Origin of the sequence: Rothia sp. HMSC071F11, assembly GCF_001809115.1 — a bacterium.
Classification (GTDB): domain Bacteria; phylum Actinomycetota; class Actinomycetes; order Actinomycetales; family Micrococcaceae; genus Rothia; species Rothia dentocariosa.
Genome location: NZ_KV795730.1, coordinates 121,989 through 177,399 on the forward strand (window position 1 = coordinate 121,989; position 55,411 = coordinate 177,399).

The following is a 55,411-nucleotide window of genomic DNA, read 5'->3' on the forward strand; positions in this document are numbered from 1 at the left end:
ATAATACGCTTTATTGGAATAAAGAGCCTTTTTAGCAGGTTATCAGGGATGTCCCACAAGCCCGCGTTCTAGGGCGGCCGCGTGCACATCATCCCAGGTTCCGGAGGCTACAAGCTCGCCGTCTTCCATGACAAGTACCTCATCGACCGCCTCCAAAACCTCGGGAACCGTACGGTGCGTAATGTAAACAAACCCTTCCATGCTCTCGAAAAGAGCACGCTCAACCCGTCCCGCCGTAGCGTGGTCCAACCCAGTGGTGAGCTCATCCACAATATAGAAAGAGCGTTCGTGCAAGAGCATACGTGCGAGCAAGATACGCTGTTTCTCTCCGCCAGAAAGCGATCTCAAATCGTCGCTCAGCATATAATCAAGGCCCTTAGCGGAAACCCACTCGCCCAGACCTGCGCGCTCACAAGCCCAGAGAATCTGCACATCCGGCACCGACGGATCATACAGGCGAACATTTTCGCGCAGGCTATCGTGCAGCAGATGACTGTCCTGCGCAAGCAGCCCTAGGGAAGCATGCATATCCTGTTCAGCAATCTCACGCAGATCGCGCGTCTGCCCATCTTCGTGTACCTCAATAGTTCCACTGTATTCGGGGTGATTTCCAAAAAGAGGTTTGAAAAGCGTAGATTTGCCCGAGCCGGATGCGCCAATCACCAGATACTTTTTACCCGTCTCAAATATGAAACTCACGCCATAGCCCGCCGACTTTTCACCCAACGGCTTGACGTCACGATAGGTAATCGCGTCCAGTGTGAGAGGCTCGCCCGATCGGTAATCTTCCACAGCGGGTACTTCCGTATTAATCTTGCGAATAATCTCACGACCTGCATAATACTGGGTCAGCAAACCTGTAGACATAAACAGCGGCATGCAAATCATACCGGTCAACTGGGCAAAAGCGACCACCTCGCCCACGCTCGATAGCCCCAAGAGCACCAACGCCCCACCGGCAAGCCACGTTCCCAAATACAGAAGTTTCGTGAACATACTATTGACGGCGTCTACACGTTCCTGCGTGCGCTGATAGCTCTGCGCCGCCACGTACCATTCACTCAATTCTTCAGAAAAGCGTTTAGCCACGAATGAGTATGCGCCCAGAATCTTCCACCCCAAAGCGCTGCGGAGAGCATCACCGCTAACCTCGTTCAATGCGTCGGTCCGCGAAGCATAAACTTTCGTCACGGTACCAATACGTTTTCGAGTCAGCATCGGCATCAAACCCACCGGCAGGCTCAGCGCAAGAACGGCGCACGCCATGAACGGGTTCAGAATAAAAGCAGCCACAATGGCGAAGATAAGCTGCGCGGTGAGGTATCCGCCCCAGAAAATAACGTCAATATAGTTGGTTTTAATGCTTTCAAGCTGACTCGTGAACTGCGAAAAATAGTATTCGGAGCTCCTGCCCGTCAGCCGCGCTACGGGAGAAAGCCCGATGCGGCGGAACAGTTCTGCACGCAGATTATTCTGAATCTGCACCCCAGCGAGAGCGGCACGATACTGGCGTACATAATGGAGAAACGCGTCAACGACAAGATATGTGGGCACAGCCGCAAGCATCCACGCAAAGAGGATGTGGTCATAAGATGTGACCGCATCAGTCAAGTATTTGATGATGACGCTCTCAAGAACCGAACTGGCCGACAAGATAAGGGTCAACGCTGTAAGCATGACAAGGGTTCTGGGTCTTAGGCTGCGCATAACCTTCATTGGTGTTCCTCTCTCTCACCCACTATGTTGTTCATCACTACTTTACCGTAGGGTTAAACGCACCGCATGTCTGCTATTGCCTGTCCCATGCTGCAACGTAAAAAGGCTCTTTATGTGAATACAGCGGAGTTTCAAACGCTTGATTCACATAAAGAGCCTTTTAGCCCTCAAACAGAGAGCCTTATCTGGGTTGGATCGGTTTTAGCCTTCCACGCCGCAGGCCTGCAGAATAAGCTCACGCACGCGAGCCGCATCCGCCTGGCCCCGGGTAGCTTTCATCACCTGGCCAACGATCGCACCGGCCGCCTGAACCTTACCGGCACGAATCTTATCGGCAACATCCGGCATGGCCGCCAAAGCCTCCTCAACGGCGGCAGTGAGCGCACCGTCATCAGAAACCACGGCAAGGCCGCGAGCCTCAACGATCTCGGCAGGCTTACCTTCGCCAGCGAGCACATACTCCAGTACCTTACGCGCAATCTTGTCGTTAATCTTGCCCTCGGCGATCAGGGTCTCAAGCTCCACCACGGTTACAGGTTCAATACCCAGCGCGGTCAGCTCAACCTCGGCCTGCTTGGCCTGGCGCGCAATCTCGCCCATCCACCACTTGCGGGCAGCGGATGCGCTAGCCCCAGCGGCAATAGTCTGCTCAACAACATCAAGAGCACCGGCATTGACCACGTCACGGAACTCTTCATCTGAGTATCCCCACTCCGCCTTCAACCGGCGGCGACGTTCCGCAGGAGGCTCGGGCAGGCTTGCACGCAGCTCTTCAACCCACGCCGTCTCGGGTACCACGGGCACCAGGTCGGGTTCCGGGAAGTAGCGGTAATCATCGGCATCAGATTTGGGGCGCCCTGATGAAGTCTCGCGGGTATCCTCATGCCAGTGGCGGGTTTCCTGCTGAATTTTCTCGCCACGCTCCAAAATAGCAGCGTGACGGCGAATTTCATAGCGTACCGCACGTTCCACCGAGCGCAGGGAGTTAACGTTCTTCGTCTCCGAACGAGTACCGAATTTCTCGCTCCCCTTGGGCATGAGCGAAACGTTTGCGTCACATCGCACGTTACCGCGCTCCATGCGAGCATCCGAGATACCCAAGCCTTTGACAATCTCACGAATCGCCGCAACATAGGCGCGTGCCAGTTCGGGTGCACGCTCGCCAGCGCCCACAATCGGGCGGGTCACAATCTCGATTAGCGGCACACCGGCGCGGTTGTAATCCACCAGCGAGAATGCCGCGCCCTGGATGCGCCCGTCGGCGCCGCCCACGTGGGTGAGCTTACCGGCGTCTTCCTCCATATGCGCGCGCTCAATCTCAACGGTAAAGACGGTTCCGTCTTCGAGTTCTACATCCAGCTTGCCGTTCTCAGCTATAGGACCGTGATGCTGCGAGGTCTGGAAGTTCTTCGGGGAGTCCGGGTAGAAGTAGTTTTTACGCGCAAAATACGAGATAGGTGCGATATCGCATCCCAGGGCAAGACCCAGCTTAATAGCTGATTCAACTGCAACCTTGTTCACCACGGGAAGCACACCGGGCAGCCCAAGCGAGACCGGGGTGATATTGGTGTTCGGTTCATCCCCGAAAACGTTCGGAGCGGCATCGAACATTTTGGTGTTTGTATTGAGCTCTACGTGCACCTCAAAACCAAGCACCGGATCATATTTCTCGATGGCTTCTTCGAAGCTGAGGACTTCTTCACTCATTACTTGGTACCCCCAAAGTCAAAGTCGCTAATCAGATTTTCGGTGTTGGGAATGCGGGTGTAGAACGGCGCACCCCAGGTATCGTTCAGAAGCGCTTCCAAACCGGCACCCACTCGGTACAGGCGTGCATCTTCGCGTGCGGGGGCGGTGAACTGTATGCCCACTGGCAATCCGTCTTCGTCAGCAACGCCTGCCGGAAGCGAAATCGCAGGAACCCCTGCAAGGTTTACCGGCACGGTTGCCACATCGCCCAAGTACATCGCCATGGGGTCACCTTTAGTTTTCTCACCCAGTTTGAAGGCGGTCGTTGGCGAAGTCGGAGAAACCAGCACATCGCACTTCTCAAAAGCCGCGGTGTAATCACGCTGAATAAGAGTACGCACGCGCAATGCCGCACCGTAGTGGGCATCGTAGTTACCCGCTGATAGTGCATAGGTACCCAAAATGATGCGGCGCTTAGTCTCGTCGCCAAAACCAGCTTCGCGGGTAGCTGCCATGACGCGCTCAATGGTCACCGGGCCGTCTTCGGGTATAACGCGCAGGCCGTACCGCACACCGTCGTATTTTGCCAGGTTTGAAGATACCTCGGAGGACATAATCATGTAGTAGGCGCTAATCGCTTCCTTTACCGAGGGAAGGGAAACTTCTACAACCTCAGCCCCAGCCTTCTCCAGCAGCTTTAGTGCGTCGTGGAAACGGTCAAGAACGCCCTGTTGGAAGCCACTGCCGGAACCGCCACCGAGTTCTTTAATAACGCCGATGCGCATCCCTTTGAGGGATTCAGGGTTGGCACCCTCAAGAGCCTGAGCTGCAAAAGAACCGACTGGTTCATTCAAAGAGGTAGAGTCCATGGGGTCGTGACCGGCGATAGCTTCGTGAAGCATCGCGGTATCGAGCACGGTACGAGCGCAGGGACCTACTTGGTCAAGCGAAGATGCCATAGCAATTACGCCGTAGCGGGATACCGAACCGTAGGTCGGTTTTACGCCTACAGAACCGGTGAGGGAAGCAGGCTGGCGAATAGATCCGCCTGTATCAGTTCCAAGAGCTAAGGGAGCCTGGAAAGCCGCAACAGCGCTGGCAGATCCGCCGCCAGAGCCGCCGGGGGCACGATCAAGCGCCCATGGGTTACGAACTACGCCGAATGCCGAGTGCTCATTCGAGGAACCCATAGCAAACTCGTCGAGGTTAGTCTTCCCCAAGATTGGCATGCGTGCTGCACGCACCTTGCGAGTTACGGTACCGTCATAGGGGCTCATCCATCCTTCAAGCATGCGCGATCCGGCGGTGGTGGGCTGTCCCTTTGTGACGATCAAGTCTTTAACGGCGATGGGTACACCAGCGAGCGCGGGCAGCTCTTGACCTGCCGCACGGTCAGCATCAACAGCCTGCGCGGTCTCCAGGGCTTCCTCACGGTTGATGTGCAGGAAAGCGTTCAGACCACTTTTACCGTCAGCGCGGCTCTCGCTGAGTGGGGTGCCATCGGTTGCTTCAATGCGATCTATATGCGCCCGGGTAAGCTCAACGGCAGAAATCTCACCGGCTGCAAGTTTTTGAGCGGCTTCAGCCGCAGTGAGCACAATAAGTTCGTTCACGTCTTCCCCTTAGTCTTCGTCGAGAATTGCGGGCACGCGGAATTTGCCATCCTGCGCATCGGGGGCACCTGAAAGCGCCTCTTCCTGGGTGAGGGTCTGCCCCACAACATCTTCACGCAAGACGTTCTGAAGCGAAATCGGATGGCTGGTCGGGGGTATGTCTGGGGTGACGGTTTCAGACAGATGCTCCATCGAGCTGACAATAATATCGAGCTCTGCCGCCATAGCATTGAGCTCGTCCTCGGTCATCTCGATGCGTGCCAGTTCGGCAAGGTGCTTAACCTGCTCGGTGGTGATGGCAGACATGATTCTCCGTTAGGTATACTTTCAATTCTCTATCTAGTGTACCCGCCGGCTCGCAGGTATGCTGACGTATCGGTGATCTAGCGAGAGAGTTTTTAGATTTGCAGGGGCTCCAAACCTATAGCCTGCACAGAATAGATTTTCGCTCTGGCATTCATAAGTCTGAAGTGTAAAGGGCAGTATCGTGCCTAGACGTATATGAGCCCCACCTTCCCGAAGGAAGGTGGGGCTCATATGTCTACGTTAAGGTGAACTCCCTAAATTATGCGGGGATGTTCAGAACCTGACCGGGGAAGATCAGGTCAACGTTGTAGACAACGTCGGTGTTAGCAGCTGCGATTGCCTGGTAACCACCAGCAACGCCGAGCTGAGCAGCGATACCGGAGAGGGTATCACCGGACTGCACGGTGTAGGTGCCAGCAGCGGTTGCTGCGGGTGCCTGAGCTGCAGGTGCTGCTTCCTGAACAGGTGCTGCGGGAGCTTCCTGAGCAGGAGCCTGAGTCGTAGGTGCGGGAGCAGCAGGTGCTGCTTCCTGAACGGGCTCGGAGTAGGACTGCTGAGCCTGTGCCTGAGGTGCTACCTCCTGCTGAGCTGCACCGGGATCGGTGTAGGAGGGGGTTGCGTTACCGGACAGACCGAGCTTCGAGGAGCATGCGGGCCATGCGCCCCAGCCCTGCTGTGCAAGCAGACGCTCTGCTGCCTCAATCTGCTGTTCACGGGAAGCGTTCATGGGGGAACCGGACATGCCGACACCGTTCCAGGACTGCTGGGTGAACTGCAGACCACCGTAGAAACCGTTGCCAGTGTTGGTTGCCCAGTTACCACCGGACTCACACTGTGCCAAAGCATCCCAGGTGGATGCCGGTGCTGCGTTTGCAGCAGGCGCGGCAGCGGCTGCAGCTGCACCACCAATAGCGAGAGCAGCAACAGTACGGCGGATTGCGGAAGTGTTCTTCATAATGCTCCAAATAAGGCCATCCACGCTCACTCCGTCCCCGGAGCTTCATAGCGTTACCGCTCACCCGTTTTAACAAATTGATTACTTGTCGAGGCTCTACCATGTGAGCGGCTATCCACGTGATTCGCGCTTCCACCATAGTCGCGTATTGCGGGGTAGACGGCAGAGGCGCATCCTCACGTGGGGACGTGCGGTAGAACCGGGCATCGTTTTGGGGTTTCCGGTCCCAAAACTAAATTTCTGATTGACTCCCAATAAAGGAATCGTTCTGCAGATAAAGATAGCTGAGAAAACTCAAGATTCCAACCTCTTCTATGCTCCCAGCAAGCGTTCTGAGTTCTCACAGGGAACTCCCAGGTAAATTAACTCAGGGTAGGCTAAGTTCAAACTTTTAAAACCTCGATTCCTACTCATCCATTGCCATACCAAGGAAGCATACAAGAACGACTCTTCTATATTCTGTTTCTGGGGGTGGGCTTTATCATTTCGTAATAGTGACCCTGCACCCATTTAAAAATTTTTTAAAAAATTTTTCGCTTGCGGCGTGTTTTAAGGGTTCATGACGACATGAGCCCAACCCGCTTAACAGCTCTGCGGCGCGCTGGCGCGCCTTAGCATATATGCACGGTCTTTGGGAGATTATGTGCTTATGTCACCCCATATAGAGCTATTTTCGGGCGTTAACAACTCTATTACCGGGTTTCAGGACCTTCATCGCAGTACATCATGCAGCTGCGCTACCCCACACCAAATACCAGCTACAGCGTAACCTTTCGCCGTTATTTGGTAGATAACTCGGAGTAAGAGTCCTACTCCCCCGGTGCTAGCGCATCGGGCCCGTGGGCCAAAAGTTTCGTAAACCCGTCTTCATCAAGAACCGGAATTCCCAGGGCCTCGGCCTTATCGAGTTTTGACCCCGCAGAGGCTCCGGCAACCACAAAATGGGTCTTCTTAGACACAGACCCGGAGGCACGCCCGCCCCGCACGATAATCGCTTCCTTCGCGCTGTCACGGCTATAGTTCACAAGGGTTCCGGTCACAACCACGGTTACGCCTTCGAGCGTGCGTTCTATTGACGCGTCACGCTCATCTTCCATACGCACACCGGCATCCGCCCAACGGGCAAGAACTTCGCGATGCCAATCCGTTGCAAACCATTCGATAATCGAATCGGCGATAACGCCGCCCACACCATCAACAGCCGCTAACCTGTCCCGGTCAGCCTGGGCGATCGCATCCATAGAGCCAAATTCGGTGGCAAGGGCTCGCGCCGCGGTTGGCCCCACATGGCGAATCGATAAGGCCACAAGCACGCGCCAGAGAGGCTGCGATTTTGCTTTCTCAAGCTCTACGAAGAGATTTTGTGTGTTCTTCGTAGGAACAGGGTCTGGCTTTGCTTTCGTGGGCTTCGTATAGAAGTATGGAACAAGCTCAAACTTGCCGGTACCCACCCCCTTGACCTTCTTCTCGCGGCGAATTTTCACATCGCGTAGATCTTCGGCGGTGAGATCGAAGAGGAACGCCTCACTCGTGAGCGGAGGCTGCTCAGGCTCGGCGGGAGCTGTCAACGCCTTAGCCGCCTCAAAGCCGAGTGCTTCAATATCGAAAGCACCCCGCGACGCGGCGTAGTAGATGCGCTCGGTCAGCTGCGCCGGGCAGGAACGGTAATTGGGGCAGCGCATATCGACGTCGCCCTCTTTACCGGGAGCCAACGTCGTACCGCAGGAAGGACACTCGGTGGGCATAACGAACTCGCGTTCATGACCGTTACGAAGAGCAACAACAGGCCCCACGATCTCGGGAATCACGTCGCCAGCCTTACGAAGAACCACGGTGTCTCCGATAAGCACACCCTTAGCCTTCACCACATCCTGATTATGTAAGGTTGCGCGTTCAACGGTAGAGCCCGAGACAAGCACGGGTTCCATCACACCATAGGGGGTCACGCGACCGGTACGCCCAACATCCACGCGAATATCGAGAAGCTTGGTGTTAACCTCTTCGGGCGGGTATTTGTACGCTACAGCCCAGCGCGGCACTCGCGAGGTGTACCCCAGTTGAGTCTGCGCTACAAAGTCATTGACCTTGATGACAATGCCGTCGATCTCGTGCACCAGAGAATGGCGCTTTTCACCGTACTCGGCAATATACCGAAGAATATCATCGACTGAAGTAAAAAGTTTGCTGTATGGACTGGTGGGAAGCCCCCAAGCGGCCAATTGCTCGTAGGTTTGGTACTGGGAATTCACATCTAACCCGGTCCGCGAGCCCACGCCATGAACATACATACTCAGAGGGCGTTCAGCGGTCACGGCAGAGTCTTTCTGACGCAGGGATCCTGCCGCGGCGTTTCGGGGGTTGGCGAACGGGTTCTTCCCCTCAGACACCATTTTTTCGTTGAGTTTCTTGAAGTCTGCCGATGAAATGAAAACCTCGCCGCGTACTTCAAGCTCCGCCGGGTGGTTCTCCCCCGCTAATTTCTGTGGGATTGAGGCTATAGTGCGCACATTATGGGTTACATCCTCACCCGTAGTACCGTCACCACGAGTAGCCGCACGCACCAACACACCGTTACGATACAGCAGATTGACCGCAAGACCATCAATCTTCAGCTCCGTAAGCCACTGCGGTGCGGTGCCGGTGAGAAGACGGGTATTTTCCTCGGCCTTTGTTAGCCATGCCCGAAGCTCCTCAAGAGAAAAAACATCCTCAAGGGAGTACATGCGTACCAGATGGGTTACCGGCGAAAAAGCCTCGCTGACTTCTCCACCTACCTCTTGGGTAGGCGAATCGTTAGCAATCAACGCGGGATATTGTGCCTCAATCTGCTCAAGCCTGCGGTAGAGCCTATCGTATTCGGCATCTGAGAGAGTCGGGGCATCTTCCTGATAGTAGTCATGCCGGGCGGTGCGAATAGTATCGGTCAGCTCGGCATATTCGGCGCGAATAGTATCAGTCAGCTCAGCGCTCGAATCTAGCGCCTTGAGGGCACGGTCAAGGGATGCGGGAGTTTCAGCAAGATTTTCAGTCACCCCACTAGTCTAACCGTTCGCTCTCCCCGATGCGCCGGTTAATGTCACGGGGAAAGACTAGTCTTGCGCTTCTATGGCGTCAGCAACAATCACGGTAATATTATCGCGACCACCCGAGCGCAACGCCTCATGCTGTAGCACATCGGCGGCATCTTGCGGGTGACGTATAGAGGTAAGAACACGCGCCATATATTCATGGGAAAGCTCGCCAGAAAGACCGTCCGAGCAGAGCATCAGACGGTCGCCCACTCGTGCGGGAAGCACCCAAAAATCGGGTTCCCAAAAATTACCTGTACCTAGTGCACGGGTAATCACATTTCTGCGCGGGTGCGTTAGGGCTTCAAGCTGAGTAATCTGCCCTTCATCCACCAAATATTGAACCTCAGAGTGATCAGTAGTGACCTGCTCAAGAGATACATTGCCCTCGTTGCCCGGCAGGCGTTCCATTTCAGCATGGTGAATACCATCGTCTTCACGCATCAACCGGTATGTACGAGAATCGCCAATATTAAAGACAACCCACAGGTACTGCTGACCTATATTGGTAAGCCACGCGCCGGTTACGGTGGTACCGCCTGAACGCGAGAGCGCATCTTTAATACTGTCGTTCGTTTCACCCAAAATCTCACGTGTGCGATCAAGGGCACGCACAATTTCATGGTTCAGTTCATTTGTTAAACGACGATGACGTTGCTTTGAATTTTTATCTTGGTAGTCCTGTTTAATCTTTTCGACACGCTGGCGGTAGTTTTCTTGTTCTTCTTCGCTCATACCGCCGGGTCGAGTAAAAAAATGCGAATACGCCAGCTGACGTACACACAACCGCGATGCGACCTCTCCCGCTTCGTGACCGCCCATACCGTCGGCCACCACGCATAGAGACCCCGCTACAGCCATCGAGTCCTCGTTGTTGTCACGATGAGCCCCACGATGAGTCGCACCACCGGTGCGCAGGGTCAGGTTCAAGGGAGTTGCCATGATGTATCGTTCTCCGTTATGTAACTAGCGCCGGGCGTAACCGCCACAGGGTCTACATTACCAAAGCTACGCACGTTGCGTGTGCCTTGGTACGTCAGAGTAAAGCGGTCGCCATACTCTTTGAGCGTTTCGGCGGTCTCGCTGTCGGTCAGCACAGAACCAGGTTCCGCGAGAGATACCAGCCGTGAAGCAAGGTTTACGCTCGAACCATAAACATCTCCACGATTCGCCAGGACCTCGCCCCAAATAAATGCTACACGCACTTCTGGCAGTTCAGGGTCTTTTCCGATTTGCTCCGCCAGTTTCAGACTGATCTCGGCGATAGCCTCGGGAGCCTCCGTGAGGAAGAAAACTTCATCGCCTAGAGTCTTAATGATGCGCCCGCCGCTCGGAGCAATAATGTCGAGGCAGCTTTGCTCAAAACGGTTGATAAGACGCGCTAATTCGGGGGCACTCAGGTTACGAACCAGGGAGGTATACGACACCAAATCAACGAAACCTACACCCCGCACGAGGGGAAGCTGAGCTGGCTCCGGCCCCAGCTTTTTATTCTCGCGCAGAGCGAGACGAAGAACACCCGTATACATTTGACGACGATAAGCATAGAGAGCGAGTTCTTCGAGAACCGGCATGAGATCTGCAAGACGGAAAAGAAGCTGACGGCGTGCCTGCGCATCGTCTACACCATCACGATCCATAATGTCGTGCACCAGCGTTTCAATCTGCCACGCCACAATGCGATCGGTCAGCTGCCCTACGGACCGTGTCAAAGAGACAATGCTCTCTTCCGCAACAAGATTCGTTCGGTTGAGATTCTCCAGGTCTTCGAGCATACTGACGTCGAGTTCCGTGAAATGAGGATCGGCAGCGTGAATATCAGGAAAACCCATATTGCGCCAGATCCGGCGAGCATCTTCAAGGCTCATCTGCGCGGCAGCAGCGGCTTCTCGGGGTTTATATCGGCGGCCCTCTCCCAGCAGGGCGCGTTCAAGCACGCGCACGCCTTCTTTTGAGGTTTCGTCACGGTAAATATTGTTTTGCGCCAGGTTCTGCAGAATACGCAGATTCAACATCTGGGTTTCGGGGCCCAACGTTCGGGGATTCTTATACGGGGTAGCCTCAACGCTATCGCCAGATAGGCTCTCATGAGTCATAGGCGTTGAGTTCTCCTTCCTTGTCCCCTGGATATATGCAGCACACTGTATTCGGGTGCAATATTTCACATTAAGAATACCCGTGTGCTCTTCCGGGCAGACATAAAAAGTATGCTTGCCCACATTATTCTACCCTTACCAGGCAAAAATCTCGCCCGCTAGACCCTAAACATAACTAACACGTAACGGATAGTAGTCCTGCCAGGCATGCTCGACAATATTCCGGAACCGTTCGGGGTTTGGAAGGTGCATAAGCTGGTGCCGAAACCCTCCTGCATAATCAACATGGAAAGATCCGTACCCCATCCAAGCACCCAGGCTACTCTGCGAAACCCAACGATTTCCCATGCCGTCAAGCAGCAAGGATATGTCAGCATTACGGCGCATCAGACCCTTAATAATCATGATGCGATGCGTGGTGATAGCGTATCGTGTGACAGACCAGCGCCATATCTTACGAAGAGCCACCAGAGCGGTAACCGCAGCTACCACACTGCCCGCCCAGAAGAGCAGCCCCGATGATCGTGCGGTCGAGGCAAAACTTGCTGAGGTAAAGGCCACCAGCAGGTAGACGAAGGCTCCCACAAGAGCGCCGGGATGAGCCCTCGTCAAGATAATGGTCTGTTCGCCGGGGTAGAGTTTGCCACGCAGTTTCATGCTTATGCCTTTGCAGAAGTATTAGGGGTTATCTCAGACGGTGTTAGCGTTGGAGAATCTTCCTGTCTAAGGGCAGGATAAAAATTACCGTAGCTTCCATCCGCCGGACGCAAATGTTCAATGTCTCCTACGGAATAGGCCTGCACGGCACCGGTTGTATCACGAATTAGGATGCGCCCTTGAGCATCAAGATCGGTTGCGACTCCGGTGACGATGCGTCCATCAGGAAGGTGCACCGATACCTCGGCTCCCAGCGTCACCGTGGCGGCACGTGCCTGATCAAGCAGAGACCGTCCGCACAGCAAAGTTTTTTGGGGGTCTCCCCCAACGCTTACAAACTCACGATAGCGACGGGCAAAAATGGTCAGCATACGGTTCAAAACCACATGATTATCAACGGGTTCACCGCGTTGGATAAGAGCGCTCGTGGCGGTCGGTACAGGCACCTGGTCTTCACGCATATTCAGGTTCTGCCCAATCCCCACGACAATGCTCAGGCGCTCTTTCCTCCCCGGCGCTTGAGCCGGTTCGCTCAGAAGCAGGGCGAGAATACCGCATGCCTTACGACCTTGAATGACCAGATCATTGGGCCATTTCAAGGCGGCATCAAGCCCCAACTCACGCCAGACATCAAGCACGCTCAGCCCGGCAAGCATAGTCAGCCAATGGTAGCTTGTGGGTGGCAGTTGTTGCCCAATACCCGCATGGGGGCGCACCACAATGCTGGTGGCTAAGCAAGTACCCGCAGGAGCTGTCCACGCGCGGTCCATACGTCCTTTTCCGGCAGTCATATAAAGGGTGGTAAAAACCGACAATTCCCCCAATTCGGTACGTTCGCACGGTTCCCCGCGTGTAAGGCGCCGAACAATTTCGGTGTTTGTCGTATCGACAACATCGTAAACGCGCACGAAGCTGTACCCTGCCTCACGTGCTTCGGGGAGAATACGGGACGGATCAAGGATTGCAGGCCTCTGGTCTGGTAGCGACATATGTACCATCATAGTGGCTCGGAGCCTTGTACACTCTGTACTTCGTGATGCTGAGCTCTCGTACGGGTGTGAGATAGTAGAGTAACTGGGGTCTACGCCCTGCGCGTACCCTTGGAGACAGATAACCACCGGTAAATACCACAGGAAAGGAACCCGCCATGGCATACTATGTCATTTCTTACGTCTACGGAGACCCAGCCCTTCAGGATGCACATCGTCCGGCGCACCGTGAATACCTCTCTACACGCGTTCAGGAAGGTACGATCGTAGTTTCCGGTCCGCTTCTGAAAGACTCGGTGTCCGTAGGTGCTCTCCTAATCGCTCAAGTTGATTCTTTTGATGCCGCCGAGACCATCGTCAAGAACGACCCCATGAAAATTGGCGGTGCCGTCGAGTCCTACACTATCGGCGAATGGAACCCGGTTCTGGGCAGCATCCGCTAGTTTTACCCCTCAGTACCGTTTTCGACCCGCCGCTTTGTGCCCTCACCAGGCAACGAACCGGCGGGTTTATCACGATGGGGCATAGGAATCTGACCGGCAACACGTATAACGAAAATACGCGGGTACCTGGCACCATGACCGCCCCGCACACTATAGTTGATAGGGTAGCTTTTCTAGCCTGAGAAAACCTACTATCTGTATCGACACCGCACGTCATAAACACCCTCTACCCATGATGCGTGCCGCACGAATCGAGGAATACATGTCTGAGAACGCTCAGGAATACGACTTGAGTACGACCGCCGGTAAACTCGCCGATTTTTATGCTCGTCGCGAGCAGACCCTTGCCCCCGGCGGGCAGGCAGCTGTAGATAAACAGCATGCACGCGGTAAGAATACGGCGCGCGAGCGCATCGACATGATTCTCGATGAGGGTTCTTTTGTAGAGTTTGACGCCTTAGCTCGCCACCGTACCACGGCTTTCGGTATGGACAAGAAAAAACCGCTCGGTGACGGCTTAGTTTCGGGCTACGGCACCATTGATGGGCGTCTTGTCGCTATCTATTCTCAAGATTTTACGGTGTACGGGGGTTCGCTCTCGCAGGTGAACGGCGAGAAGATCGTGAAGGTGCAGAAGTTTGCCCTCAAGAATGGCTGCCCGGTGATCGGCATTAACGATGGCGGCGGGGCTCGCATCCAGGAGGGGGTGGCCTCTCTGGCGCTGTTTGCCGATATTTTCCGGATGAATGTGCGTTCTTCGGGTGTTATTCCACAGATTTCAATTATTATGGGTCCCTGCGCAGGTGGTGCCGCATACTCCCCCGCGCTCACTGATTTTATTGTGATGGTCGATAAAACCTCGCATATGTTTATCACGGGTCCGGACGTTATTAAGGCGGTCACCGGTGAGCAGGTTGACATGGAAACCTTGGGCGGCGCCCGTCAGCATAATGCAATAACCGGCACGAGTGCTTACCTTGCCGAAGATGAAGAAGACGCTTTCGATTTCGTGCGGGAGCTTTTGGAATTCTTGCCCTCCAATAACCTGTCAGAGTCGCTGCCGTTGGATCATGACCAGGAGTTTGAGGTCGTGGTGGATGATCTGGATCTTGATACTCTCATCCCCGATTCTGCGAATCAGCCTTATGATATGCGCGATGTGATCGAGTCCGTGGTTGATGATGGGCATTTCTTCGAGCTTCAGGCGTTATTCGCCCCGAATGTCATGATTGGTTATGCCCGTGTGGAGGGTCGCACAGTGGGTATTGTGGCAAATCAACCTACACAGTTTGCGGGATGTCTCGATATTGCCGCCGCTGAGAAGGCTGCGCGTTTTGTGCGTAATTGCGATGCTTTCAATATTCCGATTTTGACGTTTGTGGACGTTCCCGGATTCTTGCCAGGTACGGATCAGGAGTTCAACGGTATTATTCGCCGCGGTGCTAAGCTGCTCTACGCCTATGCGGAGGCGACTGTACCGCTCATTACAATCATTACTCGCAAGGCTTTTGGTGGCGCATATATTGCGATGGGGTCAAAAACGCTGGGAGCCGATATTAACATGGCGTGGCCTACCGCCCAGGTAGGTGTGCTTAATGGTCAGGGGGCGGTCAATATTCTTTATCGTCGTGATCTTGCCGCAGCTGCGGAGGCTGGCGAAGATGTTGAGGGACGCCGTTCTGAGCTGATTGAGCAGTATGAGGAAGAGATTCTGAACCCGTACCAGGCCGCCGAGTTGGGGTATGTGGATGAGGTTATCGCCCCCCATGAGACCCGTGTGCGTATTATCTCTTCTCTTCGCGCTCTGCATGATAAACGTGCCGCTATGCCTGCGAAAAAGCACGGAAATATTCCGCTGTAGTTCTTGACCGCTCTTAGTTCACGTTGTGATGCAGTACTGACCGGGGTTCGCACCAAGATACTGCATTATCGGTTATTTATTGTCAGGAGGCGCCTGTGGCAGGCTACAATCCGCTGAATTATTTCTCTTTCGGGAAGAAGAAGGATGCTCATACGACTCCCAAAGAGTCCGCTGATCAGGTTTTACCACAGGACGGTACCTCGGAGGCTGCCCCGCACGCTGATACCGTGGATCCTGCGGACATTCAGGAGGATTCACAATCTTCCGAGCAGCCTCTGCTGCGTGTTATCAAGGGTAATCCGACGGTTGAGGAGATTGCCGCACTCACCGTATTGGTAGCTTCATATCAGAGTTCGCAGGCTCAGCAGGAGCACAATTCGATTCTGACGGCGGCTTCTCGTTTGCTTAACCGGCGTCAGCGGCTGGGGGCTTCGCTGCGTCCCGGCCCGGGATCGTGGCGTAGGGCTCGCCCGATGTAACCTTGCTGTCGCTGCGGCAAAATATCGAGTCTCGTGCGCTATAACGTACGAGGCTCGACGTATATGAAGAGAAATATGTATGGCTTCTCTGGAAGATATTTAGATGCCCTATATACTAGGTATATATAGCGAACCACACTAAAATGCCCGAAAGGTGGTTCAGATATGTCTAAAGAATACAAAAATTATGCTGTGCCGCTTGAGGCCGTTGAGATTCTTTTTCTGCCGGCTCTGCGGCGGCTTAGTCGTGCAATCCCCCGCACCGTGGCGGATATATCGCAGTCCCTCTCTGAACAAACACACGCTTTAGGCACCAAAGAAGAACTTCAGGATCTCAAATCCGGTGCTTTTATACACCAGGTCAAGGCGACTCTCCAGGCGATGGCTCGCCTGGGCTATGTGCTGGTCGTTCCCAAAACCACAACCTCGAAAACTCGCTATCTGCTCAGCGATTCCGGTGCCGACATTCTAACGGCGCAGATTCGGCGCCGCGGCAGCGTCATTCCCCAAAGCGCTCGATATGAGCTCCAAAAACTGTTTACTCCGCTTTACGCAAGCGCTCCTAAGGACCCAGACACGCTGGATTCCCACGATACCCCATCCCAAGATAAACACGAACATAGTTCGTATACCCCGATGACCACCCCATTGAGTCCCGGTGCGTCTTTGCGGGATGCGCATCCCGATCTTATTTTGGCTCAGGCGGCATATGCGGCAGATTTTGCCGGTGATCTTATCGAACGTATTTATGCTGTTTCACCAACATATTTTGAATATATTGTGGCAGATGTCTTTAATTCTTTAGGGACTTTTCATGCAGCAGTTATAGGCGGCCCTAACGATCACGGGATTGATGTTCTTGTACATTATCCTAAAGAACTTTGTTTTCCGCCTATCTATGTTCAAGCAAAACATTATTGCGGATCATCAAAAGTAACCCTCAGCGATATTCAAAAATTTGCTGGAGCAGTTCTTTTACACAATGGGTTACAGGGTGTTTTTGTTACCTGTGGAGAATTTGCTGCGCAGGTTCCGCAACAAATGGAAGCTCTTCCCGGGGGCAACCGCATTGCTCTGGTTGACCGTGACCGTTTAGTTTCACTGATGATTCGACACCGTGTGGGGGTCATTCATGCTCCGGGAGAATGCACCTACAGAATTGATGAAGAGTACTTCTCCCGCGGAATTCCGCAGGATTCTCATGAGTGACACCTTCGAAGGGCAGCAGAATCCTGTATAAATAGACCGCAAAGCTAGATCAGCAGTTCTGCGCACCTTCCTGTCATAATTCATCCTTTTGGATGAATACACTTATTCCTTTTTCCCGTTTATACTAGTAGAACAGTAAATATAGATATCAACAGGGGTACTTGTGACCATCGTAAATACGAACATGCTTCGGCATGAGAAAACACCGGTAGATAACATTCTTAAAGCGCTTTCCTGGGATGATATTCCAGAGGAGTACCGCGATGATTGCCGTGATATTGCGGTTCGAGCGGCATTAGCGCTTTTGCGCCAATTTGAACGAGCACATGAGCACGGACAGAAACTGCTTTTTCCCGAACTTTACACTCCAGTTGGGGTTGAAATAGGTTTCACCATGACCCAGCGCTATATTGCGGTGGGTAAATCCGTGTTATTTCGTGATGCGATTGACAAAATTATTGTCGCATTCGTAAATCATGATTATCTTGATGTATCGCTCAGTAATCTGCATCCGGGAAATTTGCTCTATTCTTTGAGCGAACGTGGGCTTGATTTTCTTCAACGCTCTGAGGACGAACAGCGTGAAATTCTAGAGGATCTTTTCTATCCCATTATTGGCACGCATTTGTTCTATATGCAGGATTACTATCCGCGACTGCTGGCTCAAATTAATGTGCGCAATATTGCTCCTATTGCCCTATCGGTTATTCCGCTGCATCTGAGCGTTACAGAGAGTAAACTTCGTGAGCTTGTGATGCGCGAATGTGGCTTTGTGCAGGGATGGTACGGTCTCACCCAACTGGAACAGCAGCTTTTTGAGACATCATGCGCCGAATCTGTGCGTGGGCTTCTTGATGCAGGCTACCTGCGCCCTAAGGAGCACCACGATAAGATCGCATATGCGCTCACGACCGAGGGTAAGAATCTGCGGTACAGTTTCCCGCACGGGGTACCTGCCCAAGCACTCAGCGATATTTTCGATGATGCTCCCGTCTCCCTGCTCACGGTGGATCAGCTTAAACACCATGAGAAACTTCTCATTCGTATGGGGCACGTCATCATGGATGCGGTACTCGCCAAAGGCGAGAACGCAAAGCTGCCCCTGGCCGATGTGGATCATGCTATTGCCCAGGATGCTGAGATTCAGCAGCTTGCAGACGAAGACTCTCCTGAGTATTTGCAGGGACGCGAGCATGTTTATGACGTGCTGTTGGCGCACCGTTACCTTGAAGAGGGAGATGAAGATGAGCAAGAGGTCTTCATGGTGGGGTCTGCCTACGCCGATGCTCTTAATAGCGTAGAGGACGGCTCGATTGACGAGTTGATGCGCCGTGCGTTCCTCGATCCCGCGGCGGCGGAACAGATTCCGCATCCGCATCATATGCTTTTCGATATTCTGACCTTGGTGCGTGACAACCCGGATATCAATTTCTACGACCTGTTCGCGAAGGTTGAGGACACGCTGGATTTGCCGTATCTGCAGGCTCGTTTAGCGCCGCATCGCTCCAATACGACTCCTCGCGTGCGCAACCGGTACGCGGTTGCGGTTCAGGTTTTGAAACAGGAAGGCTATCTGCAAGTTCATGGTGGGCAGAGCGGTAGGCTTTCTCGTAAGGATCCCGAACGGTATACACTCACGCAGAGCGCCATAGAGCTTTTGGAGCGCTTCCCCAACGGTATTCCGGAGACTGTTGCCGCGCGTATCGTACCGCTTCAGAAGCAGGCACTTCGACACAAACTTCCCGAGGATATCGCGGCTGCGCTCAATACTGGCCGTAAACCGTATGAGAAGCGAGAACATCCTCAGGATTCCTATTCCTACCAGAATTCGCGCGGGCATTACGGGTCAGGTTCCCGCTCGGGCTATGGTGCTCCCGTTCAGGCGACCCCGCAGAACATTGCCCAGGCACAGGGCGGTTCGGGTGTTTCTTCGGCAGCTTACGCTTCGCAGTCCTTCACCCAGCCTGCCCCCGCCTACCAGACACCTGCGCCGGTACCGTCTCAGACACCCGGTGTAGAGCAGTCGTCGGATGCGCCTTCGGACGCTCTCAGCGCCGTCGAAGCCGCAAGGAATGCTGTGCAGGATGCGCAGAGGCGCTACCGCGATGTCTTCAAACGTGCTCTTCTTCAGCCCCAGCTGCAGGCAGTGACGAAGGACCGTTTCACCGATATTGCGGCAGACTTGTTCTCAGTACGCGGATATACGGCTGAACGTGCGGATGCTTCACAGGGTGTTCAGGTTATTGCTTACCCCTCTGGTGGGCAACGCGACCGTGCATTCTATGTGCGGGCTCAGCGTTCAGCCGACGGTGCGGTCAGCGTACAGGATATTACCAACCTGTACCTCTCTCTAGAGCAATTGGGCGGTCAACTGGGTGCATTTATCACGGATGGAACTTTCGGTGATGATGCATACGATGAGTACATTCGATGCTCCACCAAGTACCCGCATATTCTGGTGGATCTTATCGCGGGCGACGAGCTCATGAACCGTCTAATTGCCCATCGTTTGGGTATTCGTGACGGTCGGGTGCCCGGGACGATAGAGCTCGATGATGCGTATTTCGGCGGTTCTGACTCCGCTGCATCGTAATTATCTTAAGTACCCCTCACGCGACGGTGGCTGATAATCTCAGGATTGCTCAGCCGCCGTCGCGGCGTATGCGGTGTACGTAAGTTTCGGCGCTTCACGTACTGGACATACAGCGCAATAATGCCGTGCTGTATGCCACGCTACGTTAGTATGAAAAGTATGAGCATTCACCACGAAATTCCGGAGATTTACCACGTAAAGCGAGCGCTGACCGACGTCGATCACATCGCCAACGAATTCTACGAAGCGGTTTTAGATTTAGATCCCGTCATTGCAACGGAGCAGGGGCGCACGGGTGTCGCGACTCAGTTTCGCGACTATTCCCCCGCCGGGGAGGAAGCCTACATACAGTTAGTGCGAGCAACCCTCAAGAAACTTGATCAGGTCATTCCCATAGACGATGTTGATCTTGTGACTCTTGATGCCATGCAGGAGCGTCTGGGGCTTAGTCTTGAGAGCCACCGTGCCGGACTGGGCGGCTGGCAGTTAAACAACATTGTTTCGGTTCCTCAAGAGATTCGCGGCGGGTTCGATCTGATGGCGCGAAATACCGAGCAGGATTGGGCTAATATTGCCGGGCGTCTGTTCAACGTTCCGCAGGCGATCACCGGGTTTGTTCAGACTCTGCATACGGCTCGGGTTGCCGGCTATGTCTCACCGCGTCGACAGATAGAGATTGTTATCGAGCAGATCGCCGCGTATATCGCCGAGGACGGTTTCTTCGATGAGCTTGCCGCCGAGATTACTCAGGCGGTACCGGATCTTGCCGAGCAGGCGCGGCGGGGTGCTAAAGCGGCAAAAGATGGGTACGCCACGCTCAGGACGTACTTGCACGAGGTGCTGCTCCCGGCAGCTCCCCAGCAGGATGCGGTCGGCCGCAAACTCTATGCCCTGCATTCTCGGGCATCCTTGGGGGCTTCTGTCGATCTTGATGAAACCTATGCATGGGGTGTGCAGGAGCTTGACCGCATTATCGCTCAACAGCGGCAGGTTGCCGAAGAGATCGAACCCGGAGCATCGATTGAACGTGCCAAAGAGATCCTGGATGCCGACCCGTCACGCACTCTGCACGGAACCGATGCGCTCCGCGAGTGGATGCAGTCGCTCTCGGACCGCGCGGTGCACGAGCTCGCAGGTACCCAGTTTGATCTTGACGGTCCAATGCTGCGTCTGGAATGCCGCATCGCCCCTACCCATGAGGGCGGCATCTATTACACCGGCCCCTCCCCCGATTTTTCGCGCCCCGGGCGCATGTGGTGGTCTGTTCCTAAGGGCGACGATACATTTGGCACGTGGCGCGAGACTTCGACGGTGTACCACGAAGGCGTTCCGGGGCATCATCTGCAAACTGCTATTGCGCTGGTCATGAGTGAGAGCATGAATAAATGGCGCTCGCAGCTGATCTGGGTTTCCGGGCACGGTGAAGGCTGGGCGCTCTACGCTGAGCGCCTGATGGAAGAATTCGGGTTCTTGACCGATCCTGGAGACCGTATGGGCATGTTGGATGGTCAGCGGATGCGCGCCGCCCGCGTGGTTTTCGACATTGGCGTGCACTGTGAGCTTCCGATCCCCGATGCTTGGGCTGAACCGCTGGGGGTTGCACCAGGTACCTTGTGGACTCCTGAGCTGGGGTACGAGTTCTTGAAACTCAATCTAGAGGGTACCGAGAGCGTTATCCGTTTTGAGTTTTTGCGGTATCTAGGGTGGCCCGGGCAGGCGCCCAGCTATAAGGTGGGTGAACGTTTGTGGCTTCAACTTCGAGACGATGCGCTTCGTGATGGGTTGTCTTTACGTGAGTTCCACACGAAGGCTCTTATGCTCGGTTCAGTAGGGCTCGATACGCTACGACGCGCCCTCACCGATGAGGTCATGCCCCATAGCGATGATGAGGATGACGACGACGATGATTAAACCCCTGCGCTTTACCGGGGAATAAAGCTAAACCCTAGAGAGCTGGCGCTAAAACCCGTATATTGTGCTGCGTATCGTACATAAACCTATGAACATACAGCAAAGTGTACGGGTTTTAGTGTGGTTAAACGCGGCGCATCAGCTAGGGAATAAGGTTCGGTTTGACCTGTACAAGATGCGGGGCGAAACGACATTCGTAGTCGGTGATAGGCCTGTCCGATTCGCGAATACCCATACCGACCGCCTCGCCATTGACCATCCAGATGCCCAGCATCGGCAGGTTAGTGCGGTTAATAATCCCCGAGTACACCGGCGGGGCAACAAAATCCTGATATACAAATTCGCTTTCAGGTACGTTGATAAAGTGGTCATCGTCCTCATCACGCACAAAGACATCATAATCGGGAGCATTGATCTCAATACCATCGCCTTCGCGGCCAAATATCGGTTTACGCACCCAGTTCTTCAGACCGCCTCGCGTGCCTACATGGGTTTCTAAGAGGTTGGGATGGTTGGGATATAAATCCCATAGAGCGGCGAGCAGAATCTTATTCGACAGGAACATCTTCCATGCGGGCTCAATCCAACGGTTCATCATATCGTGGTAGGCGAAGAGCAGCTTATCGTAACCGCTTTCGCTATCGGTCACCATATCTTCCCAGGGATAAAGCTTAAAAAGGTTCTCGATGCGTTCTCCCTCAGGGTCTTTCCAGATTTTTAGGGTCTCATCGAAAATAACCTCGTCGATACGGATAAGCTTCGTGGTCAGGCCCGCACGATTGGCGGCATGGGCTATAAGCCAGAGGTTGTTATAGTCTTCATCGTTAACATCGATTTCTTCGGTTACACTCGCTAAGTGCAGTCGTGGCGAACGCCCATGAGAGAGATCGTACGCAAACATTTGCCGCCAGCGTTCGGTAAAAGCCTCACCAATTTCACCCCAGTGCACGTAACCGCGGGTATCGAGGCGTTGATCGCTCGCCCAAGTCTTTTGGCTGATAGCGGCCTCAACGATGCCAGTTGGGGTATCGGCGTTGTATTCCAGGAGTTTGAGAGGATCGCCGGGCACCCCGGAGTAGATGAAATCGAAGCGACCGTAAAAATCCGGTTCGTGGCGGTTCCACGATTCTTTAGCCAGGTTAAAGGCGGCTTCGGGAAGACCGAGCGTTCCGTAGGCACCAGATGCCATACGCTCAATAGCGTGCAGGCACATTTGATGAACCTCACGCGCCTGGTCCCGCAGATTGGTCATTTCTGCGGGTGTAAAAACATAGGCCGCATACTCATTCCAATAGTGCTGCAGATCGTGTGGACCATCGACGCTATAGGTCAGGCCTTCGTCAATAATGGTTTGTTCCCAGCCGGGGCGTCCCACCGGAAATTCTTCGCGTTTCATATTATCTTTCGTGATAAGACACCGCCGCTGAGTACGATGTGCAGTATAGGAACTTGTAGAGAGTTCTCATCTGGGGGGGGCATATAGAGCAACCGGTGCAGGTATAGATACGTCGGCCGGGTGTTTGTATCCCTTGAGAAAATACGCGGAGCGGGCTATCCGCCGGAGGTACCGCCTCCGGACTTCGAGCCTCCACCGAAGCCGCCTTTACTCCCGGAGCCGCCACCTTTATTATTCGAGCTGCTTCCACCCTTACCGCCCGAGTTATTCCCCGTCAGTCCCGTTCCCTTAGAGGTCGTGGTCTTGCCGCCGCTGCGCGATTCCGTCACCTTGCCCGAGGAATAGGTGGAAGTCTTTTTAGCACTCTTATAGGAGGATTCAAATCCGCCGCCGCTGCGGGAAAGACCGCTGTATACCGTTCCCGAATTAGGGCGTGTGGTGCTGCCGCCGCTCAAGGATGATCCCACGGCGGGGATGGATGTGGTACCGGCGCTGCGGCGCCCTAGGTAGTACCACAGGAACGCGTTGGTTGCACCGGAATGGTGTGTCGTGCCCGAATTACCGGAATTCTGAGTTCCGGAATGAGAATCGCCCGAAGAACCAGAGCCTGAATCCGAAGAAGTATTCCCAGCCTCTTTCTCTGCCCTCTCGCATTGCTCATCCTCAACGCGCAGCCCGGTGTTGGAGTCTTGACAAACCTGAGCGTATTCTTCACCGTCCGTGCTAAAGGCTTCCTCGCTCTGATGCAAAGAGTTATAGGCAAATATGCCGCCGCCTGCCAAAAGGGCACCGGCGCCGAACACTGCGAGCGCTTTCTTACCGGTACCGCGTGCAGGAGGGGACTTGAGGTCTTGATTGTCCTGTACGTTCTCCGGATGCTCTACGTCTGCGGCATCTGCGGTTTGATGTTCGGCCCCGCTCACGGGTCATTTCTCCTTCACGCTATCCTGTCTCGGTGATAACAGGCTCTTTTCAGGATACCAAGCACGCCTCGCACAAAGGCTTTTCTGAGCCGATAAAAATTAGCAATAATATGTGCCTTGGATCTTTTTCAGTGGCGCTTGCACGGTCACGCTATGTCATACAGTCATAGTTCGTCACACTAATTACCGCTGTTTTCTCTTACGGGTCTACAGTAACGCCATGCCTACTACACATGAAACACCGCAAAAATCCAGATTTCCCAGCTGGGCTACTTCTTTCGGACATCAAATTATAGCTTCCCTTATTCTGGGCATCGCGCTCGGGTACGTTGCGCTCACCCTCGGCGGCGATGTAAAAAATAACCCCAACTGGCTCATGGCCACTCTAGACGCTGTCGGCACGTCCTATGTGACTCTCCTTAAGGCCGCGGTGATCCCGCTGGTGTTTACCGCCGTCGTTGCCTCAATCTCGAATCTCTCGCAGGTGACGAATGCGGCACGTTTAGCGGTTAAGACTCTTATCTGGTTTGCTATTACAGCATTTTTTGCGGTCTCCATCGGTATCGTACTGGGGCTGCTCGTTCAGCCTGGTGTGGGTGCCGAGGTAAGCGCCTCGGGCAGCACCAGCACCCGGGGATCATGGACAGCATTTCTGACCGGGATTATCCCCTCCAATTTCTTAGGGCTTGAGGTCACCACGAAAACCACCGGCTCCGGTATAACTTCTTCGGTTTCCTTTAACGTGCTCCAAATGCTCGTGATTTCGGGGGCTATCGGTATTGCGGCTCTGAAGGTGGGCGATGCGGCTAAGCCCTTTATTGATATCGTCAAAAGCGCGCTCGCCATTATTCAGAAGGTGCTGTGGTGGATTATTCGCCTCGCTCCGCTGGGCACGATCGGGCTGATCGGGCATGCCGTCTATGCCTACGGCTGGACATCCATGGGCTCGCTGGTGAAGTTCATTGCGGCACTGTATGCGGGTCTGCTCCTCGTGTTCCTGGTGGTGTATCCCCTGATCGTGAAGTTCAACGGGCTCTCTGTGAAACAGTACTTCTCGGGCGTATGGCCCGCAGTGCAGCTTGGTTTCGTATCGCGGTCTTCGATGGGCACTATGCCCATAACTGAGGCCGTTACCGAACGTAATCTCGGCGTGCCGCGTGCATACGCGTCCTTTGCAGTGCCGCTGGGTTCTACGACCAAAATGGATGGATGCGCCTCCGTGTACCCCGCGCTGGCAGCTATTTTTGTGGCGCAATTCTACGGAGTGCACCTGGATATTTCGCAGTATCTGCTGATTATTCTGGTGTCGGTGTTGGGTTCTGCCGCTACGGCAGGTACAACGGGCGCTATCGTGATGCTCACTCTGACCCTTTCGACTGTGGGTCTTCCCCTTGATGGAGTGGGTCTTCTATTGGCGATTGACCCGATTATTGATATGGGACGTACCGCCTTGAACGTGGCCGGGCAAGCCTTGGTTCCAACGATTGTCTCTAAGCGCGAGGGTATCCTCAGCGCCGAGATCTACAATGCACCGCGCAGCGCTAACGGGTTTGTGCCGCAGGATCTTGTGGAAGCCGCCCAGTCGAAGCTGATTCGTGGCGAGGATACCTCGCCTAGTTCTGCCAAGGTTACCGCTGCGTCCTAGGCGGTTCTTGGCTACGGCATAGGGTATGCGGCGCATCGGTATGGTACGGAGGTCGTTCTCTCGTATGAAGACCAATCTTGATACTCGTTCTAAAATAAAGATATGACTTCCCAATCTTCTGTTCCATCCGGTGCGTCGCATTCGGCATCAAAGCCCGCACCGCGCCTGATTCTGGCTTCCGCATCACCCGCGCGTAAAAAGCTCCTTGAAGACTCCGGCATTATGTTCGATATTCATGTCTCTGATGTCGATGAGGATGCGGTACTCGCCAGCGCTGCCCAACGCGCCCGCGAAGAGAGCCGCACTGACCTAACCCCGGCGGAGGTCTCCGGCATTCTTGCGGAGGCAAAGGCACGCGCGGTCGCTGATTCTCTCGCCGCCCAGGGTATAGTAAACGCCTTTGTACTCGGATGCGATTCGGTCTTTGAGTTTGAATCGGTTGCCTACGGCAAACCGCATACCCCTGAGAAAGCACGCGAGCGCATCGCTGCGATGAGTGGTCGAAGCGGGGTGCTCCACACCGGGCATTGCCTCATAGATTTACGGGATGGGATCGGTGAGACCAAAGATAAACAGCTTCCCGCCGTTCAGCAGGTACGCAGCGCTACCGTAAACTTTGCGCCGATGAGCGCCGCAGAGGTTGATGCTTATGTTGCCACGGGTGAGCCACTTCATGTAGCGGGTTCCTTTACCCTCGACGGATATGGTGCTGCCTTTATTCAGGGCATCGACGGGGAATCACATACGGTGATTGGGCTGTCGGTGAATGCACTCAAGGAAATGCTCTCACAATATGGGATATCGATAAGCTTTTTCTGGAAGTCCTCATCAGACTAACGAGCGCTAAGCCAAACCCGGTATAAGCATCCTCACTTTTCTTATATTTTTCGCGTCATTCGGCGCTATATATTCGCCATTCTCAGCTTTTCTCGCTATGCTTTCGGCAGGATAAAAAGGAGAGCCTCAGTGACTCACAACCCGGCAAAAGCCATCAAAAACTTTACAGCTGTTCCCGGACACCATACCGGTCCGGTCAGTAAAATTCTTATTGCTAACCGCGGCGAGATCGCGGTACGTATTATTCGCGCGGCCCGTGACGAAGGTTTAGAGACCGTCGCCGTTTATGCAGAACCGGATCGCGATGCCCAGCACGTTAAACTCGCAGACGAGGCTTACGCTCTAGGAGGGGCGACCGCGCCCCAGTCATATCTGGTGATGGACAAGCTCATTGAGGTAGCTATTCGTTCCGGCGCGGATGCGGTGCATCCCGGCTACGGTTTCCTTTCAGAAAACGCCGAATTCGCCCAAAAAGTCATTGATGCCGGGTTAACCTGGATTGGTCCCTCCCCCGAATCTATTACCCAGTTGGGCGATAAAGTCGCCGCACGCCATATCGCCCAGAAAGTGGGTGCCCCCTTGGTACCTGGGACCAAGGACCCCGTAGAGTCTGCTGATGAAGTACTCGCCTTTGCCGATGAGCATGGTTTGCCCATCGCGATCAAGGCAGCGTTCGGTGGCGGCGGTCGCGGCATCAAGGTTGTGCGCAACCGCAGCGATATTATCGAGCTCTACGAATCCGCCGTACGGGAAGCGGTCGCAGCCTACGGCCGCGGAGAATGTTTTATTGAGCGCTTCCTAGATTCCCCGCGCCATATTGAAACCCAGTGCCTGGCCGATGCTCACGGTAATGTGCAAGTCGTTTCGACCCGTGATTGTTCTCTTCAACGCCGTAACCAAAAGCTCGTAGAGGAAGCCCCCGCCCCATACCTTACGGAAGAACAAAGCGACCGGCTCTATGAAGCATCCCGCAAGATTCTGCAGGAAGCCGGATACCAGGGTGCGGGTACCTGCGAGTTCCTGCTTGCCCCCGACGGAGCGATTTCCTTCCTAGAGGTGAACACCCGCTTGCAGGTTGAGCACCCGGTTTCTGAGGAAGTATCGGGTATTGACCTGGTGCGTGAACAGTTCCGCATTGCCCGCGGCGAGAAAATCGATCCGCAGAGCCCCCAGCTGCGGGGTCATTCCTTTGAGTTCCGCATCAACGGCGAAGATGCAGGGCGTTCCTTCATGCCAGCACCGGGTACCATCGAAAAACTTCGTGTTCCTTCCGGCCCTGGTGTGCGCTGGGATTCCGGCTTCGTAGAAGGCGATACTATCAGCGGCAACTTCGACTCAATGCTGGCCAAGCTCATCGTGACTGGTGCTACCCGCGAGCAGGCGATCGAACGCGCTCGCCGAGCCCTAGACGAGCTCACACTCGACGGCCTTCCGACGGTGGTTCCTTTCCACCGCGCAGTTCTGGACGAACCCGATTTCGCCCCCGCTGCAGGAGCAGATTTCAAGGTTCACACCCGGTGGATCGAAACCGATTACAAGAACACCATTTCGCCCTACTCCGGCGCTCCCGGCAGCGTGGATGATGACGATGCCGAACGTCAAACCGTGGTCGTTGAGGTTAATGGTAAGCGTCTTGAGGTTGTTCTGCCTGAGCTGGGCGGTACTCCTGCCAAGAGCAGTTCAAAACCCACATCGAAGACCCGTAAGTCCCGTGCTCGCGGCGGTTCAAATGCGGTCAGCGGAGACGATCTGACAAGCCCCATGCAGGGTACGATCGTGAAGGTCTCCGTTGCTGATGGAGACACGGTCGCTGAAGGCGATCTGATCCTGGTGCTAGAGGCTATGAAGATGGAACAGCCTATCAACGCGCATAAGGCCGGTAAGATTTCCGGGCTGTCCTTGAAGGCGGGCGATACCGTCACCGCAGGTGCCGTTCTAGCCACCATCAAATAGCCTTCTAACGGGACTCTATGTCTATAGCCCGCCGGATGCGTTCTCTCATACGCATCCGGCGGTTTGTTGTTCGTGTGTTCCTAATTTTTCATCCTCGAACACTGAAATACAGCTGAATGGTCCAGATGATGAATACAGGATGTTGGCACCGCATCGCGAGGCGTAGAATATAAAAGTTGAAAATCTACACTCACAGCATCGAGCGTAGTCGCTACTATCCCTTTTCAGGAGCTGTTCACGATGAGCACACACGCGCCCGACGTTTCCGCCGGGCACAGCACGCAGGTTGAGAATACGACCCCCAAGAGCAGAGTTATTATCGCCTCTCTGGTGGGCACCACCATCGAATTCTACGACTTCTATATTTACGCCACCGCAGCGGTAGCGGTTTTCCCGGTTCTGTTCTTCGCGTCCAAAGATGACACTACGGCTTTATTAGCTTCTTTCGCTTCCTTCGGGGTCGCCTTTATCGCCCGCCCCTTGGGTTCTATCGTTTTCGGTCATTTCGGCGATAAGATCGGCCGTAAAGCAACACTCGTGGGCGCTCTGCTCACTATGGGGTTAGCGACCTTCCTCATCGGCTTGTTGCCCACCTACTATCAGATTGGTCTGTGGGCACCGGTCATTCTGACCATTATGCGTTTCTGCCAGGGTCTAGGTCTGGGTGGCGAATGGTCGGGTGCGGCTCTGCTCGCCAGCGAATATGCAGAAGAAGGCAAACGTGCACGTTCCGCTATGTGGCCTCAGTTGGGCGCGCCTATCGGGTTCTTTCTTGCCAATGGACTTATGTTGCTTCTAACCGGGTGGATCACTTTCAACTCCGCCACAGACGGTAAGAACCTCGATCACCCCTTCCTCGTCTGGGGCTGGCGTATTCCGTTCCTGCTTTCCATTGTCATGGTTGCCGTGGGTCTGTATGTGCGTTTCAAGCTCGAAGAAACCCCTGTCTTTGCCAAAGCTGTCAAGAATGATGAGAAGGTTAAGACCCCACTGGTTGAGGCGTTCAAAGTTGCCTGGTGGCCCATGATTCAGGGCACTTTCATTATGGTGGCATGCTATGTGCTGTTCTACCTAATGACGACGTGGATTCTCTCCTACGGTAAAGCTGATGTTAAAAACGGCGGGTTAGGAATCGCCTACCACAAGTTCTTGGAGATTCAGCTCATCTCTATCATTGGTTTTGCGCTCTTTATTCCAGTCTCGGGATGGTTAGCCGACAAATACGGTCGCCGCAAACAGCAGTTGTGGACCACTATCGCTATGGCTGTCTTTGGCGGTACTTTCGCTTTGGTCATTGCTCCCTCCGTCGTGGGAACTGGTAAAGACGCTAATCTCGTTATTATTACCATCTTCATGTTCATCGGAATGTGCCTGATGGGGCTTTCTTTCGGGTCCATGAGCGCCTACCTGCCCGAGCTATACCCCACTAATGTGCGGTACACCGCGAGCGGTATCGCCTACAATATGGCATCTATTCTGGGTGCAGCCTTGACCCCGTTCGTAGCGGTATGGCTGAATACAAAGTTTGGTGTTGGGGCCGTCGGATACTACCTAGCAGGTGCATCCTTGCTGAGTGTTCTCTTCATCCTGCTCACCCATGAAACCCGCGACGTCGATATGAACGCAGTCAGCACTAAATAACCTGAATACTGTATGCATTTGAGGGGCGTGACTCTATATGAGTCACGCCCCTCAACCTATATCAAGAGCTGTAGTGAAAACTAAACACGGGTGTGAAGCTGCCGCGATGCCGTAGAAATCGCCTCAGATAGAGACGGGTATACAGCAAAGGTAGCGGCTAAATCATCCACCGTCAGCTTCTTCTCTATAGCCAGCGCAATAGGATAGATAAGTTCGGATGCACGCGGACCGACCACAACCCCGCCAATCACAGTACCGGAGTGCTTACGGGCAAAAATCTTCACAAAGCCGTCTTGGAACGCCATCATTTTGGCGCGCGGATTCGTAGTCAACGGAAGCATGACAGCCTCGCCTCGGTAAACCCCGGCGGCAAGGTCTTTCTCACTAATACCCACGGTCGCAATCTCTGGGGTGGTGAAAATATTCGCTGCCACTCGATCGGTGCGAAGCGGATGCACCGTATCGCCCAAAAGATGCGCCATCGCGATGCGCCCTTGCATAGCGGCTACGGAAGCCAACGGGTACACACCCGTGCAGTCTCCAGCAGCGTAAATATGCGGTACTGACGTACGTGAAACAGCATCGACAACCACATATCCCGACTCGTTGGTCTCTACACCAGCGGTCTCAAGACCCAGTCCTTCAGTGTTGGGAATAGAACCAATTGCGACCAAGCAATGCGTGCCGGAAACCTTGCGTCCATCGGAGAGAGTCACTACCACGCCGTCGTCGGTGCGTTCCACGGCGCTCGCACGCGACCGCGGCATTACCCGAACACCACGGCGCTCAAAGACGTCTTCCAGCACACGCGCGGCGTCTTCGTCTTCGCCCGGAAGCACACGATCTCGCGAAGAAATTAGGGTCACCTGGGAGCCAAGCCCGTTATAGGCAGAGGCAAATTCGGCACCGGTAACACCCGAACCGATTACGATGAGTTCGCGAGGTACCTCACGCAGATTATAGAGCTGCGTCCAGGTGAGGATCCGTTCCCCATCAGGCTGCCCGGTCGCCATCTCACGTGGGTGCGTCCCAACCGAAAGCAGAATAAAGTCTGCATGCAGGTCATATTCCAGCCCGGTATTATCGGTAACCGCGACGGTATGCGGGCCAGTAAGCTTACCGGTGCCGGTGATAATTTTGACCCCGGCGGAGGCAAGGGCTCGTTTGATATCGGCGGATTGTTGATGCGCTAGATCCAAAACACGGCTATTCACCCGGTTCATATCTACTTGCAGCTGCGGTGCGTTGCCCTTGGTATTTTCGATTCCCAATCGCCCAGCATCAGAGAAACGAGTCATCATATCTGCGGTAGCGATAAGCGTTTTCGAAGGTACTACATCGGTTAGGACTGCGGAGCCGCCTAGAGCATTACGTTCGATGATTGTCACATCGGCGTTCGATGATGCTGCCACAAGCGCGGCCTCATAGCCGCCGGGCCCAGCGCCTAGTATCACGATTCGTTGGGATGCATAGTTCACTGTTGAAGTCACACTTTCATTGTGTGCTATCACACTGAAATACTCAACCGAAACCGCCGTCGTCTCTAGGATATTAAATGCCGATTTTTGGTGCCGAGTAGGTACCGTGATGCCTGCAGGAGCGACAGAGTCGTCGAGAACGCTACGGATACATCTTGCTGCCTACGAGAGTCTTATATTTGCCGGGTAACGTCATGAACCATATTTTGAAGTTGCGCTGCGTCATAAGTGTGCATTCGTGCGGGTAAAAACACTATACTTGAGAAAGGATTTCTCGGTTTACAAATGTTTATAGGGCACTGAAACCGGGGTGAAGCACACACATCATCGACCCAATGCAGGTCGCTACAGATGAAGGAAAATTATGGCTAAAACGACGAAACCTCCCGCCTACTCCGGGCAGGGCAGGCATCTTGAGAACGCAGTGTTGTTCATCGGCTGCTTCGTATTTTTGCTTCTATCCCTCTACTTGCTGGGCACCTACCCCGAAGGCGGTCCGGTTCTGTATGCCGGTTCCCTCGTTGCGTTTGGAATTTTCTTTGGTGTTGTGTTCCATCTGCTGCCCTCGAAGACAACCCGTAAGATTACGGATCAGAATAAGGTACAAAAGTAACTGAAGTACCCCATTTTATAGTTTTTCTTATCTGCCGGACGGTATCACAGTCTATAAGAAATGTGACACCGTCCGGCAATCTGTTGCTCCCACGCTATTCCTTGCTGCCAAACCTTACCGGTCCGCTCGTGCCAAATTCTCCGCTGCGAACCTTAGCTCGATGGGCTGTATAAAACAAGAGGGCAGGTATACCGCAAGCAACCGCGATCAGCAGGTACGCCACTACAACGAAGTACACCGTTAACCCGTACGAGCTGAAAAATACCCAGACAATCGTTCCTAAGGCGACAAAACCTAGCGCAGCCCATCCCACGATACTCAGCAGAAGTCGCACCCAGCCTTTCGGGGTGCGCGGGGTAGGTGCCGATGACATCATGAGTCCTCCAATGCTTTCGGGTCTGCCGAGTAGATAGAGTTAATGAACTTCGAGCACCATTCCAACATAGGACCGTCAATAAGGTCCACGCCACCGACCGGCAGAGTCTTAGGACGCGGAACCAGCGTCAGCCACGTGTCCAGGCCCTTCGGTTGGGTGTGGGTTGAGCCGGGATACACACGTTTGAGGCGCATCTGCCGTGATTCCGGCAGCGGCTCACCGCTGACCACGCGCAGTTTCGGCCCCAGCGCAGTAATCTCATGGATGCCTACTTCCCGTGCTTCGCGGCGCAGCACCGCCACCTGAAGCAGATTCTCTACGGGTTCGGGCAAGGCACCGTAACGGTCATGAAGCTCTTCGCGTGCCTCGGCGATTTTCTGATCGGTGTCTGCGGAAGCTATCTGACGGTACGCCTGCAGGCGTAGACGTTCCGCATCAATATAATCATGCGGAATATGGGCGTTGACGGGAAGATCAACCTTAACCTCGACCTCGGTGTTCTCCTGTTCGCCACGGAAGTTTGCCACGGCTTCTCCTACGAGACGCAGATACAGATCAAAGCCGACACCTGCGATATGCCCGGATTGTTCGCCGCCGAGCAGGTTTCCGGCGCCGCGAATTTCAAGGTCTTTCATCGCCAGCTGCAGACCGGCACCCAGCTCGTTATGGGTTGCTACTGCTTTGAGGCGTTCATGCGCGACCTCACCAAGGCTCTTATCCGTCGGGTACAGGAAGTAAGCATAAGCCCGTTCACGCCCGCGGCCCACACGCCCGCGCAGCTGGTGCAGCTGGCTCAGCCCATAATTCTGGGCGTTATCGACAATCAGGGTGTTGGCGTTTGAAATATCCAACCCGGTTTCCACGATGGTTGTACACACCAGAACATCGAAGCGTCGCTCCCAGAAGTCCACGATAATCTGCTCAAGCCGGGATTCGCTCATACGCCCGTGCGCCGTGGCGATGCGCGCCTCCGGCACGAGCTTACCGATTTCGGCGGCAACAGTATCAATATTCGCCACCCTGTTATGAACGAAGAATACCTGCCCTTCCCGCATAAGTTCGCGTCGAATAGCGGCAGTAATCTGGGCATCAGTACGCGGCCCCACAAAAGTGAGCACGGGATGCCGCTCTTCCGGTGCGGTCGCCAACGTTGAGGTTTCCCGAATACCGGTGAGCGACATTTCGAGCGTGCGCGGAATTGGGGTGGCGCTCATGGCAAGCACATCCACATTAGTGCGCATCTGCTTGAGCTTTTCCTTATGCTCCACGCCAAAGCGCTGTTCCTCATCAATAACGACGAGTCCAAGATCCTTGAACTTCACGTTTTCCGAGAGGATGCGGTGGGTACCAATCACCACATCTATACTCCCGGAGGCAATATCCTCCACGATAGTGCGGGTTTCTTTAGCTTTTTGGAAGCGCGATAGCACCTTAATTTTGATGGGGAATCCCGAGAAACGCTCGGTAAAAGTCTCAAAATGCTGCTGCGCCAGCAGGGTTGTGGGGACGAGTACGGCAACCTGTTTACCATCCTGCACGGCTTTGAAGGCCGCCCGAATAGCGACCTCCGTTTTACCAAAGCCGACGTCCCCGGAGATCAGGCGATCCATGGGGATTTCCTTCTCCATATCCGCCTTAACCTCGTGAATAGCGGTAAGCTGGTCGGGAGTCTCATTATAAGGAAAAGATTCCTCAAGTTCCCGTTGCCAGGGAGTATCTTCTGAGAATGCATGACCGCGCGAAGCTTGCCGCGCCGAGTAGAGTTTCACCAAGTCAGCGGCGATTTCTTTAACTGCTTTACGTGCGCGGTTCTTTGTCTTAGCCCAGTCGCTCCCGCCCATTTTAGAGAGGGTCGGGGTTTCGCTTCCCACATAGTGCGAAATGAGATCCAGCTGATCGGAGGGTACAAAGAGGCGGTCAGGGGCTCCCCCGCGTTTTGAAGGCGCATACTCGATCACCAGGTATTCTTTCAAAGGGGTTTCCCCATGTTTTGAGGACACTCCAGCGACTGGGCGCGAAACCATTTCAATGAATTTACCGATACCGTGGCGTTCGTGCACCACATAATCGCCAGGGGTTAGCGCCAGAGGATCGACGGCGTTACGTCGTTTACGGGGTTTGAGTTTTTTGCCGCTCGCGCCACGTGGCGCATAGGTGCCGCGCCTGCCCAAAATTTCACCTTCAGTCAAAACAGCAAGGCGCGCCTCAGGAATTAAAAATCCGGCAGAGGCTGGGGTCTCACAAACTTCGACGACTCCGGGCTGTAGAGCGCCTTCCGTTCCCCGGTCGAGGGTTTCCCGGCGTATGGCCGGAATTGGGTCTTCTCCTGAGATACTCTCACGGAAAAGTTCGATGAGGCGGTCGGTGGATCCTCGCCCATTGGTAAGCGCCAGTACCGTCCAGCCGTCACGAACCAGCGAACCAACCTCGTGAAGCATTTGTTCTACCGAGCCGGTGAAGGACGCTGGAGCCTGTGCCGCGACCGTCATAGTTGGGATGTCGTCGCCGAGAGCATTGTTGAGAAGGTTTACACTATCGACAAGCTCGGTGATTTCCCACCAGGATAGGTTACGGTCCAAAGATTCCTGCTGGGTCGCGGCAATCGTGCGGAACCCGCTGTCGCTGACCCGAAGCTGTCCCAAGTCTATGGGCGCACGCGAGCCCGCATCAGCGGAAGCATCCCAAGCGGCCGCTAAAAACTCCTCATTGGTTGCCACAAGGTCTTCGGCACGGGCACGCACCCGCTCAGGTTCCAGAGAAATAATGAGTGATTCTTCGGGGAGCAGAGACACAAGAGTCTGCATTTTATCGACAAGAAGCGGGGTTAGAGATTCCATGCCTTCGACATAGATACCTCCCGCAATTTTCTCAAGCATGCTCGATGCCGCCGGATAGTCCGTTTTGAGTCGGGCAGCATGTCCCATAACTTCCGGGGTAATGAGAAGCTCACGGCATGGGAGTAAAGTAACGTGCGTTGGGTGGTCTGCTTCCTGCCCTAGAGTGCGCTGGTCTGCCGTTGAGAAGTAACGTATTTCGTCAAGTTCGTCGCCGAAGAATTCCAAGCGAACCGGATGCTGTGCGGTAGGTGCAAAGACGTCGATAATACCGCCTCGAACCGCATATTCACCACGCTTTGCTACGAGATCTACACGCGAGTATGCGGCATCTGTTAGACCTTTAATAACATCTTTGAAAGAGTATTCTTCACCGCGTGCCAGGCTTACCGGTTCCAGGTTCTCAATACCAGCCACGAGGGGCTGAATGACCGCGCGTACCGGGGCTATAACAACCTGTGGAGTCGGCGTTTCAAGATGAGTTATAGAGCGCAGAACATTCAAACGTTTTCCCACGGTATCACTACGTGGCGAAAGCCGTTCATGCGGCAGAGTTTCCCACGCGGGAAAGCTCTCGATATGGTGATCAGGCAAATATGAGTGCAGGGCATGCGCGGTATCCTCAGCCTGTCGCTCGGTTGGTGTAATAATGAGCGTCAGCGGAGTTTTTCCGGTTCTGGACTGGCGCCGTACTGCAACGGCAAGATCAGCTATAAGGGGTGCCTGTACACCGGCAACGGCGCCAATCAGGGTTTGGACAGGACGTTCCGCAGCGGGAACATCGCAGGCTTCAAGAATATGACGGTAGGAGGGCTGTTCTGCCAGAAGACGGCTCAGTCCAGTTAGTTTCACGGATACTCCTTCTACCGGATGCGGTGGCTATCAAGGCGGCGCCTCCCAATAACGCGTGCGCTCTATATTGCCACGTTGATGCGTTTGGGTACCCGTCTATCTTATACCGTAGGGGTATCTCGCTCAGGCTTTTTGTCTATCTCCTCGACTATAGCCAGTGGGGCGGGCTTTCACGATAAAATCTATTGTTCGTCGGTTCCTATCTGCTCATATTTTTGAGGATGGCATGCGAAATGCATATTTTTAACTGTTCATGAGAGTGTCCTTAAGGTATACCCCCTTGTAAATCCTGGTTTTAAGGCTGTGGCTAGGAAATTTATAGTAAGGCTCGCCCACCTCCCTTCTCCCTTGTTATCACAGGGAACCTGTTTTCTGGGGGGTATATACTATTATTTTTTATTTGATAGGTAAAGTATGTGCCAAGTCTCAGAACGTATATTGAGTGCATATTTATAAATTTAAGAGCTTTAAGTATCTTTCAAGTAGACTCAGTTACCAAAACCCAACCCCCTCAGAAGTTTTATAGGTATTTTATGAGTAAATTTCTATACACGAGAACAACTATCAGCTTTGTATCGAAACAACCATTTACACCTTTCTTTTGATAAGGGTTCATAAAATATTTATTAGGTTTTCTTATAGTATTTGTCCACCCCTCGGACTATCCGCGAGTATTGTGACCTCACCGCGGTCACAACTCTCGTTCGCTGTGCTAGCCTATAGGTATCCACGGAAAGTTCTGTGCCTTCATGGCGCGGTGTAGCCCCATGGAAAATAATAAAAACCAACGGGTACTCCCGTCGGCAATAGCAATTCACTCACTTACAATTACACAAAGGGTGGGTTGTCGTTATTGTTGGCAGAAGTGCCTTCACTTTACCGATAACCAACCACCTTACAACTGAACGAGAAAGATCGTGCTTCGTACGTTTTCTTCACTTCCGAAACAGCGACGGGCAGCAACGGGCTTACTTCTGAGTTTGTCTCTGATAGTCCCCCTTGCGGCATGCTCTCAGTCATCAGATCAACAGACTGCGAGCCCTGACAGCTCAGCTTCAGCAAGCTCGTCATCTTCTGCTTCCAGCGCATCTAGCGCTTCTTCCGCCCCTTCTTCTTCTGAGACTGCTACTTCTTCCTCTGAATCTGCACAGGCTGAAGTTCCTGCGCAGGACGAAAATTATCCCCAGGCAGAGCAACTCAAAGACGCTAAAACTGTCTCGACTGACGCTGCCGAGGTTAAAGAAGTCAACGGTCTCGTAAACTCCTATGAGCAGACCATGTCTTCTGTTCCAAGCGCGCCTGAAGGTTCAGCAGATACTGCTTCATCAGATTCCGGTCAACCCCGGCAGTTTCTTGATGAGGCAACCATGGACTCCATCAACAAGGTAGCTGTAGACAACGCCGCTGAAGAATACGCGGCATCCGCTGCCGAGTACGCCCAAAACGGTTGGCATTACGAGGGCACCAGCACGGTCGTCGGCAGCCCCAAAGTTGCCGAAGGAACCTACCAGGGCAAGCGTGCACGATTCGTCGAGGTGTGCCTGGATTCCTCCCAAGTCAAGACCAAAGACAGCTCGGGTCGGGAACTCCAGAGCGGAGGCAAACGAGCTCTCAATATATATACGCTGGTCGAATCTGACGGCACGTGGAAAATAGCCCAACACGATTTCCCTAACAATCCCGATTGCTAAGCACATGGTACGTCGTACCTACAGGCATCGTAAGGCCGTTTTATCCTTTGGTGTCTGCCCGTGTTTATTCCACTCCTTCAATACGTATTCAGCATTCAACGGAGGTGCAATAAAACCATGAAATTTGCTAGAAAAGCGACTACGGCGGTAGGGCTTGCCCTGACGCTTGGACTTTCCGGGCTAGCCCCGGTAGGTCCCGTAGCCTACGCTGCTGAGGATGCGGTCGTTCACGACGGCTCCTCCAGCGACAAGGCAGCCGCTTCCTGCTATGAAGCTAAACAAGTCAACAAGGATGCAAAATCCGGTAAGTACTGGCTGTACACCCCTTCGATGTCAGCTCCACAGCAGTTCTACTGCGACCAGGAGACTAACGGCGGCGGTTGGGTTCTGATTGGTCGCGGCCGTGACGGTTGGACCGAGAACTACCACGGTCGAGGTGCTGCGTCTAAGCTGTACACCAGCCCTGAGGGTGACGACGCAATGACTCCGGTACAGCTGCCCTCCACCACTGTTGATGAGCTGCTGAACGGTCAGAAGCCGCAGGATCTTGAAGATGGCGTGCGCTTCCGCCGCGCTCTGAATACTGACGGCACGGAATGGCAGAACATCACGGCGCATCGTGATCAGACCGAGCGTTGGACCTGGGCTCTGCGAAGCAACAATATCTGGTCCAATATTGACGTCAGCGCGGATAACCCCCAGTACATGCAGAGGGATCGTACCCACTTCGACAAGACTGAGGGTCATATCCAGCAAAATGGTACCTACTCGGTGCTGAACTTTGATGAGCAGCGTGAGCAGGGATGGAAGCTCGGTTTTAGCTACAGCCGTGATGTTCGTGCTAACGGAAATCGCAATGAGAGCGCAAGCAACTCATATCTGTACCGCCCGAGCGGTTCCAACGCTACTCCCTTCGCTTTCACTCAGGTGTACCTGCGCCCGAAGCTGACCCAGCAGAACATGGGTGCACAGGCTATTGGCGATAACGGTACCGCGGCAAGTAACCGCCGCGCACTGCCCAAGAGCGGTTCTATGCCATGGAAGTGGCGCACAAGCGATAAGTCTGGAACCGGTAACGTCAACGAAATGAACACCTACGTTCAGGCTATTACTCAGGTAGGCGACACTGTCTTCACCGGCGGTGACTTTGCATACCTGGAGTCAGCAGCCGGTGCTCATGTGGATCAGTCTTATCTTGCTGGTTTCAACGTCAATACTGGTGAACTGGTACAGACCTTCAAGCCGAAGTTCAATGGTCAAATTAAGTCTCTTGAGGCTCTGCCTAACAACAAGTTGGCCGTTGGTGGCGAATTCACCGAGGTTAACGGCGAAAAGGTGCCCGGTTTTGCGGTGCTTGACCCCGCAACCGGACAGCTTGACCGCGAACTGAACCTGCAGGTTGAAAACAATGTTTCCGGTTCAGCTCTTTCTGTGAAGACTCTGCAAGCTCAGGGAGATTACCTGTACTTGGGCGGTACGTTTACCCATCTCAAGAGCTCAGGAACCCCCAATAAGGTTTACTCCCGTAACGCTGCTCGCGTGAAGATCTCCACCAACCAGGTTGATCGCACGTGGACCCCGCGTTTCAACGGAACAGTAAATGGTATGAGTGCATCGGCAGATAACTCCGAGGTATTTGCCGCTGGTTACTTCACCGAGATGAATGACCAACGCGCATTCCGTGTGGCACGTATCCTCGATTCCGCCAAGAAGGTCGGAACATGGGAGGTCACTCCCTCATACCTTCCGGATCCACAAACCCGCGAGAAAAGGGTGTGGGGCTTCCATTTTGACGTTCAGGATGCTGGCAGCTCCGTATGGCTTGGCGGTACTGAGCACATGATTTCTCAGTACACTAAGAACGAACCAATGACCCGTTTGAGCTCGAGTATTACCCGCAACGGCGGTGATTTCCAGGACCTGCATCTCAACGGTAATAACATCTACGGCGCCTGCCACTGTGGTGACTTCCTGTACCAGGGCAGCGGCACCCACGACTACGCATGGCGTGGTTCTACCGTGACCGACAGCATCCGTTTGGTTGCTGCGTTCGATAAGGACAGCGGTAAAACTCTCCCCGAGTTCGCTCCTACCCTTAAGGGTAAGAGTGGTCACGGCATCTGGGAATCCTTCGTGGACTCCAATGGTGTACTGTGGGTTGGCGGCGATTTGAACCGCTCCCTAGGTGAAAATGGTGTGCAGCAGGAATCTGTTGGCTTCGTACGCTACGCACCACGCGATGTTACTCCCCCGCCTGCTCCGAGTAACCTGACCGTTGCTCAATCCGGTGATAACGATCAGCTGAACTGGAGCGCATCTGGCGAGGCGGGTGCACGTTACCATGTGCTCCGTAACGATCGCGTGATTGCTACTGTGAACGGCACCAGCTACAGGGTAAAGCACACCGACAACGCTCGTTACTTCGTGCGTGCGGCTGATGCAAACGGTAACTACTCTGCTTCTACTTCGGTTGCTGTATCTGGTAAGAAGGCTGAGCAGCCTAAGCAGGAGAACCCCAAGCAGGAGAATCCGCAGCCTCAGCCGGAAAACCCTAAGCAGGAAGATCCTAAGCAAGAGGACCCCAAGCAGGAACAGCCCAAGCAAGAGCAGCCTAAGCAAGAGCAGCCTAAGCAGGAAGATCCTAAGCAGGAGGCTCCCAAACAGGATAATCCTAAGCAGGAGCAGCCCAAGCAAGAGGATCCTAAACAGGAAGATCCCAAGCAGGATGACAATAAGAATATTGTCAATCCTCAGCCGGAGAACCCCATCCAGGACGATCCCAAGCAGGAGCAGCCTAAACAGGAAGATCCTAAACAGGATGAACAGCCTCAGCCGGAAAACCCTGCGACAGACGACCAGGTTCAGCCCGCTGATCCCAACGATGATCTGAAGCCGAACGAGCCTAAGCAGCAGGAGAACCCGAAGCAGGAGCAGCCTAAGCAGGAAGATCCTAAACAGGACAACCCCAAGCAAGAGCAGCCCAAACAAGAGGATCCGAAGCAGGAGCAGAAGCCCCAGGGCGATCAGGTTCTCGTCGATAGCGGTTCTTCATGGGTCTACCGCGTAGGCAGCGACCGCGCCGAAAGCGAATGGAAAACTCGTTCATGGCTCGGCGGCGCATGGTCTCGCGGCAAGGCTCCCCTGGGTGCTGGCTCGGTGAACGTTGAGACCGAGGTGAATACCTTCTTTGGTACTCCGATGAGCATCTACGCCCGTAAGGACGTTACCCTCACGAAGGAACAGGCTCAGCAGTATCTGAAGCTCACCACCTACGCAGATGACGGTACTGTGGTTTATGTCAACGGCAAGGAAGTTGCTCGTAAGAACATGCCGCAGGGTCGTATCTCGGCTAATACCCCCGCAACCCAGCGTCCGGAAAGCCAGAACGCTCAGCTGTTCTCAGTTGACGTTCCTGCTGAGTACCTGCGCGAAGGTCGCAACGCAATCGCCGTTGAGGTTCACGCTAACTCGCACTGGAGCAACAACATCAGCTTCGATATGCAGGTTATTTCCACCGCTCAGCACCAGAATCCCCTTCCTGAAGTACAGAATCAGGAGGATAACGGTCAGCAGCACCGCCCTCAGGTCTGGTACTGGTACTACCCGGAGTACTACGGCAACTATGGTAACGGTGACTACTACGGTCGTCGTAACCAACGCGTAGCCTATAACTACGATCACCGTGGTTTTGGTTACATGGGTGGCTTCGGTTATGCCCACGGATTCTTCGGTCGTGCATTCTACGACTACGGATTCGGTTGGTAATCACCTAGCCCCTTTGTAGGGACTGCATAAACGCTCCTGTAGCTGGATTTAGTATTCGGCTACGGGGGCGTTTTTCAGCGCGATACCGTCTTCAATGTTTGACTAAGAGTCAGCAAAATAAGGCGCGCCTGGCAAAGTCCTACTTTTTAGAGCATTTTATTTCTATAATCTTTATGACTTACTTTTTGCTCGGACACTCGGTTTTAGATCGCATGTCTTCCGGCGGGCTTAGGTAACAGCAAACGTCGTCATCACCCGCGGCACCACCTCAAACTTTGATCACCGATTAGGATTCTTCACATGGGTCACATCACTACGCCAAGCACAGCAAAACGCCCCGGCTTTTCGGATACTCTGAGAGCGCTTGAGCAGGCGCAAAAACCAGGTATTGGAGTTCCCGCATACACCCGATGGGTAAACCGCAGGATTGCACGCTATTTTGCTGCTGCCGCTGTCTCCCTCGGTATTACGCCCAACGGCGTTACGGCGGTCAGCGCTGCTGTCTCGGCGGCAGGTGTTATCGTTCTTCTAACCGCTCCCCCAACAATCCTGACAGGCGTTATCGTTGCGCTTCTGTTTGCCCTCGGTTACGGGCTTGATTCGGCGGACGGGCAGGTAGCCCGCGTGACCGGCGCATCCTCACCAGCAGGAGAATGGCTTGACCATGTAGTAGATTCCATGCGAGTACCCACCGTACACCTAGCGACGCTGGTAGGTTTCATCCGTTTTCCCGAATACTTCTCTGTATCACATACCGCCGATGGTTTTCCCGGTGGCTGGATTCTTTGGGTACTGCCCATGGCATTCACAGTACTCACCGCCGGACATTTTATGAGTCAGATTCTCGCTGAGCAGCTGCGCAAAAACCGTAAAACTGCGGCACCTTCGACCGGGGGTAACCTCCGTTCCTTCATCAATCTGCATATGGACGCCGGTACGCTCTGCTGGATCTACATTTTTTGGGGTTTTGGCGTGATCTTCGTCTTCGTCTATGCGCTTCTTTTCTTGGCAAACGCGGCGACCGTTTTGCTGTCTATGCGCCGTAAATACGTCACGCTTGCAACCCCCGCATCGTCCCCCTCGCAGGAGGCATAACCGTGAAGTTTGAATCTTCAGCTCCCGCCGTAAGCGCCGTGATCGCAACTAACGGTAAACGTCCCGAAACTCTGCGCACTGCGGTACGCTCTATTCTCGATCAAGATTATGCGGGGTTTATCGAGGTTGTCGTGGTGTATGACCGGGTAGAGCCCGATCTACTGGAAGACGTGCAGGTTCCGGAAAATCGGAAACTCAATACGATAGCAAACACACGCACGGGCGGGCTTGCGGGTGGTCGTAACAGCGGGATTCTTGCCGCCACTGGAGAAATTATTGGTTTCTGTGACGACGACGATTATTGGATGCCCACCAAGCTGACCGAACAACTCGCACTGTGGAATGCTCACCCGGAGGCGGTCGCAGTTTCTTCGGGTATCACCGTTCGCTCGGGTGGGCGTGATATTGAGCGGCTGGCGCCTAAGCGTGCATCCTTCGATGACTTTCTGCTCTCACGCATTACGGAGATTCATCCTTCCGCTATGCTCTATGCGAGGCAAGACCTTGTGACCGACCATCTCGGTTTAGTCGATGAGGAGCTGCCAGCTTCCTACGGCGAAGACTACGATTTACTCTTACGAGCAACCCGCTACGGCGACGTTTTTTCAGTGCAGAAACCGCTTATTCTGGTGCTGTGGGATCGTCCCTCATTTTTTGCCGGTAAGTGGCAGGCTATGGCGGACGGGCTTACCTATATACTGCAAAAATTCCCCGAATTTGAGCGTAGCCCGCGTGGACTGGCACGTATTGCCGGGCAGATAGCTTTTGTGCATGCAGCGCTCGGTCACCGTGATCTTGCTCGTTCCTACGCCCGCTCGGCCCTTAAACGCGATAAAAAGCAATTACGTGCCTGGGCGGCATACGTGGTAGCACTGGGGATTGTGAAACCTCAGCTGCTTCTTGATCTCGTTCAGAAGACAGGAAGAGGTCTGTAATGTCTACTGCTCTAGCTCTTCCAACCCTCGGTGCTTCAAGGAAGCTCGCGTCTACACCCGCGGCGGGCGGTGCATCCGCACAGGCACCCCGTAAACGTCTTCCTGCGTGGCCTCTTCTCACCCTGTTCTATGGGTTCCCGGCATTCTGGGCGTTGGGGCTGCTTCAGATCGTGCCGCTGGTGCTTTCGGTTACGATGGTCATTTACTTGACTATCCGCGGCGGCGTGCGAGTGCCCCGCTCGCTCTGGATATGGGCTGCGTTCATCTTCTGGGTGATTGTCTGTACCGTCTCGTTAGAAGATGTGACAGACTATATCGCCTGGACGCTGCGCTTCGTCAATATTCTCAACGCGGGCGTGTATGCGCTCTACTATTTCAACGCTAAAGAAAGCATCTCGATCAATCAGCTCTTGGGCAGCTTAACTGCCCTGTGGGTTACGGTTGTCGTACTCGGATGGGGCGGCGTGCTCTTCCCCGAAGTGCGCGTTCAAACACCAATGAGCTACGTCGTGCCACAGAGTTTCATGTCGAACTCTTTGGTGAAAGACTATATGCTCCCACCCTTCGCGGAGGTTCAAAACCCCTGGGGGGCGCCTGAACCCTACGTGCGCCCCGCCGCTCCTTTCCCCTACGCCAATAGCTGGGGTCTTGCCTTTACCGTGCTCACCCCCGTCATGTTCGCGTTCTTTGCGCGCACACGCTCGTGGCTTCTGCGCATCTTTTTGGCGATCGTCCTCGGAGCATCGGTCGTGCCGCTCGTTGCGACCAGTAACCGCGGTATGTTCATTGGTCTGGGTTTTGCGACTGCATACGTCATTATTCGCCTGATTATTGGTCGCTACTGGGCCTTGGTAACAGCGGCCGGGGTGATGGTTGTCGGGGTGGTGACCGCGTTAATTGCCTCCGGTACAGTGGCGGCTATTTTGGGTCGTCAGCAATATTCTGACTCGACCGGCGGTCGCGCGGCGCTGTACCGCTCAACCTGGGCAGCGTCCTTAGAGTCTCCCATTGTGGGGTATGGAACCCCCCGTATGGAATTGAGCGTGGGTGTTTCGATGGGTACTCAGGGGTATCTATGGACTCTAATGTTCTGTTTCGGATTTGTGGGTCTTGCTATATATGCCCTCTTTATTCTCAGTATTTTGGGTGAAGGGTTGAAGGTGCGCACCCCCGCCGGATTCTGGCTGCATTCCATTCCAGTCTGCAGCTGTGTTGTCATTATTTTCTACAGCTTCGATGTGGCACAGCTGAGCGTTCTTCTGCTCAGCGCTATGGCCTGTATTCGTGCGCGATATTACAGAGAGGAGCTTTAATGGCGCGTCATGCTTCTTTAGCACGCAGCGGATCGCTGGCTTCTCTCTGTGTGATGTACGGTGCCGGTATTGCGTTCGTTACAACCCTCGTGGTCTCAAACGGAATCGGCGCAGCCGGTGCCGGTGAATTCTTCCGTCTAATGGCACTCTTTGCGATCGGAACCTCGCTCTCAGTCTTTGGCGCGGATACCGGGCTTGTACGCACGATGTCTGCACAGCGTGCCCTAGGACGATACTCTGCGCTCCCCCAGCTTATCCGCTTCGCTCTTTTCCCCTCGGTACTTCTTGCCGTTGTCGTAGCCCTCGTAGCGCTGGTGTACAGCTTAATCATGCCGGGAAGCGACGAATACGCCACCGCTCTACGGGTGAGCGCTCCGTTCCTGATAATTGCCGCGGCCATGACGGTGGGGTTCGGCGCGTTACGCGGTCTAAACCAGGTAGTGACATTCACCCTCCTGCAGAACGTGGTGCTCCCGACTCTTCGCCTAGCTGGCGCAGCTCTTGCGGTGATTCTTGCGGGTTCTCTGATGGGCTTAGTGTGGGCATGGACTATTCCGGTGATTATCACCACGGCGGTCACTGCATACCTGCTCAACCGCCCTCTTCCCGAAGAAATGAGCCAGGATGCGCCGCCCACCACTAACGAGCATCAGGATGCCCCGGAAGAAACGCTGCGTTCCTTTTGGATGTTCTCATCTGCCCGCGGTGTTGCCGCCATTGTCGAGACCGCACTCGAATGGATTGATGTGCTGGTTATCGCAGCATTCCTCGGACCGGCCGCGGGCGGTGTCTACGGCGCGGTAAACCGGTGTGTGCGTGTTGGCACTATGGTCGAACACACCGGGCGCATCGTGACTGGACCATCGATCAGCGCGGCTTTGGCGACCCAAAATCTGGTTCGTGCCCGTGAAATCTTCCTTGCGACCACCCGCGTGCTCACCGCCCTAGCCTGGCCTTTCTACCTTTCACTTGCTTTCTTCGGCCCGGTTTTGCTGCGTTTCTTTGGTAAAGGTTTCGAGTCTGGCGCCGGTATTCTCTGGGTTATCTGCCCGGCGGCGATGCTCGCGATGAGTGCGGGCGGCGTGCAGTCAGTTCTGCTCATGAGCGGTAAAAGCCGTTGGCAGCTTCTCAATAAGCTCTCCGCTCTGGTTCTGGCGATTATCCTGAACCTTACCTTGGTTCCGTTATGGGGGCTCTATGGTGCCGTCACCGCTTGGGCGGCGGCGCTGCTGATTGATACGTTCTTGGCAAGCTACCAGGTCTTCAAGCTGGTGGGTATTCGCGCTACCGTCAAGGAAATGGCTCCGGCACTCATCCTTGGCGGTGCTGTACCGACCGTATGCGCCCTTATTCCGCTTGCGGTTCTGGGGCAAAGCCTAGTAGCTCTTGTGCTGTACCTGGTTCTTCTGGTTCCAAGCTACGGCTACCTGCTGAAGCGCTTCCGCAAGCCGTTGGGCGTTGAGCGTTTCCTCTCGGCACGCAAGAAGCCCGCAACCGCGGAAGAAGTTGTTGCAGCCCAGACCCCGGAAAACGCGCCTACCACGGTGATGGCGATCGTTCGCTCCCCCAGCAAGTTTTCGGCGGTGCGTGCCGCTATTGCTCAGGGGCGACGTGAGGCGTTCCCGCAGTATACCGATTCCGGTGCCGATGCACAGCGCTTGAATGATGCGCTTGCCCACGGGGCAACGATGGTTCAGCTCGTCGGGGTTTCTCCGCAGCATCCTCAGCGCTCCTCCAGCATTGCTTCTGCTGTTACTGCGGCGCTTTCTAAAACATCACCGGCACAGTCTTCGGATGCGCCCTCTCAGCAACATACCGCAGCTGAGACACATCTGTCAGCTACGCCTCCCGCCGAGGGAACGGCGGTTCACCACGAACAACTTCACGAGAAGGGACAAACTCCGCACATGGGGAGAGAACAAGAGTCTGCGCCGCAGGCTAACGCATCGTCGCAGGATCACAGCAACCCCCAGACGGGGAAAACACCGCATATCGAAAAATCGCCAACCGTGCCAATATTCCTGGGTGCGGCGGCTGGTGATGAGCCGGGTTCGCCCGATTCTGCGGTTGGTACCCTCAGAAATGCTCTGCCGCAGGATTCTGCACAGCCTGAAGCCGATAAATCTCCCGAGCCAGCTCAGCCCGTGCAAGCTGTGAAGAAGCCAAGGCTTCCTGCGATTGCACAGGCTACCGCGAATGGTGCCCCGGATACACCCACGGGCATGATACCCGCGCAGCCCGCCGCTAAGACTCAGGCGACACCAGCGGAAAGCACAGACGCCGAAGCCCCGGCGAAGTCTTCCGAAGATACGACGGACTCTCACAACACAACACCGATCACGAACCACGAACGACCCAGGATTATCGTTCAGAAAGAGAACACCATGGAAAATTCGAGCACTTCCGAGAAACAGCCTTCGGCATCTTTGCTTGAGCAGATTCAGCGCGTATGGCGCCATAAGCTCATTGTTCTTATTCCGATCGTGGTGATGGCGATTCTTGCGGGAACTTACGGTGTGATTTCGCCTGCATCATACGCCGCGAAATCAACTGTGGTGGTTTATCCGCTCGTGAACGACCTTTCTGGAACCGGCAGCGCGAACTCCTTGAAGGTCGATATTAACACCGAGTCCCGTGCGGCAAGTTCCCGCCAGGTTGCCGGGCGTGCCATTACCAAGGCTCAGGCTAACCAAGAGGGCCCCAACTACCAGGCGATGGACGTTGATAAGCTCATGGCTGCCACAAAGGTAACGGGTACTTCGCAGTCGGCCGTTTTGGATATTGAGGTGACTCTGCCTAACGCCCAGCAAGCGGCTGACTACGCAAATGCCGTGGCTGAAGCCTATCTGGAGGTGCGCAGTGAAGGCCTCAAGGCTAATGTGGAGGACCGGCGCAAGAAGCTCAATGAGAAGATTGACGAAGCACAAAATAGCAATACCATCCCAGCTTCCGAACTTACTCAGCTTCGTGAACGCCTTTCTCAGCTTGAGCTGATTTCTCAGGAGGGCGGTCGTGTTGTATCTTCGGCTCAGGTTCCAAAGAGCCAGAAGGGACTCTCCCCCATGGTTCTGACTGTCGTTGGCGGTGCCTTCGGTCTGCTGGTGGGTATTGCTGCAGCATACATTTATGACCGTTCGATGCGTACCTTAGGCTACGCTGGTCGTCTCAAGGAAATGGGTATCGATTCGCATGAGCTCAAGCCGAACGACACCGAAGGAGCGCTTTTGCTGCTGCACCGTGTAGGCGCTACGGATGGTGACCTCAAGAAAGCCGGTTATGCCGGTATTACCCTCAGTTCTGCATCCGGCAAACTCGCTTACCGTATGTACCAGGCTCTCTACACCGCGCTGCCAAGCGATCAGGTGCGTTTTATCGACTACAAGTCGCTCAAAGACAGTCACTCGCTGCAGAACCCCGAGAAGTATGTTGCGGGTAATTCCATTCCCGTTGTGGTTGATTTGGGGAATTCCGCTACGCTTCCGCAGGTTGTGCGATTCAGCAATGCCACTCGTTTGTGCCTGATTCCGGTGAACAAAGATACTAGCCGGGCAAAGCTGCGCGAGCTCTTCTCGTACCTGCAGACTCTTGAAAATACCGTGAGCATCGCAGTATTTATGGAACCGCAGAAGGAAGGGTAAGCGATGACTAATTCGTCGGATAAGTCCGCAAAGTTACTTCTCGTCTCTAGCAGCGGCGGGCATTTGAAGCATCTGACCGAGACCGCTTCTGCATGGGAAAACTACGAGCGAGTGTGGGTGAGTTTCAAACAGCCCGATGTTCAGGCGGCGCTTGAGAACGAGCGTGTGCATTGGGCCTACTACCCTACGACCCGCAATATTAAGAACGCTATTCGGAATTTCTTCTTGGCCTTGAAGGTTCTTCCTCAGGAGAAACCGCAGGCCGTGGTGTCTGCGGGGGCCGGGGTTGCGGTTCCGTTCTTCGTAGCGGCGAAGCTATTTCGGGTCAAGACCATGTACATTGAGTGCTATGACCGCCCAACGCTGCCGACGATGACGGGGAAAATGCTCTATATTCTGGCCGATAGCTTTAACGTTCAGAATGAGGAACAGCAGAAGAATTTTCCGGATTCGACGATTCTGCACCCGATTTTCTAGGGCGCAGCACCGCATTATATGCGCGGGCGTGGGATTAATAATTTTCACCGCTTTCATGACCGTGAAGTTTTACTTTAATTCTGCGTCTGCGCGTATATACTTAATACATAACAAACTGATAACAACATCTGCGGGCGAGCATTACCTTCGACTAACCACCGGAGTCAATCGCAGAAACTCTTCCGATTTACCAACCACTCGGGGTTAGCTGGCCTACTTCCACTCTTTAGGCTGACCGATTCCGCACTCACCGATTAGAGTTAGGATCAGACATATATGTCTATTCAGAACGTGCCCCATACTGCGGGGCATAGCATTATTCTCGATCCGGCGAGCTTCACTCTCGCCCAGGCTCCCTCACGTCTTCCGGCGGATACTTATGATCTTGTGGTTTCTCTCGGAACCGACTATCACACCTTTGACCGGCTGCTACGGTGGGTCAAGGCTTATTTAGCGGAGAACCCTCAGGTACGATGCCTCATTCAACACGGCCATACTTCCCCCGTTGAAGGGGCAGATAACGTTAAACTTCTGCCCGCAGGCACCCTCAAGCGCCTATATGCCAAGGCGCAGGTTGTGCTGGTTCAGGGTGGTCCGGGGTCTATTCAGGATGCGCGTGCTACCGGCGCTATTCCCCTCGTTGTACCGCGCCGCGTTGAGTTTGATGAAGTTGTCGATAACCACCAGGTCCCTTTCGTTACCATGATGGAGAAGCAGGGCGGCGCCGTTATCGTTGAGAGCCGCGCAGACCTGTTCGATAAGCTTACTCTAGCCTTTGAAAATCCCTCACTTTTTCATGCGGCACAGCCCTATGTGGCGAACCCGAGTATCGCAGCGGGACAGCTGGCGCAGGGGCTCGATAACCTGCTTTCGGGGAGGACTCGCCGTGCTGAGGGATATATAGCCCGTTTCAAGCAGGCAGCACGTGCTCACGCTGCGGGTAAGCAAGAAATGGCTCGAATTAACGCTATTACACCCAGCGAGTAGAATCTAAGTAGCTATCGACGATATAGTGCACATGTATCCGCCGAGTTTTCAGACGTAAGGCTACACCGGAACATTCGCCACTATATGAGGCAGAAGACCGCACATATGCGCGGGTGTTCCACTCAAGTTGTGCAGCCACGAAGGCTGTTACCTGTTAGGTACGAAAGCCTCGGAGCGCTTATCTTCCGGATAGGATGCCCGGGGCTTCGCACGCGCCATGGAAGGAAAAGAGAAAATATGGCAGTTCAAGAGTCCAACGACGTCAACGTATCAGTTGAGCAGATCGCTGCAGCATACGCCAGCGAAGATTTCGCACGCTTTGTATGCAACGAGGTTGGTGTTAATTTCGTCAGCTTCAACCTTGACGGTGACCCCGCCGGTGAGTACACCATCACTACCGAGCGCACCATCCCCGCAGACCGCGTTCCGGATATTGCGAAGAAGTTCGTCTCTAACGGTGTGGGTATGACCCAGACCGATAAGGTGAGCGCGCCCGCTGCCGACGGCACCCGCACCGTGAACACCGAGGTTAAGGTTAGCGGTATGCCTGTAAGCGCGCAGGCTACCCAGACCCTCACTCCTGTGAGCGACAGCCAGGCACGTGTGGACGTCAATGGTGAGGTCTCCTGCTCGATTCCGCTGGTGGGCAAGAAGATTGCTGCCGCTGCCGAACCTCAGGTTGGTCGCGTGCTCAAGGTTCTTGGTACCTCGGCTGAGAAGTGGACCGCTCAGCAGGGTTAATTACTGGTCTGCTAGTCTACCTGCTAAAAAGGCTCTTTATGTGAATGAAGCGGCGAAAAACCCGCTTTATTCGAATAAAGAGCCTTTTTATGTTGGGTACTGAATGCTAACGACCGATGGGCCTTTAGGATGCTTCGGCTTCTGCCGCTCCCACGGGGGCCTCTGCTTTAGCGGCGACTACCGCCTCATGGTAGGCACGGTCACCAAGAAGTTCGGCGAAGCGGCGCATCTCTACACGCAAGTCGTGCTCAGCTTCTAACAGATCAACAACTTTGCGGAGCTTGGTGCTTGAGGTGTGCTCCGTATAGGGGAAGTAGTGGACGCTCACGCCGACCTCTGCGAAGCGTTTTTCGAGGGCGAGGCCCTGCGGGGTTCCCTTCCAGTCGTCGCCTTTGAAGAAGACGTTAAAGGGCTTCTGGTGCCATGTTTCGATCTTATCGGGGGTGGTCTCGATATAAACTTCGTCCACATAGTCGATATGACTGACGATTGCGGCACGCTCATCAATGGGGATAACGGGACGGCGCCCCTTGGTCTGCTCAAGAACGTCGTCGTGCACGACACCGGCGATAAGGTAGTCGCAGTTTTCCTTCGCCTTGCGCAGGATTTCGAGGTGCCCATAATGGAACAGATCGTAGGCGCCAGCGGCGTATCCAATAATCATAAGAAACCCTCTCTTAGGGTACGTGCTTACGGCAGACGCCTGGGGCACATTCACACGGTGACTGCGCGGTTTTATACCGCACGTATAGCACCATCAGTTTACCAGCCGGAACGCCGTTCAGCTTCCGTCTGGATAACCGCAGGAACATGATAGGGACGGCAAAGAGGTGACTTCCCGATGGCTATGTCGAAAAGTCACCTTCTATATAAGCTACCCTTCGGTGAGATCTCCTGCTTGCCAAGCCTGGTGATCCTGCCACGAAAAGCCAGCAATACGCTCGCCATGAGCAAATAGCTCCCATGGATCGTTCACCGCGCCTGCTTGCAGGGTTAAAGTCCACGGGGAACCATCAGAAGCACGCAGTGTTATCACGGGGTTATACCCGTCTTCTGAACCGGAAACCTCAGTGATTACCGTTCCCTGAACTTGCCTCAGACTATCCGGAAAATGATTTTCCTGGGGCTCCTTGGGAACAGAGCTCTCTGCCGCAGTAAGAACACCGCTACAGTTAACTTGAAGTGCCCAATCCTTCCCAGATAAAACTGCGCAGGCGTCCTCACCCATGACCTCAACTGCATCAACGGTTAGCGGGAGGTGTGAACGCATACGTTCAAGTACTGAACGGGTATCCCACCCGGCAGGTGTCTCATCCGACGGTTCCAACGGGGCTGTGCCATCAGAAGGAACATACCCAAAATAGTGGCGTGCCTCGGCAAAACTATGAGGCACAATAAATTTCTTATTCTCTTCTACCTCAAATTCTGGTTTGTACCGATACACCGCCACGCTACGACCCGTGTAGAAGTTCTCATCATACGGGTCAATTCGCATAGCGTGCGCATAATCAATCAGCATATCCTCACTAAGGCGGTCAGGAATACGCGCAACCTTATATGCTTCTTCCTGCTCAAAGTTAATTGGGAGCCCCTCATGAACGAAACGCCACCGAGAGCCCATCTCGCGTTTAACTTCAACACATCGTCGAGCCCGTTCCGTGTGAATATCGCCGGGATTATCAGGCTGAAAAAGAACCTCAAATCGGCGACGACCCCGCACATTCACCCGAGAATCAGCATGAGAAGCTATAGGGTACCGATTCGGAACATTTGAGATCAGCACGCCGGTAGTATTCAATAGTCGAGAGGTTGTGTGCACAATAGAATCTACATCGTTACTCGGCACACGATTTGTCAAAACCGAAACCCAATAATTTTCGCACTCAGTAAACACAACAGCATCACTGATACGACGCAGCGGCTCAAGGTACGACATCGCCGCAGCTAACCCGCCCGATTCAACAACCTCATACTGCATGCGGTAGCCCAGCTTTTGCTGCCAGTCGATATATGCTTGGGCGATATCCTGCAGATCCGCATAAATATAGCCAAGTTCGTAGGTAGTGGGCTCATATGCACCGTTAGCTAACGTGTAGTGGGGATTCATAACGCTCTATTCTGTCGGTTATCGCTACATAAGAATTTAGGATGCGGAACGGATAAAGGTCTTCGTCGCGGGATCATCGTATTCCCGCACAGTACGTATTTCTATTCCTCCATGTTCTGGGTCATTAGCTGCTATACGCTGTGCCTTATACTGCGCGAGCTTGCTCTCTTCAGTCAGCCAGAGGACATAGTACCGTTTACCATCAAGCGTGTACTGCAACTCGGGATGGTTATACCCTACTTGGTAGCCGTAAGCACTCTGCTGAGGGGCATTAACAAGAATATCCTCAGCGCCCTGATAATGTAATTGCTCGATAGTGCGCTGTAAGTCGTCGTTCTGACTGGTAACGGGGCTTATGAGTGCCATGTATTTATTCCTTCGTCATGGGGCGGGGGATGTAATGATCTACATTAGCGATAGTATCGGATAGAGTTTGCAGGTGTACGAGTTTTCGTCACCGATATTTAGGCTTTTACCTTCCGGTCTCCTGGCAGCGTGCTTCTTTCCATGCTTCGTGAGCCTGCCAACTGGGACCTTCGATAATCTGTTCCCGATTTTGTATGACACCCCACGGAGCATTTTCATCTTCGCTCAGGATGTGAATTACCCAGTCCTCACCATGAATATCGCGAACGGTAATAAGCGGATCATAGGCATCTGGTGTATCCGCTTCAACGGCAATTATCATGCCGCCTTGGAGAGCTTTAATAGGCTCTTGCTGATTCTTCGGAAACTCCTCTAGGCGATTTTTCTCTAGTGCTGGAGCGATACGCCAGTCACAATCCACATAGAGCTTAAAGGAAGAATTATCTTTATTACCCGTGAAAGAGAAATTCAAATCTCCCACGCTAACCTGTTCAACCGGTAATGGCAACAATGCCTGTAGCTCGCTCAGACGTAGAGAATCAGCCTGATATTCATCTAAAGGCTCGAATTCATCAGATTTTTTAGATTCATTCTTCTGGATATCATCAAGATGTGGTTTCGATGAGTCTTCATCATCACCATAGCTATCGTAAAGATGATCAAGTTTATATTCTTTGCGCGCTTGGGCAAAGCTCAAAGGGCGCAAAGACTCAGGATCTTCATGCATCCAAGGTGCATCTACATTGCATACAAGTGCAGGACCAGTGTAGAAACTCAGATTATATGGGTCAATCCCCAGCTGCCGTGCATAATGGAGCAATATTTCTGGAGAGAATCGGTCAGTTACTTTATGTTTACTGTAAACATTTATATCCTCAAATTCAAAAGGATTACCACTACTTTGAAAAAACCATTTCCTTACACCTTCACGCCCCAGGTGCAGTGAACGACCACGGTTATTACCACAGATTTTCTGTCCAGAGCCATTATAATATGTAAGCCGAATACTTCCATAAGACTCTCGATATTTTTCGAGTTCTTTATAATTTTTTGGCGGGTATATATTAGGTACATAACGTATAAAAACACTATCCAATAAATATTTCTTTTTCATATTCCACATTATCGTTGTATAATCTACCGGCTTAGGACTATTAGTTAACATAACGGTCCAACCATTACGACATTGAGCAAATATAATCTTTGACTCTGCACGTGTTAAAGGATTTAAGGCATCAAATATTGCTTCCCCAGCAAGATTTTCTTCAGTATTAGTCAGAAACTGTGGAAATATTATATTCTTTGCCCAGTCTTGGTAATACGTAGCAACTCGACGGTAATCGCCCCTAAAAAATACCAAATTATACGTAGTAGGCTCATACCGACCACCAGCTAGACGATAACGGTTAACATCCTCAACCATAGGGGTTACCCTTTCAAACATAGTTATTTTTTATACGGATCAACAATACGTAGCTCAATGCCACCATGTGCGGGATCGTTAGCCGCAATACGTTCGGCATGCCCAATTTCACGTCCAGATGTAGTACGATCCCATTCAACATAGTACCGTTTACCATCTTTAGTAAATTGAAGATCTGGACGATTCGTCACATCATCTCTTCAGAAGATACAACTAACCCTCAGTATCTGTTGGGTCAACCGTTATACCTTTCAAATTACTGATAGCGTCTTCTTTAGTCTTCACATACAAAGGATGCTCCGCCCCAGGATCCTCTTCATCAAAATCAGGCACCACAACCGCCCGACCCTCAAAAAACTCTAATACAGTATCAAGCGTATCCCGAGAAACGTCCATAGCATAAAGCACAGGTGTTGGATCATACTCCCCATCTTCATTCCAGGTACGATAAAACCTCAAATCACCGTCCACAGACTGCAACAGCTCTGCAGCCCATTCAGCCATATAATAATGAGGATCATGAGGACTCTGGAATAGCGCATCATAATTCTTCAGAACAAAAAAGAACCCCTGACTCAAATCCAACCAATGCAAATCCTCAAGATACTCATGAATCCAATCATCCGGCAACCGAGGAATCTCATACGGAAACTCAATAGCCTCAAAAACCATCACAGCAGCTTCCGCAGACCCCGAAGACTCCAATAACTTTTCACAGGAAAGCTCAATAATCTTCCACC

The 55,411-nt window shown here is 53.7% G+C and carries 41 protein-coding genes; 20 read left to right on the forward strand and 21 right to left on the reverse strand.

The window, feature by feature from the left end:
• Positions 1 to 42 precede the first annotated feature (42 nt).
• From HMPREF2554_RS01535 to HMPREF2554_RS01580, 10 genes are all read right to left on the reverse strand, one after another.
• Positions 43 to 1,677 carry an ATP-binding cassette domain-containing protein gene (locus tag HMPREF2554_RS01535; protein ID WP_244864673.1) on the reverse strand — a complete coding sequence of 545 codons (1,635 nt, stop codon included), beginning with the start codon at positions 1,675 to 1,677 and terminating at the stop codon, positions 43 to 45.
• Between the two features lie 240 nt (positions 1,678 to 1,917).
• Entirely contained in the window at positions 1,918 to 3,423 is a 1,506-nt protein-coding gene (gene gatB / locus HMPREF2554_RS01540; RefSeq protein WP_013398696.1) for an Asp-tRNA(Asn)/Glu-tRNA(Gln) amidotransferase subunit GatB, read from the reverse strand.
• Positions 3,423 to 5,018: an Asp-tRNA(Asn)/Glu-tRNA(Gln) amidotransferase subunit GatA gene (gene gatA, locus HMPREF2554_RS01545; protein ID WP_013398695.1), complete on the reverse strand. Its 1,596-nt coding sequence runs from the start codon at positions 5,016 to 5,018 to the stop codon at positions 3,423 to 3,425. The genes gatB and gatA overlap by 1 nt, the downstream gene beginning before the upstream one ends.
• A gap of 9 nt (positions 5,019 to 5,027) precedes the next feature.
• Complete coding sequence (gatC, locus tag HMPREF2554_RS01550; RefSeq protein ID WP_004006192.1) at positions 5,028 to 5,324, reverse strand: Asp-tRNA(Asn)/Glu-tRNA(Gln) amidotransferase subunit GatC; 297 nt, start codon at positions 5,322 to 5,324, stop codon at positions 5,028 to 5,030.
• A gap of 259 nt (positions 5,325 to 5,583) precedes the next feature.
• On the reverse strand, positions 5,584 to 6,279 hold the full coding sequence (locus HMPREF2554_RS01555; protein ID WP_172461385.1) for a transglycosylase family protein: 696 nt from the start codon (positions 6,277 to 6,279) through the stop codon (positions 5,584 to 5,586).
• An 809-nt stretch (positions 6,280 to 7,088) separates the two neighbouring features.
• Positions 7,089 to 9,239, reverse strand: a complete 2,151-nt coding sequence (gene ligA / locus HMPREF2554_RS01560) for an NAD-dependent DNA ligase LigA (RefSeq protein WP_244864886.1) — start codon at positions 9,237 to 9,239, stop codon at positions 7,089 to 7,091.
• A 129-nt stretch (positions 9,240 to 9,368) separates the two neighbouring features.
• Positions 9,369 to 10,289 (reverse strand): PP2C family protein-serine/threonine phosphatase, encoded by a 921-nt coding sequence (locus tag HMPREF2554_RS01565; RefSeq protein ID WP_013398693.1) that lies wholly within the window; start codon positions 10,287 to 10,289, stop codon positions 9,369 to 9,371.
• A complete protein-coding gene (locus HMPREF2554_RS01570) occupies positions 10,274 to 11,443 on the reverse strand; it encodes an adenylate/guanylate cyclase domain-containing protein (protein WP_013398692.1) in 1,170 nt (389 codons plus the stop codon). The genes HMPREF2554_RS01565 and HMPREF2554_RS01570 overlap by 16 nt, the downstream gene beginning before the upstream one ends.
• Positions 11,444 to 11,608: 165 nt before the next feature.
• Positions 11,609 to 12,100 (reverse strand): PH domain-containing protein, encoded by a 492-nt coding sequence (locus tag HMPREF2554_RS01575; RefSeq protein ID WP_013398691.1) that lies wholly within the window; start codon positions 12,098 to 12,100, stop codon positions 11,609 to 11,611.
• Between the two features lie 2 nt (positions 12,101 to 12,102).
• Positions 12,103 to 13,089 carry a biotin--[acetyl-CoA-carboxylase] ligase gene (locus HMPREF2554_RS01580; RefSeq protein ID WP_041321713.1) on the reverse strand — a complete coding sequence of 329 codons (987 nt, stop codon included), beginning with the start codon at positions 13,087 to 13,089 and terminating at the stop codon, positions 12,103 to 12,105.
• A gap of 158 nt (positions 13,090 to 13,247) precedes the next feature.
• On the opposite strand from HMPREF2554_RS01580, the gene HMPREF2554_RS01585 reads away from it, so the two are divergent.
• From HMPREF2554_RS01585 to HMPREF2554_RS01610, 6 genes are all read left to right on the forward strand, one after another.
• Positions 13,248 to 13,532, forward strand: coding sequence for a YciI family protein (locus HMPREF2554_RS01585; RefSeq protein WP_004006185.1), 285 nt, complete (start codon positions 13,248 to 13,250; stop codon positions 13,530 to 13,532).
• A 262-nt stretch (positions 13,533 to 13,794) separates the two neighbouring features.
• Positions 13,795 to 15,393, forward strand: a complete 1,599-nt coding sequence (locus HMPREF2554_RS01590) for an acyl-CoA carboxylase subunit beta (protein ID WP_041321712.1) — start codon at positions 13,795 to 13,797, stop codon at positions 15,391 to 15,393.
• 95 nt (positions 15,394 to 15,488) lie between these two features.
• The gene (locus tag HMPREF2554_RS01595; protein ID WP_013398687.1) at positions 15,489 to 15,872 is read left to right on the forward strand and encodes an acyl-CoA carboxylase subunit epsilon; all 384 of its coding nucleotides are present in this window, start codon (positions 15,489 to 15,491) and stop codon (positions 15,870 to 15,872) included.
• 165 nt (positions 15,873 to 16,037) lie between these two features.
• Positions 16,038 to 17,081 (forward strand): restriction endonuclease, encoded by a 1,044-nt coding sequence (locus HMPREF2554_RS01600; protein ID WP_013398686.1) that lies wholly within the window; start codon positions 16,038 to 16,040, stop codon positions 17,079 to 17,081.
• Between the two features lie 163 nt (positions 17,082 to 17,244).
• Positions 17,245 to 19,674 (forward strand): restriction endonuclease, encoded by a 2,430-nt coding sequence (locus HMPREF2554_RS01605; RefSeq protein WP_115333579.1) that lies wholly within the window; start codon positions 17,245 to 17,247, stop codon positions 19,672 to 19,674.
• Between the two features lie 159 nt (positions 19,675 to 19,833).
• Positions 19,834 to 21,585, forward strand: coding sequence for a DUF885 domain-containing protein (locus tag HMPREF2554_RS01610; RefSeq protein WP_041321711.1), 1,752 nt, complete (start codon positions 19,834 to 19,836; stop codon positions 21,583 to 21,585).
• Between the two features lie 142 nt (positions 21,586 to 21,727).
• Here HMPREF2554_RS01610 and HMPREF2554_RS01615 read toward each other — a convergent pair whose 3' ends face one another.
• Both HMPREF2554_RS01615 and HMPREF2554_RS01620 read right to left on the reverse strand, forming a co-directional pair.
• Positions 21,728 to 22,981, reverse strand: a complete 1,254-nt coding sequence (locus HMPREF2554_RS01615) for a glutathionylspermidine synthase family protein (protein ID WP_013398683.1) — start codon at positions 22,979 to 22,981, stop codon at positions 21,728 to 21,730.
• 155 nt (positions 22,982 to 23,136) lie between these two features.
• On the reverse strand, positions 23,137 to 23,904 hold the full coding sequence (locus HMPREF2554_RS01620; RefSeq protein ID WP_070553695.1) for a hypothetical protein: 768 nt from the start codon (positions 23,902 to 23,904) through the stop codon (positions 23,137 to 23,139).
• A gap of 220 nt (positions 23,905 to 24,124) precedes the next feature.
• Between HMPREF2554_RS01620 and HMPREF2554_RS01625 the strand changes: the two genes are divergently transcribed.
• The 4 genes from HMPREF2554_RS01625 to HMPREF2554_RS01640 all read left to right on the forward strand — a co-directional run bounded on the left by HMPREF2554_RS01625 (position 24,125) and on the right by HMPREF2554_RS01640 (position 29,980).
• A complete protein-coding gene (locus HMPREF2554_RS01625) occupies positions 24,125 to 25,549 on the forward strand; it encodes a dicarboxylate/amino acid:cation symporter (protein ID WP_070553697.1) in 1,425 nt (474 codons plus the stop codon).
• 102 nt (positions 25,550 to 25,651) lie between these two features.
• Positions 25,652 to 26,386, forward strand: coding sequence for a Maf family protein (locus tag HMPREF2554_RS01630; protein ID WP_070553699.1), 735 nt, complete (start codon positions 25,652 to 25,654; stop codon positions 26,384 to 26,386).
• A gap of 129 nt (positions 26,387 to 26,515) precedes the next feature.
• Complete coding sequence (locus HMPREF2554_RS01635; protein ID WP_004006175.1) at positions 26,516 to 28,339, forward strand: acetyl/propionyl/methylcrotonyl-CoA carboxylase subunit alpha; 1,824 nt, start codon at positions 26,516 to 26,518, stop codon at positions 28,337 to 28,339.
• A 240-nt stretch (positions 28,340 to 28,579) separates the two neighbouring features.
• Complete coding sequence (locus HMPREF2554_RS01640) at positions 28,580 to 29,980, forward strand: MFS transporter (RefSeq protein ID WP_013398678.1); 1,401 nt, start codon at positions 28,580 to 28,582, stop codon at positions 29,978 to 29,980.
• Positions 29,981 to 30,060: 80 nt separating this feature from the next.
• Here HMPREF2554_RS01640 and HMPREF2554_RS01645 read toward each other — a convergent pair whose 3' ends face one another.
• Positions 30,061 to 31,470, reverse strand: a complete 1,410-nt coding sequence (locus tag HMPREF2554_RS01645; RefSeq protein ID WP_070553701.1) for an NAD(P)H-quinone dehydrogenase — start codon at positions 31,468 to 31,470, stop codon at positions 30,061 to 30,063.
• Between the two features lie 352 nt (positions 31,471 to 31,822).
• Here HMPREF2554_RS01645 and HMPREF2554_RS01650 point away from each other — a divergent pair, with 352 nt between their 5' ends.
• Positions 31,823 to 32,071 (forward strand): hypothetical protein, encoded by a 249-nt coding sequence (locus HMPREF2554_RS01650; protein ID WP_013398676.1) that lies wholly within the window; start codon positions 31,823 to 31,825, stop codon positions 32,069 to 32,071.
• A 94-nt stretch (positions 32,072 to 32,165) separates the two neighbouring features.
• Here HMPREF2554_RS01650 and HMPREF2554_RS01655 read toward each other — a convergent pair whose 3' ends face one another.
• A complete protein-coding gene (locus tag HMPREF2554_RS01655) occupies positions 32,166 to 32,444 on the reverse strand; it encodes an amino acid transporter (RefSeq protein WP_246825964.1) in 279 nt (92 codons plus the stop codon).
• Positions 32,444 to 36,133: a transcription-repair coupling factor gene (gene mfd / locus HMPREF2554_RS01660; RefSeq protein WP_070553706.1), complete on the reverse strand. Its 3,690-nt coding sequence runs from the start codon at positions 36,131 to 36,133 to the stop codon at positions 32,444 to 32,446. The genes HMPREF2554_RS01655 and mfd overlap by 1 nt, the downstream gene beginning before the upstream one ends.
• Positions 36,134 to 37,050: 917 nt before the next feature.
• Here mfd and HMPREF2554_RS01665 point away from each other — a divergent pair.
• The 9 genes from HMPREF2554_RS01665 (at position 37,051) to HMPREF2554_RS01710 (ending at position 50,775) form a co-directional block, all read left to right on the forward strand.
• Entirely contained in the window at positions 37,051 to 37,824 is a 774-nt protein-coding gene (locus tag HMPREF2554_RS01665; protein ID WP_004006169.1) for a DUF4101 domain-containing protein, read from the forward strand.
• A 117-nt stretch (positions 37,825 to 37,941) separates the two neighbouring features.
• The gene (locus tag HMPREF2554_RS01670; RefSeq protein ID WP_070553709.1) at positions 37,942 to 41,589 is read left to right on the forward strand and encodes a fibrinogen-like YCDxxxxGGGW domain-containing protein; all 3,648 of its coding nucleotides are present in this window, start codon (positions 37,942 to 37,944) and stop codon (positions 41,587 to 41,589) included.
• 300 nt (positions 41,590 to 41,889) lie between these two features.
• Positions 41,890 to 42,684, forward strand: a complete 795-nt coding sequence (locus HMPREF2554_RS01675; RefSeq protein ID WP_048755144.1) for a CDP-alcohol phosphatidyltransferase family protein — start codon at positions 41,890 to 41,892, stop codon at positions 42,682 to 42,684.
• A gap of 2 nt (positions 42,685 to 42,686) precedes the next feature.
• Positions 42,687 to 43,619, forward strand: coding sequence for a glycosyltransferase family 2 protein (locus HMPREF2554_RS01680; RefSeq protein WP_004006166.1), 933 nt, complete (start codon positions 42,687 to 42,689; stop codon positions 43,617 to 43,619).
• Positions 43,619 to 44,932: an O-antigen ligase family protein gene (locus tag HMPREF2554_RS01685; protein ID WP_070553711.1), complete on the forward strand. Its 1,314-nt coding sequence runs from the start codon at positions 43,619 to 43,621 to the stop codon at positions 44,930 to 44,932. Before HMPREF2554_RS01680 ends, HMPREF2554_RS01685 begins: the two co-directional genes overlap by 1 nt.
• Positions 44,932 to 48,570: a Wzz/FepE/Etk N-terminal domain-containing protein gene (locus HMPREF2554_RS11150; protein ID WP_246825965.1), complete on the forward strand. Its 3,639-nt coding sequence runs from the start codon at positions 44,932 to 44,934 to the stop codon at positions 48,568 to 48,570. Before HMPREF2554_RS01685 ends, HMPREF2554_RS11150 begins: the two co-directional genes overlap by 1 nt.
• Before the next feature lie 3 nt (positions 48,571 to 48,573).
• Complete coding sequence (gene pssD / locus HMPREF2554_RS01700) at positions 48,574 to 49,047, forward strand: PssD/Cps14F family polysaccharide biosynthesis glycosyltransferase (protein WP_048755147.1); 474 nt, start codon at positions 48,574 to 48,576, stop codon at positions 49,045 to 49,047.
• Between the two features lie 276 nt (positions 49,048 to 49,323).
• Positions 49,324 to 50,034, forward strand: a complete 711-nt coding sequence (locus HMPREF2554_RS01705; RefSeq protein WP_048755148.1) for a glycosyltransferase — start codon at positions 49,324 to 49,326, stop codon at positions 50,032 to 50,034.
• 237 nt (positions 50,035 to 50,271) lie between these two features.
• Positions 50,272 to 50,775, forward strand: a complete 504-nt coding sequence (locus HMPREF2554_RS01710) for a DUF2505 domain-containing protein (protein WP_004006161.1) — start codon at positions 50,272 to 50,274, stop codon at positions 50,773 to 50,775.
• 124 nt (positions 50,776 to 50,899) lie between these two features.
• On the opposite strand, the gene HMPREF2554_RS01715 is transcribed toward HMPREF2554_RS01710, so the two are convergent.
• The 6 genes from HMPREF2554_RS01715 to HMPREF2554_RS01735 form a co-directional block, all read right to left on the reverse strand.
• On the reverse strand, positions 50,900 to 51,439 hold the full coding sequence (locus HMPREF2554_RS01715) for an FAD synthase family protein (RefSeq protein WP_070534831.1): 540 nt from the start codon (positions 51,437 to 51,439) through the stop codon (positions 50,900 to 50,902).
• A gap of 210 nt (positions 51,440 to 51,649) precedes the next feature.
• Complete coding sequence (locus HMPREF2554_RS01720) at positions 51,650 to 52,882, reverse strand: hypothetical protein (RefSeq protein WP_070553714.1); 1,233 nt, start codon at positions 52,880 to 52,882, stop codon at positions 51,650 to 51,652.
• Between the two features lie 36 nt (positions 52,883 to 52,918).
• On the reverse strand, positions 52,919 to 53,248 hold the full coding sequence (locus tag HMPREF2554_RS01725; protein ID WP_004006158.1) for a hypothetical protein: 330 nt from the start codon (positions 53,246 to 53,248) through the stop codon (positions 52,919 to 52,921).
• 106 nt (positions 53,249 to 53,354) lie between these two features.
• Positions 53,355 to 54,671: a hypothetical protein gene (locus HMPREF2554_RS01730; protein ID WP_246825966.1), complete on the reverse strand. Its 1,317-nt coding sequence runs from the start codon at positions 54,669 to 54,671 to the stop codon at positions 53,355 to 53,357.
• A 23-nt stretch (positions 54,672 to 54,694) separates the two neighbouring features.
• Complete coding sequence (locus HMPREF2554_RS11525; protein WP_004006156.1) at positions 54,695 to 54,862, reverse strand: hypothetical protein; 168 nt, start codon at positions 54,860 to 54,862, stop codon at positions 54,695 to 54,697.
• Between the two features lie 22 nt (positions 54,863 to 54,884).
• Positions 54,885 to 55,411 (reverse strand): hypothetical protein (locus HMPREF2554_RS01735; RefSeq protein WP_070553718.1); only part of this gene is annotated, 527 nt, incomplete at its 5' end.

Excerpts from the sequence above, each read along its gene's own strand:
- HMPREF2554_RS01535 (WP_244864673.1), bottom strand. The coding sequence starts at position 1,677 with ATGCTTACAGCGTTGACCCTTATCTTGTCGGCCAGTTCGGTTCTTGAG.
- gatB (WP_013398696.1), bottom strand. The coding sequence starts at position 3,423 with ATGAGTGAAGAAGTCCTCAGCTTCGAAGAAGCCATCGAGAAATATGAT.
- gatC (WP_004006192.1), bottom strand. The coding sequence starts at position 5,324 with ATGTCTGCCATCACCACCGAGCAGGTTAAGCACCTTGCCGAACTGGCA.
- HMPREF2554_RS01555 (WP_172461385.1), bottom strand. The coding sequence starts at position 6,279 with ATGAAGAACACTTCCGCAATCCGCCGTACTGTTGCTGCTCTCGCTATT.
- HMPREF2554_RS01565 (WP_013398693.1), bottom strand. The coding sequence starts at position 10,289 with ATGGCAACTCCCTTGAACCTGACCCTGCGCACCGGTGGTGCGACTCAT.
- HMPREF2554_RS01570 (WP_013398692.1), bottom strand. The coding sequence starts at position 11,443 with ATGACTCATGAGAGCCTATCTGGCGATAGCGTTGAGGCTACCCCGTAT.
- HMPREF2554_RS01575 (WP_013398691.1), bottom strand. The coding sequence starts at position 12,100 with ATGAAACTGCGTGGCAAACTCTACCCCGGCGAACAGACCATTATCTTG.
- HMPREF2554_RS01580 (WP_041321713.1), bottom strand. The coding sequence starts at position 13,089 with ATGTCGCTACCAGACCAGAGGCCTGCAATCCTTGATCCGTCCCGTATT.
- HMPREF2554_RS01585 (WP_004006185.1), top strand. The coding sequence starts at position 13,248 with ATGGCATACTATGTCATTTCTTACGTCTACGGAGACCCAGCCCTTCAG.
- HMPREF2554_RS01590 (WP_041321712.1), top strand. The coding sequence starts at position 13,795 with ATGTCTGAGAACGCTCAGGAATACGACTTGAGTACGACCGCCGGTAAA.
- HMPREF2554_RS01600 (WP_013398686.1), top strand. The coding sequence starts at position 16,038 with ATGTCTAAAGAATACAAAAATTATGCTGTGCCGCTTGAGGCCGTTGAG.
- HMPREF2554_RS01610 (WP_041321711.1), top strand. The coding sequence starts at position 19,834 with ATGAGCATTCACCACGAAATTCCGGAGATTTACCACGTAAAGCGAGCG.
- HMPREF2554_RS01615 (WP_013398683.1), bottom strand. The coding sequence starts at position 22,981 with ATGAAACGCGAAGAATTTCCGGTGGGACGCCCCGGCTGGGAACAAACC.
- HMPREF2554_RS01625 (WP_070553697.1), top strand. The coding sequence starts at position 24,125 with ATGCCTACTACACATGAAACACCGCAAAAATCCAGATTTCCCAGCTGG.
- HMPREF2554_RS01630 (WP_070553699.1), top strand. The coding sequence starts at position 25,652 with ATGACTTCCCAATCTTCTGTTCCATCCGGTGCGTCGCATTCGGCATCA.
- HMPREF2554_RS01640 (WP_013398678.1), top strand. The coding sequence starts at position 28,580 with ATGAGCACACACGCGCCCGACGTTTCCGCCGGGCACAGCACGCAGGTT.
- HMPREF2554_RS01650 (WP_013398676.1), top strand. The coding sequence starts at position 31,823 with ATGGCTAAAACGACGAAACCTCCCGCCTACTCCGGGCAGGGCAGGCAT.
- HMPREF2554_RS01655 (WP_246825964.1), bottom strand. The coding sequence starts at position 32,444 with ATGTCATCGGCACCTACCCCGCGCACCCCGAAAGGCTGGGTGCGACTT.
- HMPREF2554_RS01670 (WP_070553709.1), top strand. The coding sequence starts at position 37,942 with ATGAAATTTGCTAGAAAAGCGACTACGGCGGTAGGGCTTGCCCTGACG.
- HMPREF2554_RS01675 (WP_048755144.1), top strand. The coding sequence starts at position 41,890 with ATGGGTCACATCACTACGCCAAGCACAGCAAAACGCCCCGGCTTTTCG.
- HMPREF2554_RS01685 (WP_070553711.1), top strand. The coding sequence starts at position 43,619 with ATGTCTACTGCTCTAGCTCTTCCAACCCTCGGTGCTTCAAGGAAGCTC.
- HMPREF2554_RS11150 (WP_246825965.1), top strand. The coding sequence starts at position 44,932 with ATGGCGCGTCATGCTTCTTTAGCACGCAGCGGATCGCTGGCTTCTCTC.
- pssD (WP_048755147.1), top strand. The coding sequence starts at position 48,574 with ATGACTAATTCGTCGGATAAGTCCGCAAAGTTACTTCTCGTCTCTAGC.
- HMPREF2554_RS01705 (WP_048755148.1), top strand. The coding sequence starts at position 49,324 with ATGTCTATTCAGAACGTGCCCCATACTGCGGGGCATAGCATTATTCTC.
- HMPREF2554_RS01710 (WP_004006161.1), top strand. The coding sequence starts at position 50,272 with ATGGCAGTTCAAGAGTCCAACGACGTCAACGTATCAGTTGAGCAGATC.
- HMPREF2554_RS01715 (WP_070534831.1), bottom strand. The coding sequence starts at position 51,439 with ATGATTATTGGATACGCCGCTGGCGCCTACGATCTGTTCCATTATGGG.
- HMPREF2554_RS01720 (WP_070553714.1), bottom strand. The coding sequence starts at position 52,882 with ATGAATCCCCACTACACGTTAGCTAACGGTGCATATGAGCCCACTACC.
- HMPREF2554_RS01725 (WP_004006158.1), bottom strand. The coding sequence starts at position 53,248 with ATGGCACTCATAAGCCCCGTTACCAGTCAGAACGACGACTTACAGCGC.
- HMPREF2554_RS01730 (WP_246825966.1), bottom strand. The coding sequence starts at position 54,671 with ATGGTTGAGGATGTTAACCGTTATCGTCTAGCTGGTGGTCGGTATGAG.